This window comes from Nocardia acididurans (genome assembly GCF_016741815.1).
Classification (GTDB): domain Bacteria; phylum Actinomycetota; class Actinomycetes; order Mycobacteriales; family Mycobacteriaceae; genus Nocardia; species Nocardia acididurans.
In genome coordinates this window covers 342,872-400,542 of the sequence record NZ_JAERRJ010000006.1, presented here as the reverse complement: position 1 = coordinate 400,542, position 57,671 = coordinate 342,872, and the positions used below count along the sequence as shown (strand labels likewise).

Annotated in this window: 50 protein-coding genes, 1 pseudogene and 1 riboswitch (2 of these 52 running past the window's edge); of the genes and pseudogenes, 26 read left to right on the top strand and 25 right to left on the bottom strand. The window is 68.4% G+C overall.

The annotated features are described in order from the left end of the window. The 3 genes and pseudogenes from mtrB to JK358_RS17760 all read right to left on the bottom strand — a co-directional run. Positions 1-676 carry the 5' end (the start) of an MtrAB system histidine kinase MtrB gene (gene mtrB, locus JK358_RS17770; protein WP_307817593.1) on the bottom strand. 1,358 nt of this gene lie to the left of the window's left edge, so only the first 676 of its 2,034 coding nucleotides appear in the window; its start codon is at positions 674-676; the stop codon falls past the left edge of the window. A gap of 55 nt (positions 677-731) precedes the next feature. Continuing rightward, positions 732-1,397: pseudogene (gene mtrA, locus JK358_RS17765) on the bottom strand (MtrAB system response regulator MtrA); the annotation flags it as partial. A 78-nt stretch (positions 1,398-1,475) separates the two neighbouring features. Next, the gene (locus JK358_RS17760) at positions 1,476-2,123 is read right to left on the bottom strand and encodes a dTMP kinase (RefSeq protein ID WP_201948791.1); all 648 of its coding nucleotides are present in this window, start codon (positions 2,121-2,123) and stop codon (positions 1,476-1,478) included. Between the two features lie 106 nt (positions 2,124-2,229). Between JK358_RS17760 and JK358_RS17755 the strand changes: the two genes are divergently transcribed. After that, positions 2,230-3,339, top strand: coding sequence for a glycerophosphodiester phosphodiesterase (locus JK358_RS17755; RefSeq protein ID WP_201948790.1), 1,110 nt, complete (start codon positions 2,230-2,232; stop codon positions 3,337-3,339). Here the strand turns inward: JK358_RS17755 and JK358_RS17750 are convergent. From JK358_RS17750 to JK358_RS17725, 6 genes are all read right to left on the bottom strand, one after another. Continuing rightward, entirely contained in the window at positions 3,329-4,147 is an 819-nt protein-coding gene (locus JK358_RS17750; RefSeq protein ID WP_201948789.1) for an NmrA family NAD(P)-binding protein, read from the bottom strand. The genes JK358_RS17755 and JK358_RS17750 overlap by 11 nt on opposite strands. Before the next feature lie 82 nt (positions 4,148-4,229). Then, entirely contained in the window at positions 4,230-4,487 is a 258-nt protein-coding gene (locus JK358_RS17745; RefSeq protein WP_201948788.1) for a hypothetical protein, read from the bottom strand. 247 nt (positions 4,488-4,734) lie between these two features. Continuing rightward, entirely contained in the window at positions 4,735-6,210 is a 1,476-nt protein-coding gene (gene ahcY / locus JK358_RS17740; RefSeq protein ID WP_201948787.1) for an adenosylhomocysteinase, read from the bottom strand. Positions 6,211-6,264: 54 nt separating this feature from the next. Next, positions 6,265-7,428, bottom strand: coding sequence for an alkane 1-monooxygenase (locus JK358_RS17735; protein ID WP_201948786.1), 1,164 nt, complete (start codon positions 7,426-7,428; stop codon positions 6,265-6,267). A 187-nt stretch (positions 7,429-7,615) separates the two neighbouring features. Beyond that, positions 7,616-8,308 carry a response regulator gene (locus JK358_RS17730; RefSeq protein ID WP_201948785.1) on the bottom strand — a complete coding sequence of 231 codons (693 nt, stop codon included), beginning with the start codon at positions 8,306-8,308 and terminating at the stop codon, positions 7,616-7,618. Beyond that, a complete protein-coding gene (locus tag JK358_RS17725) occupies positions 8,305-9,861 on the bottom strand; it encodes a sensor histidine kinase (protein ID WP_201948784.1) in 1,557 nt (518 codons plus the stop codon). Before JK358_RS17725 ends, JK358_RS17730 begins: the two co-directional genes overlap by 4 nt. Before the next feature lie 117 nt (positions 9,862-9,978). On the opposite strand from JK358_RS17725, the gene JK358_RS17720 reads away from it, so the two are divergent. Next, positions 9,979-11,337, top strand: a complete 1,359-nt coding sequence (locus tag JK358_RS17720; RefSeq protein WP_201948783.1) for a cation:dicarboxylate symporter family transporter — start codon at positions 9,979-9,981, stop codon at positions 11,335-11,337. 109 nt (positions 11,338-11,446) lie between these two features. Here the strand turns inward: JK358_RS17720 and JK358_RS17715 are convergent, their stop codons facing one another. The 4 genes from JK358_RS17715 to cofD form a co-directional block, all read right to left on the bottom strand. Then, positions 11,447-11,890, bottom strand: a complete 444-nt coding sequence (locus JK358_RS17715) for a 6,7-dimethyl-8-ribityllumazine synthase (protein ID WP_201948782.1) — start codon at positions 11,888-11,890, stop codon at positions 11,447-11,449. 80 nt (positions 11,891-11,970) lie between these two features. Continuing rightward, positions 11,971-12,138: riboswitch (FMN riboswitch) on the bottom strand. 109 nt (positions 12,139-12,247) lie between these two features. Beyond that, positions 12,248-12,769 (bottom strand): NUDIX hydrolase, encoded by a 522-nt coding sequence (locus tag JK358_RS17710; protein ID WP_201948781.1) that lies wholly within the window; start codon positions 12,767-12,769, stop codon positions 12,248-12,250. 40 nt (positions 12,770-12,809) lie between these two features. Beyond that, on the bottom strand, positions 12,810-14,204 hold the full coding sequence (locus JK358_RS17705; protein ID WP_201948954.1) for a coenzyme F420-0:L-glutamate ligase: 1,395 nt from the start codon (positions 14,202-14,204) through the stop codon (positions 12,810-12,812). Between the two features lie 54 nt (positions 14,205-14,258). Continuing rightward, the gene (gene cofD, locus JK358_RS17700) at positions 14,259-15,218 is read right to left on the bottom strand and encodes a 2-phospho-L-lactate transferase (RefSeq protein ID WP_201948953.1); all 960 of its coding nucleotides are present in this window, start codon (positions 15,216-15,218) and stop codon (positions 14,259-14,261) included. Positions 15,219-15,843: 625 nt separating this feature from the next. On the opposite strand from cofD, the gene JK358_RS17695 reads away from it, so the two are divergent. Continuing rightward, on the top strand, positions 15,844-16,071 hold the full coding sequence (locus JK358_RS17695; protein ID WP_040861059.1) for a WhiB family transcriptional regulator: 228 nt from the start codon (positions 15,844-15,846) through the stop codon (positions 16,069-16,071). Positions 16,072-16,146: 75 nt separating this feature from the next. On the opposite strand, the gene JK358_RS17690 is transcribed toward JK358_RS17695, so the two are convergent. Further along, positions 16,147-16,623, bottom strand: a complete 477-nt coding sequence (locus JK358_RS17690) for a metallopeptidase family protein (RefSeq protein WP_201948780.1) — start codon at positions 16,621-16,623, stop codon at positions 16,147-16,149. 150 nt (positions 16,624-16,773) lie between these two features. Here JK358_RS17690 and JK358_RS17685 point away from each other — a divergent pair, with 150 nt between their 5' ends. The 5 genes from JK358_RS17685 to JK358_RS17665 all read left to right on the top strand — a co-directional run bounded on the left by JK358_RS17685 (position 16,774) and on the right by JK358_RS17665 (position 22,124). Further along, positions 16,774-17,163, top strand: coding sequence for a DUF3499 domain-containing protein (locus tag JK358_RS17685; protein ID WP_232851496.1), 390 nt, complete (start codon positions 16,774-16,776; stop codon positions 17,161-17,163). 78 nt (positions 17,164-17,241) lie between these two features. After that, complete coding sequence (locus tag JK358_RS17680; protein ID WP_201948778.1) at positions 17,242-18,618, top strand: phosphomannomutase/phosphoglucomutase; 1,377 nt, start codon at positions 17,242-17,244, stop codon at positions 18,616-18,618. Between the two features lie 71 nt (positions 18,619-18,689). After that, entirely contained in the window at positions 18,690-19,889 is a 1,200-nt protein-coding gene (locus tag JK358_RS17675; RefSeq protein ID WP_201948777.1) for a tobH protein, read from the top strand. Continuing rightward, the gene (gene manA, locus JK358_RS17670; RefSeq protein WP_201948776.1) at positions 19,889-21,124 is read left to right on the top strand and encodes a mannose-6-phosphate isomerase, class I; all 1,236 of its coding nucleotides are present in this window, start codon (positions 19,889-19,891) and stop codon (positions 21,122-21,124) included. The genes JK358_RS17675 and manA overlap by 1 nt, the downstream gene beginning before the upstream one ends. 79 nt (positions 21,125-21,203) lie before the next feature. Next, entirely contained in the window at positions 21,204-22,124 is a 921-nt protein-coding gene (locus tag JK358_RS17665; RefSeq protein WP_201948775.1) for a cation diffusion facilitator family transporter, read from the top strand. On the opposite strand, the gene JK358_RS17660 is transcribed toward JK358_RS17665, so the two are convergent. Continuing rightward, positions 22,103-23,584: a phytoene desaturase family protein gene (locus JK358_RS17660; protein ID WP_201948774.1), complete on the bottom strand. Its 1,482-nt coding sequence runs from the start codon at positions 23,582-23,584 to the stop codon at positions 22,103-22,105. The genes JK358_RS17665 and JK358_RS17660 overlap by 22 nt on opposite strands. A gap of 58 nt (positions 23,585-23,642) precedes the next feature. Further along, positions 23,643-24,221, bottom strand: a complete 579-nt coding sequence (locus JK358_RS17655; protein WP_307817590.1) for a TetR/AcrR family transcriptional regulator — start codon at positions 24,219-24,221, stop codon at positions 23,643-23,645. A gap of 90 nt (positions 24,222-24,311) precedes the next feature. On the opposite strand from JK358_RS17655, the gene JK358_RS17650 reads away from it, so the two are divergent. Further along, a complete protein-coding gene (locus tag JK358_RS17650; protein ID WP_232851415.1) occupies positions 24,312-24,740 on the top strand; it encodes a DUF4267 domain-containing protein in 429 nt (142 codons plus the stop codon). Positions 24,741-24,814: 74 nt separating this feature from the next. Beyond that, positions 24,815-25,033 carry a DUF4287 domain-containing protein gene (locus JK358_RS17645; RefSeq protein ID WP_201948773.1) on the top strand — a complete coding sequence of 73 codons (219 nt, stop codon included), beginning with the start codon at positions 24,815-24,817 and terminating at the stop codon, positions 25,031-25,033. Positions 25,034-25,102: 69 nt separating this feature from the next. Here the strand turns inward: JK358_RS17645 and JK358_RS17640 are convergent, their stop codons facing one another. From JK358_RS17640 to rfbD, 4 genes are all read right to left on the bottom strand, one after another. Then, positions 25,103-25,717: a Uma2 family endonuclease gene (locus JK358_RS17640; RefSeq protein WP_201948772.1), complete on the bottom strand. Its 615-nt coding sequence runs from the start codon at positions 25,715-25,717 to the stop codon at positions 25,103-25,105. Positions 25,718-25,908: 191 nt separating this feature from the next. Beyond that, positions 25,909-27,000 (bottom strand): mannose-1-phosphate guanylyltransferase, encoded by a 1,092-nt coding sequence (manB, locus tag JK358_RS17635; RefSeq protein WP_201948771.1) that lies wholly within the window; start codon positions 26,998-27,000, stop codon positions 25,909-25,911. Between the two features lie 52 nt (positions 27,001-27,052). Further along, positions 27,053-27,964, bottom strand: coding sequence for a glycosyltransferase family 2 protein (locus JK358_RS17630; RefSeq protein WP_307817589.1), 912 nt, complete (start codon positions 27,962-27,964; stop codon positions 27,053-27,055). Between the two features lie 11 nt (positions 27,965-27,975). After that, a complete protein-coding gene (gene rfbD, locus JK358_RS17625) occupies positions 27,976-28,851 on the bottom strand; it encodes a dTDP-4-dehydrorhamnose reductase (RefSeq protein ID WP_201948770.1) in 876 nt (291 codons plus the stop codon). Between the two features lie 310 nt (positions 28,852-29,161). On the opposite strand from rfbD, the gene JK358_RS17620 reads away from it, so the two are divergent. The 6 genes from JK358_RS17620 to JK358_RS17595 all read left to right on the top strand — a co-directional run bounded on the left by JK358_RS17620 (position 29,162) and on the right by JK358_RS17595 (position 36,860). Next, a complete protein-coding gene (locus tag JK358_RS17620) occupies positions 29,162-30,589 on the top strand; it encodes an LCP family protein (protein ID WP_307817587.1) in 1,428 nt (475 codons plus the stop codon). Continuing rightward, positions 30,577-31,296 (top strand): TIGR03089 family protein, encoded by a 720-nt coding sequence (locus JK358_RS17615; RefSeq protein WP_201948769.1) that lies wholly within the window; start codon positions 30,577-30,579, stop codon positions 31,294-31,296. Before JK358_RS17620 ends, JK358_RS17615 begins: the two co-directional genes overlap by 13 nt. A gap of 92 nt (positions 31,297-31,388) precedes the next feature. Continuing rightward, positions 31,389-32,684 carry a cytochrome P450 gene (locus tag JK358_RS17610; protein ID WP_201948948.1) on the top strand — a complete coding sequence of 432 codons (1,296 nt, stop codon included), beginning with the start codon at positions 31,389-31,391 and terminating at the stop codon, positions 32,682-32,684. Positions 32,685-32,804: 120 nt separating this feature from the next. Continuing rightward, the gene (locus tag JK358_RS17605; protein WP_307817585.1) at positions 32,805-34,103 is read left to right on the top strand and encodes a cytochrome P450; all 1,299 of its coding nucleotides are present in this window, start codon (positions 32,805-32,807) and stop codon (positions 34,101-34,103) included. Between the two features lie 108 nt (positions 34,104-34,211). Then, complete coding sequence (locus JK358_RS17600; RefSeq protein WP_307817584.1) at positions 34,212-35,510, top strand: cytochrome P450; 1,299 nt, start codon at positions 34,212-34,214, stop codon at positions 35,508-35,510. A 30-nt stretch (positions 35,511-35,540) separates the two neighbouring features. Next, on the top strand, positions 35,541-36,860 hold the full coding sequence (locus JK358_RS17595) for a cytochrome P450 (RefSeq protein ID WP_201948768.1): 1,320 nt from the start codon (positions 35,541-35,543) through the stop codon (positions 36,858-36,860). 18 nt (positions 36,861-36,878) lie between these two features. Here the strand turns inward: JK358_RS17595 and JK358_RS17590 are convergent, their stop codons facing one another. Beyond that, entirely contained in the window at positions 36,879-38,441 is a 1,563-nt protein-coding gene (locus JK358_RS17590) for a carboxylesterase/lipase family protein (protein WP_201948767.1), read from the bottom strand. Positions 38,442-38,535: 94 nt separating this feature from the next. Between JK358_RS17590 and JK358_RS17585 the strand changes: the two genes are divergently transcribed. Then, positions 38,536-38,760, top strand: a complete 225-nt coding sequence (locus tag JK358_RS17585) for an FmdB family zinc ribbon protein (protein WP_201948766.1) — start codon at positions 38,536-38,538, stop codon at positions 38,758-38,760. Here JK358_RS17585 and JK358_RS17580 read toward each other — a convergent pair. After that, positions 38,757-39,068: an Rdx family protein gene (locus tag JK358_RS17580; RefSeq protein WP_201948765.1), complete on the bottom strand. Its 312-nt coding sequence runs from the start codon at positions 39,066-39,068 to the stop codon at positions 38,757-38,759. The genes JK358_RS17585 and JK358_RS17580 overlap by 4 nt on opposite strands. Before the next feature lie 209 nt (positions 39,069-39,277). Between JK358_RS17580 and JK358_RS17575 the strand changes: the two genes are divergently transcribed. From JK358_RS17575 to JK358_RS17555, 5 genes are all read left to right on the top strand, one after another. After that, the gene (locus JK358_RS17575; RefSeq protein WP_201948764.1) at positions 39,278-42,187 is read left to right on the top strand and encodes an SWIM zinc finger family protein; all 2,910 of its coding nucleotides are present in this window, start codon (positions 39,278-39,280) and stop codon (positions 42,185-42,187) included. Further along, positions 42,184-43,296 (top strand): ATP-binding protein, encoded by a 1,113-nt coding sequence (locus JK358_RS17570; protein ID WP_307817583.1) that lies wholly within the window; start codon positions 42,184-42,186, stop codon positions 43,294-43,296. Before JK358_RS17575 ends, JK358_RS17570 begins: the two co-directional genes overlap by 4 nt. 5 nt (positions 43,297-43,301) lie before the next feature. Next, entirely contained in the window at positions 43,302-45,578 is a 2,277-nt protein-coding gene (locus tag JK358_RS17565; RefSeq protein ID WP_201948945.1) for a DUF5682 family protein, read from the top strand. A gap of 175 nt (positions 45,579-45,753) precedes the next feature. Next, positions 45,754-46,923, top strand: a complete 1,170-nt coding sequence (locus JK358_RS17560) for a VWA domain-containing protein (RefSeq protein ID WP_201948763.1) — start codon at positions 45,754-45,756, stop codon at positions 46,921-46,923. Positions 46,924-47,042: 119 nt separating this feature from the next. Next, a complete protein-coding gene (locus tag JK358_RS17555; protein ID WP_232851414.1) occupies positions 47,043-48,626 on the top strand; it encodes a serine/threonine-protein kinase in 1,584 nt (527 codons plus the stop codon). Between the two features lie 83 nt (positions 48,627-48,709). Here JK358_RS17555 and JK358_RS17550 read toward each other — a convergent pair whose 3' ends face one another. From JK358_RS17550 to JK358_RS17540, 3 genes are all read right to left on the bottom strand, one after another. Next, positions 48,710-51,331 (bottom strand): ABC transporter permease, encoded by a 2,622-nt coding sequence (locus JK358_RS17550; RefSeq protein ID WP_201948761.1) that lies wholly within the window; start codon positions 51,329-51,331, stop codon positions 48,710-48,712. Further along, positions 51,331-52,104 (bottom strand): ABC transporter ATP-binding protein, encoded by a 774-nt coding sequence (locus tag JK358_RS17545; RefSeq protein WP_201948760.1) that lies wholly within the window; start codon positions 52,102-52,104, stop codon positions 51,331-51,333. Before JK358_RS17545 ends, JK358_RS17550 begins: the two co-directional genes overlap by 1 nt. Positions 52,105-52,201: 97 nt before the next feature. Beyond that, complete coding sequence (locus tag JK358_RS17540; RefSeq protein WP_201948759.1) at positions 52,202-54,022, bottom strand: serine/threonine protein kinase; 1,821 nt, start codon at positions 54,020-54,022, stop codon at positions 52,202-52,204. Positions 54,023-54,285: 263 nt separating this feature from the next. Here JK358_RS17540 and JK358_RS17535 point away from each other — a divergent pair, with 263 nt between their 5' ends. From JK358_RS17535 to JK358_RS17520, 4 genes are all read left to right on the top strand, one after another. Continuing rightward, complete coding sequence (locus JK358_RS17535) at positions 54,286-55,056, top strand: deoxyribonuclease IV (RefSeq protein ID WP_201948758.1); 771 nt, start codon at positions 54,286-54,288, stop codon at positions 55,054-55,056. A 159-nt stretch (positions 55,057-55,215) separates the two neighbouring features. Further along, on the top strand, positions 55,216-56,172 hold the full coding sequence (locus JK358_RS17530) for a TauD/TfdA dioxygenase family protein (RefSeq protein WP_201948757.1): 957 nt from the start codon (positions 55,216-55,218) through the stop codon (positions 56,170-56,172). Between the two features lie 213 nt (positions 56,173-56,385). Further along, positions 56,386-57,600, top strand: coding sequence for a CaiB/BaiF CoA transferase family protein (locus tag JK358_RS17525; protein ID WP_201948756.1), 1,215 nt, complete (start codon positions 56,386-56,388; stop codon positions 57,598-57,600). Between the two features lie 53 nt (positions 57,601-57,653). Next, positions 57,654-57,671, top strand: the beginning of a protein-coding gene (locus JK358_RS17520) for a hydroxymethylglutaryl-CoA lyase-like TIM-barrel protein (RefSeq protein WP_201948943.1). It continues 924 nt past the right edge of the window; the window shows 18 of its 942 coding nt (coding positions 1-18); its start codon is at positions 57,654-57,656; the stop codon falls past the right edge of the window.

Genomic DNA, 57,671 nt, shown 5'->3' with positions numbered 1-57,671 from the left:
GGGCGGCCGAGCGGATCGGCAGCACCACCTGGCGGGTCACCAAGGCTGTGATCGCGGCGAGCAGCACCAGCAGCACGATGCCGCCGATGAGCATGGTGCCGCGCATGAGCGACAGGCTGCTCTTCTCGTTGGTGAGCGGGAAGATCAGGTAGATCTCGAGCGTGGGGATGTCGGCGGCGGGGCTGCCGATGATGAGTGCGGGTCCACGATAGCCGTCGGGGTCCGAGACTTGCGCGAACTGGTAGCTGACCTGCCGTTCCTGTACGAAATGTCGGAGTTCCGGCGGGATTTCCTGGATCGGCCCGGCGGTCAGCTCGTTCTGCGAGTCGCCGACCATGGCCAGCGCGGAGTCGTAAGACCCTGCGGCGCCGCCGGATTGGGAGCCGCCGCTGCCCGCGAGCGCGCGGCGCGCATCCTCCAATCGGGACAGCTGGGTACTCGAATCGTGCACCCCGGTCAGCGTCGCCTGCACGGTATTGCGGGCGCGGCTCATCTCCTCGACGGCCGCGTTGATCTTCGCGTCCAGCAGTCTGTCGGTGATCTGACTCGTGAGCACGACTCCGAGAATCGTGATCACGATCAGCGACAGGGTGAGCGTGGACACGACGACGCGCAGTTGCAGCGAACGCCGCCACACGTGGCCCAGTTGCTCACCTACGGTTCGAAACCAGGCCACCACTACCGCCAGCCACCGCTCGACGCGGTTTCTGGAGCCAGCGATCACGGCGGTCCGCCTTGTAGCCCACGCCTCGTACGGTCAGCACGATCTCAGGGTTCTCGGGATCCTTCTCGACCTTGGCGCGCAACCGCTGCACGTGCACGTTGACCAGGCGGGTGTCGGCGGCGTGCCGATAACCCCAGACCTGTTCGAGCAGCACCTCGCGGGTGAACACCTGGCGCGGCTTGCGGGCCAGCGCCACGAGTAGGTCGAATTCCAAGGGAGTCAGCGAGATCTGCTGCCCGCCGCGGGTCACCTTGTGCGCCGGCACGTCGATGACGATGTCCGCGATGGACAGAAGTTCTTGCGGCTCTTCCTCGGTGCGCCGCAGGCGGGCGCGCACCCGAGCCACGAGCTCCTTCGGCTTGAACGGTTTGACGATGTAATCGTCGGCCCCGCTTTCCAAGCCCAGGACGACGTCGACCGTATCGGTCTTGGCCGTCAGCATCACGATGGGTACACCCGAGTCGGCTCGCAGCACCCGGCACACGTCGATGCCGTTCATGCCGGGCAGCATGAGATCCAGCAACACGAGGTCCGGACGCAGCTCCCGGACCGCGGTCAGCGCCTGCGTGCCGTCACCGACGACGTGGGGGTCGAAACCCTCACCGCGCAAGACGATCGTGAGCATCTCCGCGAGAGCCATATCGTCGTCGACGACCAGAATCTTCGGCTTCATAACTACTATGTTGTCACCTTCCGCGCTCCGAACGGGCCGCCACGCCAAGACTCGTGACCTGTCGGCGCACATCCAACCCTATGCAGCAACATTTTCCGCTATCCGCGCCGCGAGTGTTGCCGGATCGTCACCGCTCCGATGCACCCACCACGGGCCGTGCCAATTCGTGTCCGCGAGTTCACGGTAGACAATTCCAGTGCGGCGCTGTAGTCCTCCGTCTTTTTCGTAGGCGTCGAGGGCGCGTGTCGCGTCGGCTTCGCCGCGCAGGCGGGCGCGTTCGGAGGCCACCTCGACCGGGACGTCCAGCAGGATCTGGATATCCGGGATGGGCAGCCCGAATCTATCGAACTCCAATTCACCGACCCAGCGCACGATTTCGCCCGAAACGTCCTGTTCCAGCCGGGCCGCGTTATAGGCCGCGTTGGAGGCCACATAGCGGTCCAGTAGCACGATGTCGTTGTCCGCCAAGAGTTTCGACAGTTCGTCGCGGGCGTCGGCGCGATCCAGCGCGAACAGCACCGCCATGGCATTCACCGAGGCGGCGAGGTCGCCGTGTCCGCCGCGCAGGGCCTCCGCGGCGAGGTCGGCGTGCACGGATCGGCCGTAGCGCGGGAACGCCAGCGTGGCGACCGTCAGGCCGTGTTCACGCAGGTAGGCCACGACGGCATCGGTGAGCGTCCGCTTACCCGCACCGTCGAGCCCCTCTACGACAACCAGCGCACCCATGGCCGCGAGCGTACCGAATGACGGCGGTTCGGCGCGGATGCGGTGGGCCCGAGCGTGCCCGAATCGCCCGATTGATGTTTGCCTACCGGTTGCTATTGTCTGGTTCATGACTTTCGACTGGCAGAAGTCCAAGCAGGTCAAACGTACTTTCGCAGCCTTCGGAGTCGCGGTAGCCGCCCTCGGTATGGCGGCCTGCGGCGACAGCTCCGACAGCAGGGAGTCGTCCCCCTCCGCCACCACCACCGCGGCGGCGGCCGACCCGAACCGCCCGTTCGATCTCCAGGCGCATCGCGGCGGCCGCGGCATGACCATCGAGGAATCCCTGCCGGGTTTCGCCAAGGCCATCGAGCTGGGCGTCTCCACCCTGGAACTCGACATCGTCCTGACCTCGGACAATGTCCCGATCATCTGGCACGATCCGACCATCCAGGCCGAGAAGTGCACCGACACCGCGCCCGCCGCCCCCGATGATCCGCAGTACCCGTACGTCGGCAAGGTCGTGCACGATCTGACCTACGACCAGATCCGCACCCTCGACTGCGGCAGGAAGCTCGCGGGATTCCCTGACGCACAGGAACTTCCGGGCAACAAGATCGCCCGCCTGCCCGAACTCTTCGACCTCGTGAAGACCTACCCCGGCGCCTTCGACACCCTGCGCTACAACGTCGAGACGAAGATCGAGGCCGAGAAGCCGGAGCAGTCCGCCACCCCCGAGCAGTTCGTGGACGTGATCCTGGGCGCGGTCGCCGACGCGGACGCCACGAACAAGGTCGAGATCCAGAGCTTCGACTGGCGCAGCCTGCCCCTGGTCGAGGCGAAGAACGCCGCCATCCCCACGGTCGCGCTCTACGACGACACCACCTACAAGCCCGGCAGCGCCTGGCTGGGCCCGGTGAAATACGAGGATCACCCCGACAACCCGCTGGCCGCCATCAAGGCCCTCGGCGCGGACATCTCCTCGCCCTCGTATGTGAACCCGTGGAACAGCGACGCCAAGGTCGGCGACTCCGGCTTCAGGCTGACCACGGACGCCGCCTACGTGAAGAAGGCCCACGAACTGGGTATCAAGGTCATCCCCTGGACCGTCAACGACAAGGAGACCATCGCCCTGGTGATCGACCAGGGCGTGGACGGCATCATCACCGACTACCCGAACCGGGCGCGAGAAGTCATGCGGGACAAGGACATGCCGCTTCCGCAGGCGTTCAGGAAGTAGCGCGGAACAGTTCGGCGTGCTCGGCCGTCCAGTCCTCGAAGGTGCGGGCGGGGCGGCCGAGCACCCGCTCGACGGTGTCGTCGACGGTGGTGGAGTCCTCGGAAGGGGAGGCGTACCAGCCGATTACGTAGTCGGCGTCGGCCTGCGAGACCCCGGCGGCCAGGAGCCGGTCGACGGCCTGCTGGTGGGTGATCGGCACGAAGGAGATCGCGCGTCCGGTGGCCGCGGCGAGGATGGCGATGCGCTCACTCGGGGTGAGCGGTTTCGGGCCGGTCAGGTTGTAGACCCGGCCCGCATGACCGTCCTCGAGCAGGGCGGCGGCCGCCACCGCGCCGATATCCCCTTCGTGCACAAGCGCACTCGGGAAGTCGTAGGGCTCCCGCACGACGCCTTCGGTTCGAATGGATTCGGCCCAGGTGAGCGTGTTCGACATGAATTCCTGCGGTTCCAGCCGCGTCCACTCCACCCCGGATCGCGCCACCGCCTCCTCCACCGGCCCCACCGCGCCGCCCCACACCACGGTGATGCGCCGGACGCCCGAATCGACTGCCCGCCGGACCAATTCCGGTCCCACCTCCGCGAGTCCGGCCGTCACGGTGATGTGCAGCCGGTCCACACCGCGCAGGGCGGCGGTCAGGGTTTCCGGTTCGGTATGGGTGCCTTCGACCAATTCCACAGCGGGAGCGAATATTCCGGCGGCCGCGCCGGGCCTGCGGGTCAGCGCCCGGACCGGTTCGCCCCGGCCCGTCAGTTCCCGCACGACGTGCCGCCCGGTATTGCCGGTAGCGCCCGTAACCAGTGTTGTCACAGTTGAATTCCTTTCGCCGTGAACGACGTTAGGACCTCAACTTCGCTTCAGGTCAAGGGTTACGGGCGACCGGAAACCGTTGTCACTTCAGGCAGATGTTGAGGATCGGGATCCAGTTTCCGCCCTGCAGCAGGCACCATCCGATGGCCAGCGGATCTCCTGCGCTGGAACCGGATCCGCCGGAGCCCGAGTCCGCGGATCCGGATTTCGCCACCGGGGCAGCGGGTTCGACGGCGACGGGGGCGGCGGTGGCAGTGCCTGCGGCAGCGACGGCGGCGGTGATCGCGAGACCCGCCAGGCCGACGCGTGAGAACTGGCGTGTCACAGAGGTTTTCGACATGGCCGACACCCTACAAGGAATGAACTATACGCATTTCAAATTCGGTATTCCCGTGCCCGCAGAACTGGGGGCACCAATTGAAGTTCACACACTTCAGAAGTCTGTACAGTGCGAGGCACTCCCCCCTGCAAGGAGAGCACAGCAAGTCCCCGCGGGAACGGACCAGAACCGCGCACCCGTCCCGCACACAGAGATCCGGCCGGCCACCACAGGTGACCGGCCGGATCTTCTTGTGTCCCCGCAGAACTCAGTAGCGGTAGTGCTCGGGCTTGAACGGGCCCTCCACGTCCACACCGATGTACTCGGCCTGGTCCTTGGTGAGCTTGGTCAGCGTGCCGCCCAGCGCCTCGACGTGGATCTTGGCGACCTTCTCGTCGAGCACCTTGGGCAGGCGGTAGACCTCGTTGTCGTACTCTTGCGGCTTGGTCCAGAGTTCGATCTGGGCGATCACCTGGTTGGAGAACGAGTTCGACATGACGAACGACGGGTGGCCGGTGGCGTTGCCCAGGTTCAGCAGGCGGCCCTCGGACAGCACCAGGATGGAACGGCCGGTCTCCTTGAACGTCCACAGGTCGACCTGCGGCTTGATGTTCAGGCGCGCGGCACCCGAGTTCTCCAGGGCGGCCATGTCGATCTCGTTGTCGAAGTGGCCGATATTGCCCAGGATGGCCTGTTCCTTCATCGCCTTCATGTGCTCGAGGGTGATGATGTCCTTGTTGCCGGTCGAGGTGACCACGATGTCGGCGTCGGCGATGGCCTGCTCGACGGTGACCACGTCGAAGCCGTCCATGAGCGCCTGCAGCGCGTTGATCGGATCGATCTCGGTGACCTGCACACGCGCACCCTGACCCTTGAGCGACTCCGCGCAGCCCTTGCCGACATCGCCGTAACCGCAGATCAGCGCCTTCTTACCGCCGATCAGCACATCGGTGCCGCGGTTGATGCCGTCGATCAGCGAGTGGCGGGTGCCGTACTTGTTGTCGAACTTGGACTTGGTGACCGAGTCGTTGACGTTGATGGCCGGGAACGACAGCTCACCCGCGGCCGCGAACTGGTACAGCCGCAGCACGCCGGTGGTGGTCTCCTCGGTGACACCCTTGACCGACTCGGCGATCGTGCCCCACTTGGTGCCGTCGGCCTCGAGGCTCGCGCGCAGCAGGTTCAGGAAGACCTTGTACTCGGCCGAATGGGTCTCGTCCTCGGGCGGCACGACACCGGCCTTCTCGAACTGCGCGCCACGCAGCACCAGCATGGTGGCGTCGCCGCCGTCGTCGAGGATCATGTTGGCCGGCTCGTTCGGCCAGGTGAGCATCTGCTCGGCGGCCCACCAGTACTCCTCCAGGGTCTCGCCCTTCCAGGCGAAGACCGGGGTGCCCTTGGGCTCGTCGACGGTGCCGTGCGGGCCGACGACGACCGCGGCGGCGGCGTGGTCCTGGGTGGAGAAGATGTTGCAGGAGGCCCAGCGCACCTCCGCACCCAGATCCACGAGGGTCTCGATCAGCACAGCGGTCTGCACGGTCATGTGCAGCGAGCCGGAGATGCGCGCACCCTTGAGCGGGGCCACCTCCGCGTATTCGCGCCGCAGCGCCATCAGACCGGGCATCTCGTGCTCGGCGAGGCGAATCTCCTTGCGGCCGAACTCGGCCAGGGACAGGTCCGCCACCTTGAAATCGATCCCGTTGCGGACATCAGGGGTCATCTTGCTGGACACGACGGTCGTCATCTGCCTCTCCTGGTCGATTACTTCCAAGGAGAGGCTAGTCGAACACCGCGGGGGTTAGGCAGCCGCGGCCATCCCGTGGTCGCCGAGAATGCGGGCGCGCTTGCGGGGGTGGATGTTCGCCTGGGTGATGTCGCCGTTGTAGTGGGCGAGCAGGCGGGGGTCCATGACGTAGCGCCACAGGGGTGGGAACAGGGCGAGCACGATCATGGTGGCGTAGCCGGCCGGGAGTTGTGGCGCTTCTTCGGAACTGCGCAGGGTCTGGTACCGGCGTCCCGGATTGGCGTGGTGGTCGCTGTGCCGCTGCAGGTGGAACATGAAGATATTGGTGACCAGCCGGTCGCTGTTCCAGCTGTCGCGGGGTGAGCAGCGCGCCCAGTTGCCGTTGGGTCGGCGACGGCGCAGCAAACCGTAGTGCTCCACATAGTTCACCGTCTCCAGCAGCATCGCGCCGATGACGGCCTGTACCAGCAGATACGGCAGGATCGACCAGCCGAAGGGGATCAGCAGGCCCGCGAAGAGCACGAGGGTCATGGACCACGCCTGCAGGATGTGGTTGCGGTAACTCCACCAGCCGTGGCCCTTGCGGCGCAGCCGATCGCCTTCGAGATGGATTGCCGAGCGGAAGCCACCGATCACGCTGCGCGGCAGGAACTCCCACAGCGACTCGCCCATGCGGGCGCTGGCCGGGTCCTCGGGGGTGGCGACGCGAGCGTGATGGCCCCGATTGTGCTCCACGAAGAAATGCCCGTACCCCGACTGCGCCAGAGCCAGTTTCGACAGCCAGCGTTCCAGCCGTTCGACCCGGTGCCCGAGTTCGTGCGCGGCGTTGATGCCGATGCCCGCGGTGAAGCCGAGGGTGGCGGCGAGGCCGAGCTTGTCGACCACCGACAGTTCGTCACCGGACCACAGCACGGCCGCGATGATCAGCCCCACCAGCTGGATCGGCAGGAACAGGTATGTGCACCAACGGTAGTAGCGATCGTTGGCGAGCAGTTCGTAGTCCTCGTCGCGCGGATTGGTGCCGTCTTCCCCGACGACCCAGTCCAGCACCGGTATCACGATCAGGATGATGATCGGGCCGATCCACCAGAACACCTCGCTGTCGGTCCGCAGCACCAGCTGCGAGGGCAGCAACGCGGTCGCCGGTGCGATGAGTCCCAGCACCCACAGGTGGCGTTTGGGATCCGGCGAACCCGATTGTTTGCCGACCTTTTGCACGTTTGCCCCGCTAATCAGAAACCTCTAAAAACTTCGCAGGTAGATATGTACACACGTTAGGCGCGTTACAACACTCGTAGGACCTATTGGGTGGCAACCGTTACATCTGGAGCAGTCTGTTCCTGGGCAAACCACCCTGTGCCAGGCGTCACCGCACATCACAGGCAAACCGGCGGTGAACTCGACGTCAATGCAACCATCTGTAGCGAACCTGTGGCCGCCCGGTTCGACCGTAGTCGGTCCGGCGTTCCACCACACCGTCTTCCGCCATGCGTTCCAGGTATCGCCAGGCGGTAACCCGCGAAACGCCGACGGCACGCCCGGCTTCCCCCGCCGACACGCCATCGGCGGACGCGCGCACCGCCCGGGTGATCTCCTCCATCGTCTGTGGCGCAATACCTTTCGGCGAGCTCGCGCGCTGTTCCGGTGTGCGCAGCGCGCCGAAGGCGCGATCGATGTCCTGCTGCGAACCGGCCGCCTCCCCCGCGGGCAGTGCCGCCCGGTACTCGAGGTAGCGCTCGAGTTTCTCCCGGAAAGCCGTAAAGGTGAAGGGCTTCAACAGATACAGCACCACCCCGTGTGCGACGGCGGCCCGCACCATGGCCAGATCGCGCGCGGAGGTCACGGCGATGACATCGGGGCGCGGGCGCAGTCCTGCGAGCGCGGCGGCGACCGCAAGTCCGCTCATATCCGGTAAACCGATGTCCATGAGCACCAAATCGACGGGGGCGCCGTTATTTTGCGCCCGCGTGGCGGCTGCGATGGCATCGCGGCCGGTGTGCACGACGGCGACCACGTCGAAGCCGGGCATGCGGCGCACGTAGGAGTCGTGCGCCGCAGCGATTTTCGGATCGTCCTCGACGATCATGAGCCGGATCATTGCGAGCCTCCACGCGAAAAGCGCACCACCACTGCCGATTCCGGCTCCCGCAGGGCCTCCAGCGCGCCGCCGTGCCGGGCCACCAGTCGCCGTACCAGCGCCAGGCCCAGCCCCTGATGATCGGTCTTGGTGGAGTAGCCGCGTTCGGTGGCGCGGGTGAACACCTCCTCGGACATGCCCGGACCGCTGTCGGCCACGCGCACATACAGTTCGGCGGCGTCGGCGGTGACCGCGACCTCCACCCAGGCGTCCTCGTCGCGTCCGGCGGCGTCGAGCGCGTTGTCGATGAGATTGCCCAGCAGCGTGACCATTTCGTGGGCGGTCAGCGGAGCCGTGGCGTCGAGCGCGGTGTCGCCGGTGACGGTCAGCTCCACCCCGTACTCGGCGGCCTTCTCGACCTTGCCCAGCAGCAGTGCCACCACGGCGGGTTCGGCGACCGCGCCGGTGAGCCGGTCGATGAGGGCCTGGGACAGTTCGAGTTCCGCGGTGGCGAAGGAGACGGCCTCGCGGGGGCGGCCCAGCTCCACCATGGTGACGACGGTGTGCAGCCGGTTGGCGGCCTCGTGCGCCTGCGCGCGCAGGGCCTCGGCGAAGCCGCGCACCGAGTCGAGTTCGCCCATCACGTCCTGCAATTCGGTGTGATCACGCAGGGTGAGCACGGTGCCGATGGTGCGGCCGTCGTGTTCGACCAGGTCCTGGTTCACCACCAGGACGCGGTCCGGCGTCACGTGCATCTGGTCGCGCACCACCCCGGTGTCCATGTGCTGCAACGAGACCGGCAGATCACCGCGCCGCACCGGCCCCTCGGGCAGCTCGAGCAGGCGGCGCGCCTGATCGTTGACCACGGCGGCCTCGTCGGAGTTCCCGTCGAATACCAGCAGGCCCTCGTGCACGGAGTGCAGGACGGCGTCGTGGTGCTCGTAGAGCGCCCGCAGCTCGGACGGCGCGAGCCCGTGGGTCTGCCGTAAGAGCCTGCGCCGCAACAGCAGTGAGCCCAGCGTCGCCAGCAGCAGGCCGGCTCCGGCCGCGATCAGGATGATCGGCACCTGCTCGCGCACCTGATCGCCGATGCGGCTGCGCGTCACGCCCGCCGACACCAGCGCCACGATCCGCCCGTCGGCGTCGCGCACCGGCGTCACCGCGCGAATGGAGGGACCCAGTGTCCCCGTGAAGGTTTCGGTGAAGGTCTCCCCCGCCAGCGCGCGGTCGATGGTGCCGCTGAACGGCTGCCCGATCCGCGCCGGATCGGTGTGCGTGTACCGGGTCCGGTCGGGCGCCATGACCACGACGAAATCGACTCCCGCCGCCTTGCGGATGGTTTCGGTGATCGGCTGCAAGCGGGCCGTCGGGTCCGGCCCCCGCACGGCCTGCGCGGTGGAGGGGGCGGCCGCGAGGGTCACCGCGATATCGGTGACCTCCCGCCGGGTGGCGTCGTCCTGGACGCGGCGCTGCTGCAGTACGGCCAGCGCCGCGCCGGCCGCGATCACCAGCACCAGCACCACCAGCTGTACCGCGAACACCTGTCCGGCCAGGGTCCGTCTTCGACCGATCACCACACCTCCGCGTGAACAAAACTTACGAAACAGTGACCCGCGTCACTGTCGAGGTAATCATTCAACACACAAACCGGTGAGCGGGCTCACACAGGCGGCACTCGAAGGACACATCCGATGAGCGAGACGACAATTCCACAGCAGGCGCCACCGCGCCGCGACCGCACCCATTGGCTGTACATCGCCGTCATCGTGGCGGTCTTCGCGGGGATCCTGGTCGGCTGGCTCGCTCCCGGCTTCGGCAAGCAGGTCGGCGAACTCGGCACGCTCTTCGTCAACCTGATCAAGATGATGATCTCGCCGGTCATCTTCTGCACCATCGTGCTCGGCATCGGTTCGGTGCGGGCGGCGGCCAAGGTCGGCAAGGTCGGCGGCATGGCCATCGGCTACTTCCTGCTGATGTCGACGGCGGCGCTGGCCATCGGCCTGGTGGTGGGCAATCTGATCCAGCCGGGCACCGGACTCGATGTGGCCGGGCACGCCAAGGACGCCGCCAAATACGCGAAGGATGCCAGCAGTGCCGGCGGCACCTGGGATTTCATCAAGGAGATCGTGCCGACGAGCATGCTCTCGTCGCTGACCTCGGGCAAGGTGCTGCAGACGCTGTTCGTGGCGCTGCTGGTGGGTTTCGGCATCCAGGCCATGGGCGCGACGGGTGAACCGCTGCTGCGCGGTATCGCGCTGGTGCAGAAGCTGGTGTTCCGGATCCTGACCATGATCCTGTGGCTGGCCCCGATCGGCGCGTTCGGCGCGATCGCGAATGTGGTGGCGCGCACCGGACTCGACGCGGTGAAGCAGTTGGCGCTGCTGATGGTGGCCTTCTATCTCACCTGCGTGGTGTTCGTGTTCGGCGTGCTGGGCGTGCTGCTGCGAGCGGCCTCGGGCGTCTCGATCTTCAAACTGGTGCGGTATCTGGCGCGGGAGTACCTGCTGATCGTGGCGACCTCCTCCTCGGAGTCCGCGCTGCCCCGCCTGATCGCCAAGATGGAGCACGTCGGCGTCGAGCGCACCACCGTGGGTGTGGTTGTGCCGACCGGGTATTCGTTCAATCTGGACGGCACCGCGATCTATCTGACGATGGCGACGCTGTTCGTGGCCGATGCCATGGGCAACCCGCTGTCCTGGACCGAACAGCTCAGCCTGCTGCTGTTCATGATCATCGCCTCGAAGGGTGCGGCCGGTGTCACCGGCGCGGGCCTGGCGACGCTGGCGGGCGGCCTGCAATCGCATCGCCCGGAACTCCTGGACGGCGTGGGCCTGATCGTCGGCATCGACCGGTTCATGTCCGAGGCGCGAGCGCTGACCAACTTCTCCGGCAACGCGGTCGCCACCATCCTGATCGGAACCTGGACGCGCACCATCGATCCCGACCGCGTCAAGGCCGTCCTGGACAAGCAGTTGCCGTTCGACGAGACCACCATGGTCGACGATCACCCGGTCGACGCACCGGCCGAGAAGACCCTGGTTTCCGCCTGACCCCAACCCCACGCGGAAACCAGCCAACGGGCACAACCCCCTGCCGTGCCTGTGACCCCACCCCCTGCCCCGCGCGCGGCAGGGGGTGGGCTGTTTCCGGTTTGTCAGGTCAGGCGGTAGCGCCCGTGCGCACCGTGGCCGCGATGGCGTTCGCGAGTTCGGTGCCCTTCACGGTGAAGTGCCGGGCGAAGTACTCGGTGTGCTCGGCGTGCTCGTGGAAGTGGTGCGGGGTGAGCACGGCCGAGAACACCGGCACATCGGTTTCCAATTGGATCCGCATGAGCGCGTCCACGACGGTGGAAGCCACGAAGTCGTGGCGGTAGATGCCGCCGTCGACCACGAGCGCGAGGCCCGCGATTCCGGCGTATTCGCCGCTGAGCGCCAAACGCTTGACCCGCAGGGGGATTTCGAAAGCGCCGGGCACCTCGATCACGTCGACCTCGGGAAAACCGTGGTCCGCGAGCGCGATTCGGGCGGCCTGCACCGCGTTGTCGACGATGTCGGCGTGCCAGCGCGCGGCGACGAGGGCGATGCGGTTCGGGATGGGTGACATGAGTCTTCTCCTGTTCGCGATGTCACCCAGGGCAGACGACGCGAACAGGCCGCTCCGCGTGCGCGGTTCGGCTCGTACGGTCGCGTTCTCTTTCATCCGGACTGTGACCGTCGGCTCCGGGATCGCACCGGAATCTGCTCGACCCGCGGCATCCGTGGATACCGCGGCGCTCGCGGGCTCGTGCGCACCGAATCGGTTCGGACGCCATCACCGCCGGTGGGGAATTCCACCCCGCCCTGAGAACGTGTACGAGGCCGACTGTAACACGCACCGCGGCACGCCCGGCAGGCCCGGAATCAGCGTGAATTCATCCCGCCCCGGCCGCTGTCACGGCCGGGGCGGATTCGCGTCGAACGGTCAGAGCTGCAGCAGGACGTCGGAGTCCGCGGGCAGCGCGTGCACCGGCCACCAGCGCAGGTCGTCGGATTCCGAACTGCGCACGGGCACAGCGCCTTCCGGAGCCTTGATCTTGAACAATAGATCCAGGTGCCGGGTGGGCACGCCGAGCGAGCAGGTGATGGGGTGCGCCTGCGCGCCGTACAGTCCCGGCTCCAGCGTCAGATCGGGAATACCGGATTCCTCGATCGCCTCCCGGAAGGCCGCGTCGGCCACCGAATGGTCGGATTCCTCGCAGTGCCCGCCGAGCTGGATCCACCGGCCCACCCGGGGATGCAGCGTCAGCAGCACTTCGCTCTCGTCGTGCGAGAGGACGATCGCCGAGGCGGTGATATGCCCGGCCGCGTGCTCGCGCAGGCAGCCGCGCGGCGCGGAGCCCAGGAACGCGAGCATGGCCTCACGCAGCGACTGTTCCGGACCCGTTGCGGGAGACCAGGTTTCGAGCAGTGCGGTGGCGGAGGCGTGCAGGGATTCGGCGCTCACGCGACCACCTCCGCCCGGGCGGGCGTCCGGCGTGCGCGGTTCACAGTTCCACCAGACCGATGCCCGGCTCGCGGAGTTCGCGCGGTGCGAGCTCCTCGAGCGGATAGCCGACGGCGATGGAGCCCAGGGGATTCCAGTCGTCCGGCAGGCCGAGCACGTCGCGGGTGACCTCCGGCGCGAAGATGGTGGACCCGATCCAGCAGCTGCCGATTCCCTTGGCGGCCAAGGACACCAGCAGTCCCTGTACGGCCGCGCCGACGGCGACGGTGAACATGGTCTGCTCGGCCGCGCGGCGGCGTTCGTCCGGATAGTCGTGCGCGCCGTCCGGCACGCAGAACGGAATGATCACCTCGGGGGCGTCGAAGAGAATGCGGCCCCGCGCGACCCGCTTTTCGACGCTCTCGGGGGTACGTCCGTCACCGCTGAGATCCTCGCGCCATTTGTCGGCCATGGCCTCGAGCAGCTGGGTGCGCAGTCCGCGCCGCCGCACCCAGACGAACCGCACCGGCCGCGTGTGATGCGGTGCGGGCGCGGTCAGCGCCGCGCCGATGGCCTCCCGGATCAGCGCCGGTTCGACCGGGGCGTCCGCGAACTGCCGGACCGAACGCCGCAGCAGCACAGCCTGATTGCGCCCGAGCTCGACGGCCTCCTCGGTGCCGAGCCAGAACAGATCCTCCACGCCGCGGCGCGGCAGGTCGGCGGCGGTGGAGCCGTCGTCGTCGTAGTCGAGCCCGCGCACCACGGCGATGGGCACCGCGCCGAGTTTGCCCTTCACCAGATCGCCCGCGGCGGCGAGTTCGTCGGCGATGGCGACCAGGGTGACGTGCAGTTCGTTGCCCTGCCCGTCGACCGCGCCGTTGTAGTCGTGCATGACGCGCAGTCCGGAGGAGCCGATGGCGGCGTCGATCTGCCCGTTGCGCCAGGCGCGGCCCATGGTGTCGGTGATGACGACGGCCACGGCCACGCCGAGCCGTTCGGCGATGGCGGCCCGCAGCGCCTTGGCGCTGGCGTCGGGGTCGACCGGCAGCAGCACCAGTTCGCCCTTGTCCACATTGGAGCCGTCGACGCCGGAGGCGGCCTGCACGATGCCGAGTTTGTTCTCGGTGATGAGGGTGCGGTTCTTGCGCGCCAGCACCCGGACGGCCTCCTGCCGCACCAGTTCCCGTCGCGCGGCGTCGCGTTCCTCCGGGTCGGCCGGGGCTTCGACGATGCGCCCCTCGACCTTGGAGACGATCTTGCTGGTGACCACCAGCACATCGCCGTCCCGCAGCCAGGGAGCCTGTGCCGCAACGGCTTCGGCGATGTCGTCGCCGGGCCGGAACTCGGGCAGCCCGAGGATGGGCAGGATGCGCAGCTCACCCCCCGAGGCATGGTCGCGCGGCGGCGCGGTGACACTGTCGCCCGGCGGCGCGGTGACACCGTCGCGCGGCGGCACAGTCGGTTCTGTCGTCACGAATTCACTCCCGCGTATCGGTAGTCAGTCGGTAGCTCACGGTTTGAAGCCCGCGATGTCCAGTGCCTCACGGACCATTTCGGCGGTGGCCGAAGGATCGGTCATGAGCAGCGGCACACTGCGTACTTCGACGCCGGGCACATCCGCGGTGTCGGTGCTGTGCACGAGCCACCCGTCGAGGATGCCGGTGGTGGCGCGCGCGCCGTAGTAGTTGCCGACGGCCTCGGCGGTGGTCTCCACCCCGATCACGGACAGGCATTCATCGGCCATGCCGCGCAACGGCTTTCCGCCGATGACCGGTGAAAGTCCGATGACCTTGGCTTTCGTGGTGCGCAGCGCGCCCCGGATACCGGGGACGGACAGGATCGCGCCGACGCTCACGACGGGGTTCGACGGGGCCAGCAGCACGACGTCAGCCGAATCTATGATTTCCGTCACACTTGGACCTGGTTTCGCCGCATCCGCCCCAATAGTCACGAATCCATGGGTCTCGACGTTGGCGCGGTAGCGAACCCACCACTCCTGGAAATGGATCGCGCGGCGTTCGCCAGGGTTCTCCGGGTCCCCGATAACCACATGTGTTTCACACCTGTCGTCGGTTGCCGGAAGCAGTTTCACGCCGGGTTGCCAGCGATTGCAGAGGGCCTCGGTCACCTGCGAGAGCGGGTATCCCTGACGCAGCATTTCGGTGCGTATGAGGTGGGTTGCGATATCGCGATCCCCCAGGCCGAACCAATCGGGCTGAGCGTTGTATTTCGCCAGCTCCTCTTTGGCGTTCCAGGTTTCGTTCGCGTGCCCCCAGCCGCGTTCCGGGTCGATGCCGCCACCCAGCGTATACATGCAGGTGTCCAGGTCAGGGCAGATCCGCAGGCCGTGCATCCAGACGTCGTCGCCGACGTTCACGATGGCCGTCACGTCCGCACCGGGGAGCAGTTCGCGCACGCCCAGCAGGAAGCGCGCGCCGCCGACTCCGCCGACCAGTACCGCGATCCGCAGGCCGGTGCCGGGCGCGGTGTCCGCTTGTTCTCGAGTCACATCCACACAGCCTATGCGGTGTGCGGCGAAGAACCTTTCGCGCGGTATTTGCTGCGAATTTGCTATTTGATCTGCGACAACGCGCTCGAACGGGGTCGCGGATGGTAACGGAATAGCTTCGGCAGCTTGACCACCACTGCGCCCGGCGTGTCTAATCACAGGCATGTCATTCCGGGTTCGCGTGAGAGTGCAAGGCGCGGACGGGTTTTCGAACAGATGTTCGCAGCGGAGTGGCAAGCTCGGGGATGGCCGCGGGACTACGTCGCGGTGTTGGGCCGTCGGTGGGATCGGCTCCGACGGATTAATCATTCTGCGCTAACCACAGTGAGGAGGCGGAGCGATGGCCGATGAGCTGGCCCCGTCGGGCTTTCCGGGCGGTGTATCGCAATCCGATTCCCAAGCGGGCGCAGCACCTAGCTTCTGCGCCGACGAACGGAACGGATACGAGGGGGGTGAATCGATGACCGTCCGGCCGGGCGGCGGACAGTGGGCTAGAAGTGCTTATCAGCCCGAGCCCCCGCGCCTGAGCCTGATCGTCACCGGTTCGGATGATGGTGTGTTCGACAGCTTTTCCCGCGGCCGCCAGATGACGGAGGCCGAACAGTGGCAGGAACGGGCGCTGTGCGCCCAGACCGACCCGGAGGCGTTCTTCCCCGAGAAGGGCGGCTCCACCCGTGAGGCCAAGCGCATCTGCATGGGCTGCGAGGTGCGCGACGAATGCCTCGAGTACGCCCTCGCGAACGATGAGCGCTTCGGCATCTGGGGCGGCCTCTCGGAGCGCGAGCGGCGGCGCCTCAAGCGGGGCATCATTTGAGCTGAACGCGTAAAGCGTTGCGGTAACCGACTTTCCGCCTCGCTGCCAGCCGGGCAGCGAGGCGTGCTCTTACCGCTACTCCGGCTCGGGATCGATGACGTCGGGTTCCACCCCGAGGTAGGTGGCGATCTGCTGCACGAGGACTTCACGCAGCAGGTCCACCAGATCGTCCGGATCGCCGGCGCGCAGCTCCAAAGGCTTGCGGAACAAGACGATTCGCGCCCGCGTGGCCATGCCGTAGCGATCCACCCCCGCCGGGATGAGGCGCGACAGGGGCACCGGACCGTCGGCGACGACCTCGTCCGGCCAGGTGACCGAATCCGGGTGCAGCGGACGAATTTTCGGCACGTCGTCCACGGCGATGTCGAGTTTGGTCAACTGATCGTGCCACCGGCTCTCCAGCGGCGCGAACGCCTCGAGCACGAGTCTGTCGAATTGCTGGCCACGAGTGCGCCGGGCAGGCACCGTTGGCGGCAGCATCGGCCCACGCACACCCCGCCCGCGCCGAATTACCGACCGAGCAGTCGGTGGACGCTTCTTAGAACGGGTCATACCCCGAATCTAACCTTACGGCTCACCTTCCGTATGCGACCGGTTCGCCACCCCGTCACAGCCCCCTTTCCCGCATACGTGGCCAACCGAACACCGCGTGTCTGTCCCCGGCGAGGCGCGCGGAGGGTTACCCTGCATGGCGTGATTCCCATGCGTCGTTGCTGCCGACCAGGCTGCAAGAACCCGGCCGTCGCGACGCTGACCTATGTGTACTCGGACTCGACGGCAGTCGTCGGTCCGCTGGCCGCGGTCGCCGAGCCCCACTCCTGGGATCTGTGTGAAACACATGCCTCCCGGATCACCGCGCCGAAGGGCTGGGAGATGGTCCGCCACGAGGGCGGGTTCTCCTCCGGCACCCCCGACGACGATGACCTGACCGCGCTCGCCGAGGCCGTCCGCGAGGCCGGATTACGCCGCCGCACACCGGAACCGGATCAGCGCGGCTACGCCGACTACAACCCCGCCCCGCAGCGCCCCACCCGGACCGGCCGCACCGGCCGCCGCGGGCATCTGCGCGTCCTCCCGGACCCGCCCAACTGAGTGGTCGTGAGGCGGTCCACGGACATGCACAGCGCCACCGAATACGACCGGCTCCCGGGAGCTACTAGGGTGTCCCTTATGACAGTCGCCCGGTCCGCCGAGTCAGTCCACGCAGTTATCAAGGCATACGACGTTCGCGGTGTCGTCGGAGAACAGATCGACGCGGATTTCGTCCGCGACGTCGCCGGATCCTTCGCACGGCTGATGCGCGGCGAGGGCGCGAAGCGGGTCGTGATCGGTCACGACATGCGTGACTCCTCCCCCGAACTGTCCGAGGCGTTCGCCGACGGCGTGCAGTCCCAGGGCCTGGATGTGGTGCACATCGGCCTGGCCTCCACCGATGAGCTGTACTTCGCCTCCGGCCATTTGGATTGCCCCGGAGCCATGTTCACCGCCTCGCACAATCCGGCGGCGTACAACGGCATCAAGCTGTGCCGGGCCAAGGCGCTGCCGGTGGGTCAGGACACGGGTCTGGCGACCATCTCCGAAGAGGTCATCGCGGGCGTGCCCGCCTACGACGGCGCGCGCGGTTCGGCCACCGAGGCCGATCTGCTCGCCGACTACGCGGCCTTCCTGCACAAGCTGGTGGATCTGAGCGGTTCGCGCCCGCTGCGCATCGCGGTGGACGCGGGCAACGGCATGGGCGGCTTCACCGTCCCGGCCGTGCTGGGCACGCTGCCGCAGTTCACCATCGAGCCGCTCTTCTTCGAACTGGACGGCACCTTCCCCAATCACGAAGCCAATCCGCTGGATCCGAAGAACCTGGTGGATCTGCAGGCCCATGTCCGCAAGACCGGCGCCGATATCGGCCTGGCCTTCGACGGCGACGCCGACCGCTGCTTCGTGGTGGACGAGAAGGGCGATCCGGTCTCGCCGTCGGCGGTGACCGCGCTGGTGGCCGAGCGCGAACTGGCCAAGGAGCCGGGCGCGACCGTCATCCACAACCTGATCACCTCGAAAGCCGTGCCGGAGTTGGTGACCGAGCTCGGCGGCACCCCGGTGCGCACTCGCGTCGGCCACTCGTTCATCAAGCAGCAGATGGCGGCCACGGGCGCGATCTTCGGCGGCGAGCATTCCGCGCATTACTACTTCCGCGATTTCTGGGGCGCCGACTCCGGCATGCTCGCGGCGCTGCACGTGCTCGCGGCGCTCGGCGAGAAGGAGCGGCCGATGTCCGAACTCGCTTCGGCCTATTCGTCTTACGCCGCCTCGGGTGAGATCAACTCGACGGTCGCGGACGCCGCCGACCGCACCGCGGCGGTGCTCGACGCGTTCGGCAAGCGCGCCCAGAATGTGGACCGGCTCGACGGCGTCACCGTGAATCTGCCCGACGGCGCGTGGTTCAACCTGCGCGCATCCAATACCGAGCCGCTGCTCAGGCTCAATGTCGAAGCCCGATCGCAGGAGGAAGTAGACGCACTCGTAACCGAGATCCTGAGCATCGTCCGCGCCTGACTGGAATAGTGGAATCACAGAGCTTGGATTCGCCAGCGTCTGGTGACCCTGAGGGGAGGTGGCAACGCCCGATGATCGCTGGGACACCGGTATTCGACCTCGATGACGTCGCCTCGCTGGAGGCGGCCGACGTCGGGGGTGTGTTGCGCTCCGCCGCGTCGGGCGGTGCCCAGGTACGGGCCACCGCCGCGGCCGTCTCGGAGAACGCGCTGACGCGGTTGAGCGATATGCGGCCGCGCAGCCTGATCCTGGTGTCGGGCTCGGGCCGCGCCGCCCGCGCCGCGGCCCTGCTGGTCGCCGCACTCGGCGACAGCACCAGCATGCCGCTGGTCACCGCCACCGCGATTCCGCCGTGGGTGGGTCCCCTGGACGTGGTGCTGGTGGCCGGTGACGACGCGGGCGATCCGCGGCTGGCCGAAGCCGTCGAACGCGCCGTGCGCCGCGGGGCCGAGGTGATCGTGGCCGCACCCGACGAGGGTCCGCTGCGCGCCGCCGCGGCCGGCCGGGCCACGCTGCTGCCGCCGCGCATCCCGGTGCTGGATCACAATCGGCTGCTGCGCTATCTGGCCGTCGGGATGGCGGTGCTGGGCGCGGTCGACCCGAACCGGATGGGACCGCTGCTGCCCGATCTGAACGCGCTCGCCGATCTGCTCGACACCGAGGCGCTGCGCGACGGACCGCAGCACGAGGCCTTCCACAATCCGGCCAAGAACCTCGCCACCCGCATGCACCAGCGCAGCCGGATCGTGCTGTCGGGCGACTCCCCCGCCGCCACCCAGGTGGCGCTGCACGGGTCGGAGGTGCTGCTGGCCGCGGCCGGGCAGATCACCGCGGCCGCCAACCTCGCGGAAACCGTTGCGGCGCATACTCGCATGGTGGAGGCCGCGGGAGTGTCGGCGCCGGGCTTCGATCCGCTGTTCCACGACGAGCAGCTGGACGGGCCCGCCACGGTGCAGCAGGTACGGGTTTTCGTGGTGAGCGCCGAACCCGATCAGGTGACGGTGCGGCGACGGCTGGCCGTCTTCGGCTCCGACGCCGGACTGGTCGACGCCGATCTGGTGAATATCGACAATGTGGATGCCGAACAGGCCGCCGCGGCCGTGCAGGGCGGCGTCGCTCCCACCGGAGCCGACGGGCCCGGCGTGCGCGGTGGCGAACTGGAACAGCTCTCGGTGCTGATTCTGCGGTTGGAGATGGCGGCCGCGTACCTACGACTACTCGGTTCCCGCCCGGCTTCCGGCCCGGGACGTTATGACGGGGGACACTACTAGTGCACGAACTCGTTGGTGCGCTGCGTTCTTACGCTTGGGGTTCGCGCACCGCGCTCGCTCAGTTGTGCGGACGACCGGTACCGTCGGCCCATCCGGAGGCCGAACTCTGGTTCGGCGCGCATCCGGCCGACCCGGCCCAGGTGAAGATCAACGGGCACAGCCACTCCCTGCTCGAGGTGCTGCGCGCCGACCCGAACCGGGAACTCGGCGCGGTCGCGGGCGAATTCGACGGACGGCTGCCGTTCCTGCTGAAGATCCTGGCCGCCGAGGAACCGCTGTCGCTGCAGGCGCATCCGAGCATCGAGCAGGCGCGCGCCGGATTCGCCCGGGAGAATCACGCCGGGGTGGCCATCGACTCGCCCATGCGCAACTATCGCGACGAGAACCACAAACCCGAACTCGTGGTGGCGATCAACCGGTTCGAGGCGCTGGCCGGTTTCCGTGATCCGCGGCTGACCGTGCGGCTGCTCACCGCGCTGGACGTACCGGAACTCAATCCCTATGCCGAACTGCTTGCCGCCCAGCCCGATTCGGCCGGGCTGCGCACCCTGTTCACCACCTGGATCGCGCTGCCGCAGGCCAGCCTGAGCATGCTGCTGCCCAAGGTGCTGGACGGGTGCGTGCGCTACCTGTCCGACCGGAGCGAGGCCGGAACCGACGGCGCGCCCAAGGAATTCGCCGCCGAGATCCGCACCGCGCTGGAACTGGCCGAGGCGTATCCGGGCGACGCGGGCGTGCTCGCCGCGCTGCTGCTCAACCGCGTCACCCTCGAACCCGGCGACGGGCTGTTCCTGGCGGCCGGGAACCTGCACGCCTATCTGCACGGCGTCGGCGTCGAGATCATGGCCAACTCCGACAATGTGCTGCGCGGCGGCCTCACGCCCAAGCACGTCGACGTCCCGGAACTGTTGCGCGTCCTCGACTTCGAACCCCTGGACATGCCCATCGTGAAACCGGAGTCCGATGGCGACGGCGTGTTCCGCTACCGCACCCGCGCCCCCGAATTCTCGTTGAGCCGCTACGAACTCGCGCCGGGCGCGGATCCGATGCCGGTGCTCGGTGCGGGCCCCGGTATCGCGCTGTGCACGCACGGCACGGTCAGCCTGATCCAGAACGGTGAGGAGCTGCGCGTCGAATGCGGGCGCGCCGCGTGGATCTCCGCCACCGACGGCGGCATCCGCGCCGGCGCCACCGACGGTCCCGCGCAGCTGTTCTGCGCGACCGTCGGATCCTGAACCCTCCCGTCGACCCGACAACCGATTGCCCGGCGTGTGCCGCCGAGCCGACAGCACGCCGTCGGTACCGTGTTTCTACATGTCTTCGAGTGACAGCAGGAAAGCGGTACTGGCGGCTTTTTCCGCGGATGCGGGCATTACCCTCGCGAAATTCGCGGGTGCGATCGTCACGGGATCGTCGTCGATGCTCGCCGAGGCCGTGCACTCGACCGCCGACACCGCCAATCAGGGCCTGTTGCTGATCGGTCGCCGTCGCTCCGAGCAGGAAGCGGACGCGCTGCACCCGTTCGGGTACGGGCGCAACCGCTACTTCTACGCGTTCGTGGTGGCGCTGGTCATCTTCGCGCTGGGCTCGCTGTTCGCGATCGACGAGGGCATCCACAAGATCCGGCATCCGGAGCATCTGGACGACGCGGGCATCGCCCTCGGCATTCTCGTGATCGCCATGATTCTGGAGTCCTACAGTCTGCTCACCGCGCGCAATGCCTCGGCTCCGCTGAAGGGGCGCAAGAGCTGGTGGCGGTTCATCCGCAGCACCCGCAATCCCGAACTGCCCGTGGTGCTGCTGGAGGATACGGGTGCGCTCATCGGCCTGGCGCTGGCCTTCCTCGGGGTCGGGCTCACCACGCTGACGGGTGATCCGATCTGGGACGGGATCGGCACGCTGCTGATCGGCATTCTGCTCGGCGTAATCGCGGTCGTGCTGATCGTGGAGATGAAGTCGCTGCTCATCGGGGAGGGCGCGACGACCGACGAGGATCGGCGGATTCGGGAGGCGCTCACCGGGGATCCACGTATCGACCGCGTCCTCGATCTCAAAACCCAGTATCTCGCGCCCGACGAACTGCTGATCGCGGCCAAGGTGGCCATGGCGTCGGGGCTCGACATCACCGCGGCCGCAATCGCTCTCGACGATGCGGAGGATAGGGTGCGGGCGGCGGTTCCGGCGGCCGGGGCCGTCTACATCGAACCGGATCTCTATCGGGCGCGACCCGCCTGATCCCGCGCCAGCAGGTCGAGAGGGTCTGTGCGGACGCCGAATTCGCCGCGCAGTACGTGGCGGGCGGCGTGGTAGCCGTTCATACCGTGAACGCCCGGCCCCGGCGGCGTGGCGGCGGAGCAGAGGTAGACGCCGTCCAGCGGGGTGCGGTACGGGTTCCAGCGCAGCGCCGGGCGGGCGAAGGTCTGCAGGAGAGTCATCGCGCCCGCGGAGATGTCGCCGCCGATGTAGTTGGCATTGTGCGCGGGCAGCGTCGCGGCCGTGCGCACAGTCGTGGCCAGGACGAGATCGCGGAAGCCGGGGGCGAAGCGTTCCACCTGCGCGATGACGGCCTCGGTCATATCCCGGGTGGAGCCGTTGGGGACGTGACAGTAGGTGTAGAAGGTGTGCTTGCCCGCGGGTGCTCGGGTGGGGTCGACGACGCCGGGCTGGATGGCGATGGTGTACGGGCGTTCCGCGTGTTGTCCTGCGGCCACGGCCTTTTCGGCGGCGACGGCTTCGGCGCGGGTGCCGACCAGGTGCAGGGTTCCGGCGCGGTCGCAGCCCGGCGCCTGCCAGGGCACCGGGCCGGAGAGCGCGAAGTCGACCTTGCAGACCGCGCCGCCGTAGCGGAATCGGTCGAGGGCCCGGTTGTAGCGGCCCGGGAGCCGGTCGGCGGCGATGCGCTGGAGTTCGGCGGGGGCGATGTCGAGGAGAACCGCTCGCACATCGTCGAATTCGTCGATGGAGTCGACGCGGTGGCCCGTAATGATCCGTCCGCCATGCTGTTTCAGATCCTCGGCGAGAGCGTCGACGATGGCCTGACTGCCGCCCTTGGGAATGATCCAGCCGCGCACGTGGGCGAGGGTGCCCAGCAGCAGGCCCGCGCCGGCGGCGGGGATGGCGCGCGGGGGGATGATGGCGTGCGTGGCGACACCGGTCAGCAGGGCCGGGGCGATGTCCTCGCGGAAGCGCAGATTCCACAGCGGCGTGGACTGTTCCAGTGCGCGCAGGGCGAAGGCGAGTTCGGTGGGCAGCGCGGCGGGTTGCAGCGGCGGATGCCGGAAGTCCGACATGGCCAGGCCGACAGTGTGCGTCCAGTGCCGCACCAGCGGCTCGAACAGCCGCCGCCAGGCCGCGCCGTCGCGACCCAGGCCGTCCACGGTGTTGCCGAGGTCGCGCCAGGCCAGGCCGGCGCGTCCGCCGTCGAGGGGGTGCGCGTAGGACACCTGCGGCGCAAGCAGTTCCACCCCGTGCGCTTCCAGATCGAAGGCGCGGAAGAACGGGGAGGCGACGGCCATGGGATGCGCGCCCGCGCACAGGTCGTGATGGAATCCGGGCAGGGTGACGTCCCCGGTGCGGCAGCCGCCGCCGATGCCGTCGGCGGCCTCGTACACTTCGACGTCGAGTCCGGCGCGGGCCAGGATCACCGCCGCCGCAAGTCCATTGGGCCCCGATCCGACCACCACTGCGTCAGCCATGATCTCAGCGTAGGTCGCGGCACCGGGGTGCGACGGCAACGTGACGAATCAGGCGCTCTCAGGCGCGGCCGGTCCACAGCCCGAGCAGAATCTCGAGACGCTGTGCGCGAAAGTCGGGCCGCAGCCGACCTCCTCGGTCGAGGGTGGCCAGCCCGTGCAGCATGCTCCATCCGACCTCGGTGAAGGTCTCCACATCGTCCGGCGGCGCGAACGGCGCGAAGGTGAGCGCGAGTTCGGTGAAGGCGTCCTTGAGCGCCTGCGGCGCGTCCGGCCCGAACTTCAACTCCGTGCGCATCAGGAACATGGCGTCGTACAGCGCGGCGCTGTCCCGCGCGAAGGCCAGATACCCCTCGGCGACGGCTCGCAGCGCCGCCTCCGGATCATCGGCCTCGGACCTGAGTTCCCGTGCGACGGCGGCGAGTTCGGCACATCCCACCTCCGCGACGGCGGACACGATGGCGTCCTTCCCCGCGAAGTGGCTGTACAGCACCGGCTGGCTGTACTCGATCCGCTCGGCCAGTTTCCGCACGGTCACCGCGTCCCACCCCTGTGTCTCGGCAAGTTCCCGAGCACTGTCGATGATCCGCTGATGTCGCTCGGCTCGTTCGCGTTCCTTACGCGTCTGAATCACGCTCACACGAAAATCCTAGCAGCGCTAGACAACATAGCCATCCATAAGTTAGCGTTGCTCTGTCAGTTAGCAACGCTAGATTTTGGAGCAGCAGCCATGATCACCATGTCCCGCATCGCCACCGCCCTCACCCTCGCCGGCGTCGCCTTCGTCTTCTGGTTCGGCACCGGCTACCTCTTCGACCCCCAGTCCATGGCCACCGGCTTCGGCCTCCCCGCCTGGCCCACCGGCGAAGCCGAAGCCTTCCTGAACATCAAGGGCGTCCGCGACGTGGTCACCGGTCTCGTCCTGCTGACCCTGCTGGTTCTGGGCCAGCGCTACGCCCTCGGCATCACCATGGCGGTCATGGCCCTGATCCCGCTCGGCGACGGCCTCACCATCGTCCGCTGGGACGGCGACCTCACCGCCGCCATCACCATCCACTGGGCCACCATGGCCGCCATGCTCGTCGCCGCCGCCCTCCTCCTGCTCGAACACCGCACCGCCACAACCAAATCCACCACCCCTGCCCCCGTCACAGCGTGACCTGCCCCACACCCCGATGATTTCCGCTCCCCCGCCCCGTCATCGGTAGCAACACCACGAACCAAGGAGCACCCATGGCAACCACCAAGCCCCACGGCCCCGCCTCGTACTTCCCCACCATCGAAGCCAAGTACGGCCGCACCGTAGACGAGTGGTTCGCCTACCTCACCTCCACCGGCATCACCTCCCACAAAGACCTGGTCAACCACCTCAAAACCGACCACGCCATGGGCCACGGCCACGCCACCGCCCTCGCCCAGTTCCACCTCAACCCCGGCAAGTGGGAACGCTGAACCCCTTACGCCCCAACGCAATCGGCCGCTCACGAACTCCGTGAGCGGTCGATGCCGTACCTACCCGAATCAACCGCGCGGCGGCTTCAACCGAGTCGCCTGGGTGAGATCCAGATCGATCCCGAAGGGAACCGTGAGTCGAAGACGATCGTGGTGAATGCCGGTCAGCACATATTTCCCGGTAGCCGGATCGAGTTCGTACACATAGACAACGGCATGACCGTCGGCGCTCTCGACCCGCCACAGATGAGGTATCCCGGCCTCCGCATACAGCTGCGGCTTGCGGATTCGATCGCGCTCGACCGAGTCGGGGGAGACCACTTCGACTACCAGCACCACATCCGTCGGCTTGAAGGTCGTCTGAGCGAGATCAACGATCGAATCCACCCGAAGGATGAGCAGGTCGGGCTTCGGTCGCTGGCGCCGGCCGAGAGTCACCGTCATTTCCCGGCCCACTGCTAGATCCTCAGGCACCTGTCCACCCAGTTCTTGTTCCAGAAAGCGGATGACGAGCATATGGAACATCGCCTGGGGACTCACTAAAACGAGACTCCCGTCGATCAACTCGGTATGCCTGGGCAGATTGGGCATTCGATCGAGATCGTCAGCCTGGAATCCCCCCGGCGGAGGCACCAGCCAGTCCGGCACCTCGCCATCGCTCGGCGGCATCGGATCGGCGGTCATTCTGTCCTCACTACACAGGAGATCGGCTGACCCAGCCATTATCGCACCTCACCGACCTGGTCGGATGCGACCGAGACACCACGCCCGTGTCGACCGAGTCCTCAGCGTGTCCCACTGCGAACACGGCGGTGTCCTCCGGTGGCAAGCCGCCGGAGGACACCGCTGACCCGATTGTGTTGTCCGCCGGAGGTTTACACGTCGGTGGAGAAGCGGATGCCGCCGTCGGGGATTTCGACGCCGGGCCAGACTCGGGCGCCGCGTAGTAGTTCGCAGCGGGCGCCCACGTTGGCGCCGTCGCCGATGACGGCGTCGCGGACGAGGGCTCGGGGGCCGATGCGGGCGCCGAAGCCGATGATGGAGCGTTCGACTGTGGCGCCGGCGTCGACGCAGGCGCCGTCGAAGATGACCGCGCCGTCCAGGCGGGCTCCGGCGCCTACCTCAGCGCCGCGGCCCACGACGGTGCCGCCGATGAGGAGGGCACCCGGGGCCACGCCCGCGCCGGGGTGGACGAGGGATTCGCCGCGCTGACCCGGCAGGGCCGGGGAGGGTGCGATGCCTCGGACGAGGTCCGCGGAGCCGCGGACGAAGTCTTCGGGGGTGCCCATGTCTCGCCAGTAGGCCATGTCCACGTGGCCTTGGATGTGGGCTCCCTCGGCCAGGAGGGAGGGGAAGGTTTCGCGTTCGACCGAGACGGGGCGGCCTGCGGGGATCTTTTCGATGTACTCGCGGCGGAAGACGTAGCAGCCGGCGTTGATCTGGTCGGTCGGCGGGTCCTGGGTCTTCTCGAGGAAGGCGGTGACCCGGCCGGATTCGTCGGTGGGGACGCAGCCGAAGGCGCGGGGGTCGCTGACGCGGACGAGGTGCAGGGTGACGTCGGCGTTGGAGGTGTGGTGGGTGTCGAGGACCGCACCCAGATCCGTGCCGCCGAGGACGTCGCCGTTGAAGACCATGACCGTGTCGGCGCGCAGCTTGGGCAGGACGTTGCGGATGCCGCCGCCGGTGCCGAGGGGTTCGGTTTCGGTGACGTACTCGAGTTCGAGACCGAACTCGGAGCCGTCACCGAAGTGGTCCTCGAAGACCTCCGCCTTGTAGGAGGTGCCGAGGACCACGTGGGTGATTCCGGCGTCGGCGATGCGGGCCAGCAGGTGCTGCAGGAAGGGCAGGCCCGCGGTGGGGAGCATGGGTTTGGGGGCGGACAGTGTGAGCGGACGCAAGCGGGTGCCCTGGCCCCCAACCAGGATCACCGCGTCCGTGGTTTCGGCAACACTGCCGGTGTTCGCCATTTTCTCCCCTGTTGTCAGGTGTATAGGTATCCGGTCAGGAGCCCGAGAACAATCACTCCCGATGCTCGAGCCGGCATGCGCGATCGCGTTCGCGCAGTGCGGATCGAACCGCAAGCTTGCAGCGGATCGCAAGTCCGGCCTTCAGAGCGACCCGCAGCGGCGCCTGCCACCAGTGTGGATGCCGGTCCGCCTGGAAGCGGTAGGCGCTGGCATGGTGGGCCGGGAGCATCGTCTCGGGATGCTTGCCCGCCGCGTGGCCCTTGGCGTGCGTGACCTCTGCGGATGGTACGAACACATTGTGCCAGCCGGCCTTGCCCATGCGGTCGCCGAAGTCCACATCCTCCATGTACATGAAGTAGCGGGAGTCGAATCCGTCGATGGAGTCGAAGGCGGCGCGGCGCACGAGCAGGCAGGAGCCGGACAGCCAGCCGACGGTGCGTTCGGAGATGGCGGCGTTGTCCTGGCGGTACTTCTGGGTCCAGGGGTTGCCGGGCCAGATGGTGCCGAAGATGGCGTGGCCCGCGCCGTCGGCGATGCCGGGCACGGACCGCGCGGACGGATAGGTGCTGCCGTCCGGCTCGAGCACCATGGGCCCGATGGCTCCGGCGCGCGGCCAGCGCTTGGCGGCCTCGAGCAGGATGTCGATGGAGTCGGTGCCCCAGCGGATGTCGGGGTTGGAGATGACGATGAATTCGATGTCCGGGTCGATTTCGGCGACGGCGCGGTTGATGGCGCCGCCGTAGCCGATATTGCCGCCGGTGCGCAGCAGTCGCACGTGTTCGTTGGCGTCGGCGACCAGTTCGGGCACGCCGTCGTTCGAGCCGTTGTCGGCCAGGATGACCTGCGGCTTCTCGCTGGTCGCGGTGGCTAGCGTGCTGATGAAGTGTTCCAGGTGCTCACCGGGCGAGTAGGTCACCGTGACGACGGCCAGGGTCGGCCGTCCGACAGAATCCGAGGGGCTCACGGGCGTCCAGCCTAGTCGGTGACGGCGGCGAGCGCGTCGTTCAGAGCGGGTTCCCAGCTACGCAGCGGCGTGAGCCCGGCGGCGGCCCAGGATTTGCCGGATAGGACCGAATATGCCGGGCGCGGAGCGGGTCTCGGGAATTCGTCGGTGCCGCAGGGGCGTACGCGCTCGGGATCGGCGCCGATTCCCGTGAATACGGCCCGAGCCAGATCGAACCAACTGGCCTGTCCGGCGTTGGTGGCGTGCAGGATTCGCGGTGCGCCCGGCTTGCCCGCCAGTTCCAGCAGCCCCGCCGCCAGATCGACCGCGTAGGTGGGCGAGCCGATCTGATCGTTCACCACATTCACGGTGTCGCGTTCGCGTTCGAGCCGCCGCATGGTGGCGACGAAGTCACCGCCGCGCCCGGTGTAAACCCAAGCGGTGCGGACGATATGGGCATCCGGGGCACATTCCAGCACGGCCTGCTCCCCGGCCAGTTTGGACCGCCCGTAGACGGTGGCGGGCCCGGTCGGATCCTCCGGCTCATAGGGCTTGGAGGCATTGCCCGGAAACACGTAGTCGGTCGAGACGTGGATGAGCCGCGCCCCCGCCGCGGCGCACGCAGCGGCCAGGACCGCGGGCCCGGTGGCGTTCACCGCGAAGGCGGCGTCCACCTCGCGCTCCGCCTGATCGACGGCGGTGTAGGCCGCGCAATTCACCAGCACATCACCGGGATTCACGATCCCGCGCACCGCGTCGGCATCGGTGATGTCGAGTTCGTCCCGTCCGAATCCGTGTGCATCGGGCGAAAGCCGCAGCAGCGCGCGGCCGAGTTGCCCGTGCGCCCCGGTCACCACCACCCGGGGCGGGAGCGATGCGTGCGCGGGCGGCAGGGAGGCGGATGTCACGGCGGCCAGTCTCGCACGACCGGCCGATCTCCGCCCGCACCGCTTGTCACCTGCGGCTTTGCCGGTGATGCAGGAGTCGTCTGGAACTGCGGGCACACGACTCACGGAGCGTCGGCTACACCGACATACCGGTTGGCGCGTCTAGCCTGCACTCAGGGGGCATTCCATCGGCATCACCCGATCGCGGGGTGCGGCCGAGCCGGATCATCGAAAGGAATCAAGGTTGCCGGAGAGCACGAGGGCATCCGCACCGCTACCGCCGCATCATTCGATCTCGAATGCGAAGCGCGGCGGTAGAGGCGGGGGTTCCGTGCGCGTATTCCTCACGGCGGCCGCGGCGCTGGTCCTGGTGATCACGGGTCTGGGCTGGCACAGCGTGGATCAGCTGGTGTCGAGTATCGAGCGGATCGGTGATCTGGGCCTGGGCGGGGGCAAGGACGGCGCGGTCGACATTCTGATGGTCGGCATCGACGCGCGGACGGACGCGCACGGCAACCCGCTCTCCGATGACGAGCGCGCCATGCTGCACGCCGGTGACGAGGTCGGTTTGAACACCGACACCATCATCTTGATCCGGGTGCCGAACGACGGCCGCAGTGCGACGGCCATCTCCATCCCGCGCGACTCCTATGTGGATATCCCGGGCCTGGGCATGGGCAAGATCAATTCGGCGTACGGCGTGACCAAACTGGCCAAGCAGCAGAAGCTGCTCGATCAGGGCGAGTCCGCGAAGCAGGCCGACCAGGAGTCGAGCCAGGCCGGACGCCAGGCGCTGATCAAGTCGGTCGCCAACCTCACCGGTATCACCGTCGACCATTACGCCGAGGTCGGGCTGCTCGGTTTCGTGCTGCTCACCGATGCCGTCGGCGGGGTCGACGTCTGCCTGAACAATGCGGTGTACGAGCCGATGTCGGGCGCGGACTTCCCGGCGGGCCGCCAGCGCCTGGACGGCGCGCAGGCGCTGAGCTTCGTCCGTCAGCGCCACGAGCTACCCCGGGGCGACCTGGATCGCATCGTGCGCCAGCAGGTGTACATGGCACAGCTGGTGCATCAGGTGCTGAGCGCGAAGACGCTCACCAGCCCGAGCCGGCTGCAGGACCTGAGCAACGCCGTGGGCCGCACCATCGTGCTGGACGAGGACTGGGATGTGCTGAAGTTCCTGTCGCAGCTGCAGGATCTGTCCGGCGGCAAGGTCGAGTTCGAGACCATCCCGGTGCAGGATCTCAACGGCTGGACCGATGACGGCGAATCGGTGGTGCGCGTCGATCCGGCGGCCGTGCAGAAGTATGTCGCCGAGACCATCGGCGGCGGTGGCGAGGACGACGCGCATGCGGAGACCAACGGCGTGGATCCCTCGACCGTCACCGTGGACGTCTACAACGCCAGCGGTGTGGGCGGTATGGCCGGGAGTGTGGCGCAGGCGCTGCAGGGCAAGGGTTTCCGCACCGGCACCGTGGACAACTGGATCGGCGGCCCGATCCAGAGCACCCGGGTGCTGACCGGTGACGCCAAGAACGCGAAGGCCCGCGCGGTGGCGCAGGCCCTGGGCGGGGTCCCGGTGCTGGCGGAGTCGGGCCTGCCGGAGGGTTCGGTTCGCGTGGTGCTGGCGGGTGACTACTCTGGTCCGGGCTCCGCTCCGGCGACCACGATGGATTTCTCGAGTTCGTCCACCATGACGCCGGTGCCGCCCGCACCACCCATCGATGCCGGCCAGAACGGACCGAAATGCGTGAACTGAACGAGACCCTCACCGAGGCGGTGCTCGACCCCATCCTCGCCCGCGATCCGGCGGGCCCGCGGATCACCTATTACGACGACGCCACCGGCGCGCGCATCGAGCTGTCGGCGCTGACGCTGGCGAACTGGGCGGCCAAGACCGCCAATATGATTCGGGACGAGTTCGGGCTGTCGGCGGGGGCGCGCGTCGCGGTGCTGCTGCCCGCGCACTGGCAGACCGCGGCGGTGCTGCTGGGCTGCTGGTGGGCCGGGACCGAGGTGGTGCTGCACGCCGATCCGGACGCCGAACTGGCGCTGGTGACGGCCGAGCGCATCGACGAGGCGGGCGATATCGCCGAGATCGCCGCGCTGTCCCTGGATCCGATGGGGATGCCGGTGCGGGACCTGCCGATCGGCGTCACCGATTACGCGACCTCGGTGCGGGTGCACGGCGATCAGTTCCGGCCCGGCGGCATCGGCTGCGCGCTGGACAATATGTCGGTGTCGGAGGTGTTCGAGCAGGCGCGGAAATCGGCTGCGCGGCAGGGTTTCACGGCCGAGGACCGGGTGCTGTCGACCACGTCGTGGGAGACGCCGGCCGAGCTGATCGACGGTTTCCTGGCGGTGCTGGCGGCGGGTGCGTCGCTGGTGCAGGTAACGAATCCCGATGCGGCGCTGCGGGAACGGCGGATCGCGTCGGAACGCGTGACGGCGCAACGGACTTCCTGAGCGGGGCCGCCGCGGCGCGGTGTTCTTCCCGAGCGGGTTGGCGGACTGTTCAGTACCTTCTTAGTCGACCGACTAGGAGGGGATTCCTGATGTTGAGCCCACGGTATGCGCTGCGCTGGCTGCTGGAGCAGGGCGGCCCCGGCTTCCTGCTGCGGGTCCTGGCCTGGCGCGGCGACCCGTTCGCCCGATTGGTCGGCAGCGACGCCGGAATGGAAGATCCGTTCCGCTTCATCGAGGAGATCCGGCAGGCCGGTCCGCTCTATCGCATGCCGTTCGGCTGGGCCACAGTCGATTACGAGGTGAGCCGGCAGATCCTGCGCGGCGGCGACTGGGGTGTGCTCGGCCCGGATGCCGCGCAGACGCCGCAGTTCGTGAAGGACCGGATCAAGGCCGCGCCGATTCCGGCGAACCCGGTCGCGCCCCCGGCCATGATCCTGATGGACGCGCCGGAGCACACCCGGCTGCGCAAATCGGTGTCGGCGGCGTTCACCCCGCGCGCCATCGGCCGCCTGCGCGAGCGCGTGGAATCGGTGACCGCCGAACTCCTCGAGGCCATGCCCGACAACGGATCCGCCGACCTGATCGGCGATTTCGCGTCGCAGGTGCCGATCGCCATCATCTCCGCCATGCTCGGCTTCCCCGACGAGTCGCGCGCCCAATTCCTGCACTGGGGTGAGGAATTCACGCCGCTGCTGGATATCGGCATCGACTGGAGCACCTGGTCGCACGCCGTGGCGGCGACCTTCCGCATGGACGAGTACCTCGACGCGCACATCGAGTCACTGCGCGGCGAGCCCGGCGCGGACATTCTCAGCGGCCTGATCACCGAGACCGATCTGACCCATCAGGAATTGAAGTCGAACGCCATCCTCATGATGGCGGCGGGCTTCGAGACCACCGTGAACCTCATCGCCAATTCGATTGTGCGCCTGCTGGAACATCCGGAGCAGCTGGCGAAGCTGCGCAGCGATCCGGCGCTGTGGCCGCAGGCGGTGGAGGAGCTGCTGCGCCTGGACACCCCGGTCATGAACACCGGCCGGGTGGCGTTGCGCGACACCGAGGTCGGTGGAATCGAGCTACCGGCGGGCAGTGCGGTGATCCTGTCGCTGCCGGGCGCGAATCGCGATCCGAAGATGTTCGAGGATCCGAATCGTTTCGACATCACCCGCAAGAACGCGCGGGAGCATCTGTCGTTCATCAGCGGCCCGCATGTCTGTCTGGGTGCGAGCCTGGCGCGCATGGAGGCCACGCACGCGCTGCGGTCGCTGTTCGAACAGTTCCCGGAGCTGGCCTTGCACGGTGCGCCGCGGCGGCTGCGCAGGCATACGCTGCGCGGTTACTCGTCGCTGCCGGTGCGGCTGGGAAAGCGCGCTGTCCTGGGCGTTTGACGCCACGCGGGCGGAGCGGCGCTCCTACCACGGTAGGAGCGACCGATCCCTCCTCCGGCTGTTTCCCGCGCACCGGCTTTCCGTACCGTGGAGGCATCCGACGACGACGGGGAGTCAGCGATGCTGAGTGCGCGATACCGGATGCGGTGGCTGGTCGAGCAGGGTCTGGTGCGGGCGGCGCTGAAAAGGCAGGCCCGGCGCGGTGACCCGTTCGGGATACTGCTCGCCGCGCCGCAGGGGCTGCACGATCCCTACCCGTACATCGAGGAGATCCGGCAGCGCGGGCGCATGTACCGCAGCCCGGTCGGCTGGGTCACCACCGACTACGAGATCACTCGGAACCTGCTGCGGTCCAACGACTTCGGCATCTTCGGCATCGATTCCACGAGCACTCCCACGGCACTGCGGGCGATCCTGAACGCGGTGGCGCTGCCGCCCAATCCGGTGGAGCCGCCGTCCATGCTGGTGCTCGATCCGCCCGATCACACACGCCTGCGCAAGTCGGTGTCCAAGGCGTTCACGCCGCGCGCCATCGCCCGGCTGCGCGAGCGCGTCGAGGCGGTGACGGCCGACCTCCTCGACGCGCTGCCCGAGGGCGGATCCGCCGATCTGGTCACGGATTTCGCCGCCCGGCTGCCGATCGCCATCATCTCCGACATGCTCGGTTTCCCGGACGAGTCCAGGGACCGGTTCCTGACCTGGGGTGACGAGATCACGGCCATGCTGGATATCGGCATCACGTGGAAGCAGTGGCGTATCGCGGTCGAATCCATGCGGGTCATGGACGGCTACCTGGACGCGCATATCGCGCGACTGCGCCGGGAACCGGGCGAGGACATCCTGAGCAGTCTGGTCACCGCCGGGGAGCTCGACGACCGCGAACTCAAGGCCACCGCGTCACTGCTGATGGGCGCGGGTTTCGAGACCACGGTCAACCTGATCGGCAACGGGGTGAACCGGCTGCTCGAGCATCCCGATCAGCTGGCGCTGCTGCGCGCGGATCCGGCGCTGTGGCCGACCGCGACGGAGGAGATCCTGCGCTTCGACGCACCGGTCACCAATACCGCGCGAATCGCCAAGTCCGACACCGAGATCGGGGGCAGACGGGCGCGGAAGGGCACCGTGGTGGTGACCTCGCTGGCGGGCGCGAACCGCGATCCGGGGGTGTTCGAGAATCCGGGCGTCTTCGACGTGACCCGCGCGAACGCCAAGGACCACCTGTCGTTTTCCAGCGGTATCCACAGCTGCCTGGGTGCGAGCCTGGCGCGGATGGAGGCCACGCACGCGCTGCGGTCCCTGTTCGAGCGCTTCCCCGATCTCGCGCTGGCGGGTACGCCGCAACGCCGTCCGCTCTACACCCTGTACGGCTTCACGCACATGCCCGCGCGGCTCGGGAAGCGCGTGACCGCCCAGGTGTGAACCGATGTCGTCCTACCCCGGTAGGAACTGTTACTCCGCCCGTGGTTCGTTCTCCGCCCCAACGGATTTCAGTAACGTGTCAACTTCCGACAGTGAGGGAGTCCGCGAATGTTGAGCGCACGGTACCGGTTTCGATGGTTGTTCGAGCACGGCGCACCGCGGCTGCTGCTGCGCACCCAGGCCTGGCGCGGCGACCCGTTCGGCAAGCTGACCGGTAGCGCCGACGGACTGCGCGATCCGTACCCGTTCATCGAGGAGATTCGGCGGCGCGGGCCGCTGGTGCCCAATCCGATCGGCTTCTCGACCGCGGATTACGAGGTGATCCGCACGATTCTGCGGGACGACCGCTGGGGTGTGTTCACCATCGACGGCGTGCGGATGCCGCAGGCCGCGCACCAGCTGATCCGGGACGCCCCGATTCCGCCCAATCCGGCGGAGGCCCCGTCCATGCTGCTCACCGATCCGCCGGTGCACACCCGGTTGCGGCGGTCGGTGCAGTCCGCGTTCACGCCGTACGCCATCGCGCGACTGCGCACCCGGGTCGAGGCGGTCACCACCGAACTGCTGGAAGCCCTGCCCGCCAACGGAACCGCGGATCTCATCCACGGCTACGCGGCGCAGCTGCCGGTGGCCATCATTTCCGAGATGCTGGGCTTCCCGGACGAATCGCGCGCGGAATTCCTGGAGTGGGGCGACCGCATCACGGCGCTGCTGGATATCGGCGTGTCCTGGAAGCAGTGGAGTGCGGCCGTCGAATCCCAGATGGGTATGGACGGCTACCTGGACCGCCATATCGCCGAACTGCGGCGCGCACCGGGCGAGGACATCCTGAGCAGCCTGGTCACCGCCGGGGATCTGGACGATCACGAACTCAAGGGCACCGCGTCGCTGCTGATGGGCGCGGGTTTCGAGACCACGGTCAACCTGATCGGCAACGGCGTGCACCAGCTGCTGGCGCATCCGGAGCAGCTGGCGCTGGTGCGCGCGAATCCGGCGCTGTGGCCGCAGGCGGTGGAGGAGATCCTGCGCTTCGACTCGCCGGTGCGGATCACGGCGCGAATGGCGTTGTCCGACACCGAGATCGCGGGGAGAGCCCTGCCCGCGGGCACGGTGGTCGTCATGTCCGTCTCGGGGGCGAATCGGGATCCGAAGGTCTTCGACGACCCGAACACCTTCGATGTCAACCGCGCGAATGCCAAGGACCACCTGGGCTTCTCGAACGGCATCCATGTCTGCCTGGGTGCGGCCCTGGCGCGCATGGAGGGCGCGTACGCGCTGCGCTCGCTGTTCGACACCTTCCCCGACCTGAGCATCGAGGGGCCGGCCGAGTACCGGCAGCTCGTCAACCTGTACGGATTCTCGCGTCTGCCCGTCCGCCTCGGGCAGCGGGCGAATGCGCGTGTGTAGCAGACCGTTTCGACAAGGAGATTTCACACGATGAAGCCGCGGCAGTGGATACGCTGGACGATGGAGCAGGGTATGCCGCGCGCGATGCTGCGCCGCCGGGCCAGGCGCGGTGACCCGTTCGCGCGGTTGATGGTGGGCAGTGAGGGCCGGGAGAACCCGTATCCGGTGGTGGAGGAACTGCGGCAGGCCGGGCGGCTGGTTCCGACCTCCATCAACTGGGTGACGGTCGACTACGAGCTGAGCCGGAGCATCCTGCGCGACAACAGGTTCGGCGCGTTCATCACCCCGGATATCAATACGCCGGGCAAGGCGGAGATGCCGGATTCGCTGCGGCGGCTGCTGCGCAGTGCGATCCTGCCCGCGAACCCGGTGGACCCGCCGTCCCTGCTCATGCTGGATCCGCCGGATCACACGCGGGTGCGCAAATCGGTGTCGGCCGCGTTCACGCCGCGCGCCATCGGCAAACTGCGCGACCGGGTGGAGTCGGTGACCACCGAGCTGCTCGACGCGCTGCCCGCGAACGGGACGGTGGATCTGATCGAAGCCTTCGCCGCCCAGCTGCCCATGGCGCTGATCGCCGAAATGCTCGGGGTGGGAGTCGATTCCGAGAATCGGGAACGGTTCCTCAGCTGGGGCGACCGGGTGACGCCACTGCTGGACTTCGGTGTGCCGCTGCGCACCTACCGGCTGGCCGCGGCCACCCTGGCGCAGGTGGACGCGTTTCTCGACAATCTGATCACCGAGCTGCGGGCGAACCCTGGCGACAATATTCTCAGCAGCCTGGTGACCGCGAACGAACTCGACCCCGACGAGCTGAAGTCGACGGCCAGCCTGCTGTTCGGCGCGGGCTTCGAGACCACCGTGAACCTCATCGGCAACGGCGTGACGCAGCTGCTGGCGCATCCGGATCAGCTCGAGCTGTTGCACGCCGAGCCCGCACTGTGGCCGCAGGCGGTGGAGGAGGTTCTGCGCTTCGATTCACCGGTGCAGTCCACGGCGCGAATGGCGCTGTGCGAGATGGAGATCGCGGGGGTGACGCTGCGGCCCGGCAATGTGGTGGTGATGATCCTGGCGGGCGCGAACCGGGATCCGAAGATCTTCGAGAACCCGAACGCCTTCGACATCACGCGCGCGAATGTCAAAGAGCACCTGTCGTTCTCGAGCGGGCCGCACGTGTGCCTGGGGGCCAGCCTGGCCCGCATGGAGGGCGCGTACGCGCTGCGCACCCTGTTCGAGCGGTTCCCGGACCTGCGCCTGGCGGGCACCCCCGAACGCAGGCTCCAGTTCAACCTGCACGGCTACGCGCACCTGCCCGTCCACCTCGGCCGCCAGGTTCCCGCCGCCGCGTAGACCCCCCGTATCCCCACCTCAGTAGAACCCCACCGCCTGGTCGCCCCACACCGAGTTGCGGTCGCGATCCGGGTCGTCGACCACCCGGTCGGCGGTGTCGATGACCAGCGTGGTGCGGCTGCCGGTGCTGTAGGGCGGCCAGTGCTTGGAGCCGTCGATGGCGGCGGGCACGCCGTAGGCGGCGAAGGCCAGCCAGCGGCGCATCATGCGGCCCGAAACCTCCTGTGCCGCTTTGCGTCCACCCAGCCAGAAGGTCGGGTCACGATCGAAGGAGCCGAAATTGCCGAACACGTACGGCAATTCGGTGGCGTGCCCGGCCCCCACCCGCGCCGCCTTCAGCATGGGCGTCGCATGGTCGAACCGGTACATCCAGGTCGGCGAATGCGCGGAGTGCGCGTCGGCCACCCAGTGCGCGGGCATCCGGAAGGCCGCGTCGGTGGACATGGTCAGCGCCGCCCGCGAGGTGTTCAAATCCCCGTAGGCCGAGGCGATTTCGGCGATCCGCTCGGGTGACAGCCCGGGATGTTCGGCGGCCACCCCGGCCAGCATGGCGTTCACCGCGTCCGGGGTGACGGGCATGATGGGCGAGCGGAACACCCGGAACATCGACGCCTCGTCCCGGTTGGTGCCGATGAGCAGCGGCACCCGGTGCGAGCGGCCCTCGCGGAAGCGTTCGGTCGGGTAGGTGGGCAGGATGTCGCCGTCCACCACGGGTACCGCGGCCAACCGGCCCGGTTCCTGACGCGGCACCTCGTCGAGCAGGACCGCGGCGGTGCTGACGATCCGATCGATGGGCAGTTCCAACAGTTCGCCCGCGCGATCCGGGGTCAGCTCCAGCAGTTCCAGGTAGCGGGCGGCCACCGCGGCGGCGCGTTCGGGCCCGAAAACCGTTGTGGCGGGCGGGGATTGGGCGATGGCGCGGTGGAACAGGCCCGCGCTGCGCGGGGAGGTGAGCAGGGCGGTCACGCAGCCCGCGCCGGAGGATTCGCCGAAGACGGTCACATTGCCGGGATCACCGCCGAAGGCCGCGATATTGTCGCGCACCCATTCCAGGGCGGCGATCTGGTCGTGCAGGCCCAGGTTGGGGGTGAATTCCGCGCCGAGCGAGGACAGGTCCAGGAAGCCGAGCGAGCCGAGCCGGTAGTTGATCGACACCAGGATCACGTCACCGGTTTCGACCAGTTTGCGGCCGTCGTAGATGGCCTGGGCGGCGGTGCCGAGGCAGTACGCGCCGCCGTGGATCCACACCATGACCGGGCGGGGTTCGTCGGCGGACTGCGTGGGGGCCCAGATATTGAGCCAGAGACAGTTCTCGCCCATGCGCAGGGACGATTCGACGGGCACGAATCCCGCGGACTGCGGGGCGATCTCACCGAATTCGAGGCAGTCGCGCACGCCGTCCCACGGTTCCGGCGGCTGGGGCGGGCGGAATCGGTTCGGGCCGCCCGCGTCGGCCGCGTAGGGGATGCCGCGCCAGACCGCGACCGGGCCCTGCCTGACGCCGCGCACGTCACCGTAGGTGGTGCGGGCGACCGGGGCGGTGTCCTCATCGGTTTCGGCATCGAAGAACCGAGTGCTCACGCCAACCTCCTCGTACTCCGTAAATCGAGGGTACCCAGTGGAGGTGGACGGATCGGGACAGCACGATCAGCGTGCCGTCGTTTACGCTGGGCACGTGCCGAGTTATGCGTACCGGTGTCGCAGCTGCGGCGATACCTTCGAACTGTCCCGCCCCATGGCCGAGGCGTCGGATCCGGCGGCCTGCCCGCAGGGGCACGGGGACACCGTGAAGTTGCTCACCACGTTCGGGACGGTGTCCCGCGGCGGGGGCGGCGCACCGGTTTCCGCTCCGGCCGCGCCCTCGGGCGGGGGCTGCTGCGGCGGCGGGTGCTGCGGCTAGTCGGTTACATCCTGTTTTTCCGCTACATCCTGTTTGTCCGCTTTATCGGCATGACCGAGTGAGCGGCCGGGCGCGACGCGGTCGCGGACCCGCTGCTTGAGAACGGTGATGTCCGGAAAACCGCCGTCGGCCTTGCGTTCCCAGATCTGCTCGTCGTCGACGGTGATGCGGAAGACACCGCCCTCGCCGGGGACGAGTGCGACCTCGGACAGGTCGGTGGTGAAGGTGGTCAGCAGCTCCTGCGCCATCCAGCTCGCGCGGAGCAGCCAGCGGCACTGCGTGCAGTATTCGATCGCGACGCGGGACATATCGGGCACACTACTCGCGCCGAACCGGGCTCGCAAAATGTCGCGGATGGAACCAAAAGAGCCTTTTCCCAATTCTTTTCACTTTTCAATTCCTGTTTCAGATTCACGCTCCAGCGAAATATCAGCAATCTCAACGGTCTTCGTCCGAACCGCCGCCGACCTGTCGGTGCCATGCGATAGAAATCAAGGCGACGAAGGAAGGGGGATCGATGACCACCGCCTGGACCACCGAGCAGATCACGGCGCTCGCACCGGATGCCGCATCGCTCACCGCCGCCCGCAAGCTGCGCGGCAAGTGGAGCGGCACCGGACAGCACGACACCGCCCTGTGGGGACTGTGCAAGGGCAGCGGCAGCACGCCGTATCAGACCGTCGTCGACCTGTCCGGTCCCGCCTACAAGTGCTCGTGCCCGAGCCGTAAGTTCCCCTGCAAGCACTCCCTCGGCCTGCTGCTCACCTGGGCCGAGGGCGGTGTGGCGGCCACCGGCACGGTCGCGTCCTTCGCCGCCGAATGGCTGGCCGGCCGTGCCGCCCGCGAGGCGAAAAAGGCCGCGCCGGAAGCCAAGTCGCCCCGCACCGCGAATCCCGTCACGGCCGACCAGCGTCACGCCCGCGTCTGCGCCGGTCTGGCCGACCTCGACACCTGGCTCACTGATCAGGTCCGCACCGGCCTCGCCCAGACCGACCGGTCGCACACCGCATTCGAAGCGGTGGCCGCCCGCATGGTCGACGCGCAGGCGCCCGGCGTGGCCGCCGCCCTGCGGCATCTCCCCCGCCTGGCCGCCCACGCCGATTGGCCGCGACTGCTGCTCACCGAGTTCGCCCGCCTGCACCTGCTGGCCACGGCCCACCGCCGCCTGGACGATCTCTCCCCGGCACTGCGCGCCGGCGTCCGCGCCCACATCGGCTACCCGCACCCGGCCGACGCGGTCCGCACCGAACCACCCGTGCGCGATCACTGGATGGTCGTGGGCCAGCGCGTGACCAGCGAAGACAATCTCTACACCCGTCGCGTCTGGCTCCGCGGCCGGACGACCGCCCGCTGGGCCCTGATCCTCGATCACCACTACGGCGGCCCCAGCTTCCCGCCCGACACCCCGTTCCCCGGCTCCCTGGTCGACGCGGAGCTGCACTTCTACCCCGGCGCCGCACCCCTGCGCGCGATCTGGGGCGAACGCCACGCAATTCCCGAACCATTCACCACGATTCCCCTTGCTCCCGGCAATTCCGCCGACAATCACCCGGGCAGCATTTCCTCGGCCCTGCACACCTATGCTGCCGCAATCGGAGCGGATCCATTTCTCCGCTCGTGGCCGATATGCCTCGCGGAGGTAATTCCGCTGCGCGACGAGACCGGTTGGCACGTCCTGCAATCCGATAATTCCACCCTCCCGATTTCCACCAGCGACGGCGAACCGTGGCGACTTCTCGGCCTGTCCGGCGGTCACCCCCTGACCCTGATCGGCGAATGGACCGCCGCGGGCCTGATACCCATCTCCGCCCTGGCCGACGGCTCCATCGTGGATACCGCCCCGGCCGACATCGGTTCCGCCGCCGCCCCGGCCGCCACCGGCAACGGCACCGCCGATCTCGTCTCGGTGGCGCTGGTGGGCACCGCACGCCGCCCGATCGACGCTGTCTCCCTCACCGAACCCGTCGCCACACTGGCAGCCCGGCTGGCACCCGCGGCGTCGCCGTCGGACGATCCGGCCGCGCGACTGCTCGAAACCGTTGCGCTGCAGGACTGCTTCGCACGCGGCGGGGTGGTGACGACCGCATCCACCGCGCGTCCGGTTGTCGCGGAGGACGATCCGCGGCCGCTCCTGCCGCAGGCCGCGGGGGCGCGGCTGGCGGCGTTGCTGGCGGACAATTCGCCGTTTCTGGAGGAGTGGTTCGCGGCGGCGGAGCAGGTCGGTTATCGGGCTCCGGATTCGCTGGCGAGTGTGCTGCTGGAGCGGGCGAAAGCGCTTGCGACACACCGGGAACCGCTGCTGCGGCTGGCGGGGGCCCGGGGGCGGTGGCTGGCCGGGCAGCATCCGGGGTGGAAGCCGCTGGTGCGGGCCGCCGCCGAGGACGAGTCGGTGTGGTCGCACGGGCGGGCCGCGGAACGGCGCGCGTGGTTGACGGAATTGCGGCGGCGCGATCCGGATGCGGCGCGAGCGGCGCTGGCCGGTTCGTGGGGCACCGAATCCGGCCCCGGAAAGGCCGAATTGCTGGCTGTACTCGGCGCTGGGCTGTCCCTCGCGGATGAGACATTGCTGGAGACGGCGCTGGATGATCGGCGGGCAGAGGTGCGGCGAACGGCGGCGGATCTGCTGGGGCGGCTGCCGGATTCGGCGTTCGCGCGGCGGATGGCCGAACGGGCCGCGGCCTGGCTGAGTTTCGGGCGGCGGCTGTCGCGGCCGCAGTTGACCACCACGGGGCCGGGCGTGCTGGATGATGCCGCGCGGCGGGACGGGGTGGGAGATGCGGTGGGGTACCTGCCCTATCAGGCCGAGGGGTCGCCGGATGTGGCGGCCGAATGGCTGCACCGGGTGGTGGCCGCTACGCCGCTGCGGCAGTGGGAGCGGTTGCTCGGCCCGGCCGAGCAGGCCGTGCGGGTGTCCATGTCCGAGGGGGTGCGCGGGCCCATGTTCGCGGGCTGGTCGGATGCGGTACTGGCGCAACGGGATCCGGAGTGGGCGCGGGCGCTGTTCGCCGCCTACGCGGAGCAGCCGGCCGGGGAGGCCGACAGCGAGAAGCTGCGCGAGCTGTTCGCGCTGCAACCCCTCGACGATCAGATCCGGCACCTGCGCAAGATGGACAGCAGCTGGCTCGCGGAGATCGAATCCCTGCTGCGCGCCGTCCCGCATCCGTGGCCTGCCGCCATGGCCGAGCATGTGCTGCGCCTGCTGCTGGAGCGCGCCGACCTGTGCGCGGATCGGCCCGGCGCGCCGAGCCTGGTGCCGGGCTCGTATCGGACCCTGTTCCGCGCCTCCTCCACCCACTTCCCGGTGACGGTGTCCGGCACGGTCACCACCATCGCCCGCAAATGCGCGGACCCCTACTGGGAGCAGGCTTTCGACCAGCTCGCCCACGACCTCATTCAACGCAAGACGATGCTCGAGGAGTTGCAGTGACCAGCACGCAGGAGACCACCCACGCCTCGGACGCCCTGCTGCGCCCGCACGCCGAACAGGCTTTCGCCGACGAACTCGCCGCCCTGGCGCGCGCCGACGACCGCCCGCGCCCGCCGTCCTGGCAGCTGTCGCCGTGGGCGGTGGTCACCTATCTGCTGGGTGGCGCGCTGCCCGACGGCACCGTGATCAGCCCCAAGTACGTGGGCCCGCGCCGCCTCATGGAGGTCGCCGTCGCCACCCTCGCCACCGACCGCGCGCTGCTACTCATCGGCGTGCCCGGCACCGCGAAAACCTGGGTGTCCGAACATCTCGCGGCCGCCGTCTCCGGAAAGTCCACCCTGCTCGTGCAGGGCACCTCCGGCACGGCGGAGGAGGCCATCCGCTACGGCTGGAACTACGCGCGCCTGCTGGCCGAAGGCCCCAGCGAGGCCGCCCTGGTGCCCTCCCCGATCATGACCGCCATGAAGGCGGGCTCCATCGCCCGGCTCGAGGAGCTCACCCGCATCCCCTCGGATGTGCAGGACGCCCTCATCACCGTGCTCTCGGAGAAGACCCTGCCCGTGCCCGAGCTGGGCGCGGAAGTGCAGGCCGCCAAGGGTTTCAACCTGATCGCCACCGCCAACGACCGCGACCGCGGCGTCAACGAACTCTCCTCGGCCCTGCGCCGCCGCTTCAACACCGTCGTCCTCCCCCTCCCCGCGGGCGAGGACGAAGAGGTGGCCATCGTCACCCGCCGCGTCGAACAACTCGGCGCCGCGCTGGAACTCCCCGCCGTCCCCGCCGCCGCCGAAGAGGTCCGCCGCGTGGTCCGGGTCTTCCGCGAACTCCGCTCCGGCATGACCGCCGACGGCCGCACCAAACTCAAGTCCCCCTCCGGCACCCTCTCCACCGCGGAGGCAATCTCGGTCATCACCAACGGCCTCGCACTGGCGGCCCACTTCGGCGACGGCACCCTACGCGCCCCCGACATCGCGGGCGCGGTCCTGGGCGCGGTCATCAAAGACCCGGTAGCGGACTCCGTAGTCTGGACCGAATACCTGGAAGCCGTCGTCCGCCAGCGCCCCGACTGGTCCGACTTCTACCGTGCCTGCCGCGAGGTGCACCAGTGACCACGGTGCCGCCCGGCGATTCGGCGCACAGCGCCCGGACCACGGAGACGCGGGTGTTCGGCATCCGCCACCACGGTCCCGGTTCGGCGCGGTCGCTGCGTCTGGCGCTCGAAAAGTACTGTCCTGACGCGATTCTCATCGAAGGCCCGGCGGATGCCGATCCGCTGGCCGCCTTCGTCGCGGCCGACGGGATGGAGCCGCCGGTCGCACTGCTCGGGTATCACCCCGACGAACCGGCGCGGGCCGCCATGTGGCCGTTCGCGGTGTTCTCCCCGGAGTGGCAGGCGCTGAGCTATGCGGCCGAAAACGGTGTGCGCGTGGGGTTCTGCGATCTGCCCGCCGCCGTGACGCTCGCCATGGAGAACGAGCCCGGCGACCGCACCGACCCGCTGGCACTGCTGGCCGAGGCCGGGGGCTACGACGACGCCGAACGCTGGTGGGACGCCATTGTCGAATCCACCTCGGACGCGGAGATTTTCACCGCCGTCAACGAGGCCATGGCCGCGCTGCGCGAGTTCGCCGAGCACGAGAGCGACGAAAACCCCCGTGCCGAAGCGGGTTCCATGGATATCGCCTTCGCCTCGCAGCGCATTGTGGTCGATCTGCACACGCTGCGCCGGGAGGCGTATATGCGGCAGGTGATGCGAAAGGTGTTGAAGGACGGGGCGTTGCGGCTGGCGGTGGTGTGCGGTGCGTGGCATGCGCCCGCGCTGGAGGGCAAGCTCGGACCTGCCGCCGCGGATGCCCGGATGTTGAAGGGGTTGCCCAAGGGGAAGGCGACGCTGACGTGGGTGCCGTGGACGCATTCGCGGCTGGCGAGTGCTTCGGGTTATGGGGCGGGGGTTACGTCGCCCGGGTGGTATCACCATCTGTTCACGCAGACCGAGCAGCCGATCGCGCGCTGGCTCACCAGGGTGGCGGGGACGCTGCGGGCGAATGACCTGCCCGTATCCAGTGCGCACATCATCGAATCCGTCCGGCTGGCGGAGACTCTCGCCGCCATGCGCGAGCGGCCGATGGTCGGACTGTCCGAGGTCACCGAGGCGACTCGGGCGGTGCTCTGCGACGGCGACGAGACCATGTTGCGGCTGGTCACCACCGAGCTGGTGGTGGGCGAGGCGCTGGGTTCGGTGCCGGAGGGGACGCCCACCGTCCCGCTGGAGGCGGATCTGCGCGCGCAGCTGCGATCGCTGCGGATGAAGCAGGAGGCGCAGGAGCGGACGGTCGATCTGGATCTGCGCACCGACAGCGGCACGGCGAAATCCCGTCTGCTGCACCGGCTTCGCCTGCTGGGCATCGACTGGGGGCGGCTCGCGCAGAGTCAGGTCCGCAATACCGGCACCTTCCGGGAGACGTGGACGCTGCGCTGGCGGCCGGAGCTGGCCGTCGCCATTGTGGAGGCGGCTCGCTGGGGCACCACCCTGCGCACCGCCGCCGAGGCCAAGGTCCTCGACACGGTGGCCTATCCGGACGCCACCGTCGGCACGGTCGCGACCGCACTGGAATCGGCCCTGCTCGCGGATCTGGGCGGCGCGACGAACGGTCTCATCACCCGGCTGGAATCCGTTGCGGCCCTGGATCACGACGTCACCCATCTGCTGGCGGCGCTGCCCGGCCTGCTGCGCACCCTGCGCTACGGCGACGTGCGCGGCACCGACACCGCCGCACTGGGCCGGGTCGCCGACAGCCTGCTGCTGCGCGGTTGCGCGGGCCTGCCCAGCGCGGTCACGGGTCTGGATGCCGACTCCGCCACCGAGCTGCGCGCCCTCATCGACGCCGTGCACCTGGCCCTGTCGGCCCGCGACAACGAATGGGCCACCGCCACCTGGCTTTCCGCGCTCACCGCCCTGGCCGACCGGGCCGACGTGCACGGCACCCTGGTGGGCCGCGCCGTGCGCCTGCTCTGCGACGCCGAGATCATCGACGCGGCCGAATCCGCCCGCCGGCTGTCGGCGGCGCTCTCGGTGGGCCACAGTGCCGCCGACAAGGCCGCCTGGATCGACGGCTTCCTCGGCGGTCGCGGCCTGCTGCTGGTGCACGACCGAAACCTGCTGGGCCTCATCGACTCCTGGCTGTGCGGCCTGCCCGAGGACCAGTTCGTGGCGACGCTGCCGCTGCTGCGCCGCACCTTCGGCGCATTCGACAGTGGCGAGAAGCAGTCCATCGCCCAGGCCGTACGGCACGGCGCGCCAACGCCTTCGGCGCGGGGGACCACCGAATTCGATACGGAGCGTGGGGCGCTGGCGCTGCGCGCGGTCTCGGAAATCCTGGGGGTGGCGTGATGGCCGGATCGGGTGCGATGGATCCCGGCCACAGGCACGCCGGGATGACAAAGAAGGCGGCGTCGGGGATGGCGACGAGAGTCCGCGCCGGGGTGACGAGGAAAACCCCCGCCCGGACGAGGGTGAATGCTCACCCTGGAATCGCGACAGCGGAATCTGCTGAAGGGGACACGAAATGACCGATGTCGACGAGGTTCAGGCCCGGCGCTGGCGGCTGGTGCTCGGCGGGTCCGCGGAAGCGGGGCTGGGTGGGCTCGGCTCGCCCGATGACGCGGCCATGGATCGTGCGCTGAACGCGCTCTACGACGCGGATGACCGGGGCGGCAACGGCGGTGGCCGCCGCTCGGGTGGTCTGGGCGGCTCGGCCCCGCAGGTCTCCCGCTGGCTCGGTGACATCCGCCGCTACTTCCCGTCGACGGTGGTCGAGGTGATGCAGCGCGATGCGGTGGAACGCCTGAACCTGACCGAGCTCCTGCTCGAGCCGGAACTGCTCGAGGCCGTGGAACCCGATGTGCACCTGGTCGGCACCCTGCTGAGCCTGAACCGCGTCATGCCCGAAACCACCAAGGCCACCGCGCGCACGGTGGTGGAGAAGGTGGTCCGGGAGATCGAGCGCCGCATCGCCGCGCAGACGGTGGCGGCGGTGGGCGGTGCGCTGAACCGCGCCGCCCGAGTCGCCCGCCCGCGCCTGCGAGATATCGACTGGGACCGCACGATTCGCAGGAATCTGCACAACTATCTCCCGGACCATCGAACCGTGGTCCCGGAGCGCCTGGTCGGCTACGGCCGCAAGGCCCAGGCCGTGAAACGCGATGTGGTGCTGGCCATCGACCAGTCCGGTTCGATGGCCTCCAGCGTGGTCTACGCGTCGGTCTTCGGCGCGGTGCTGGCCACCATGCGCTCGTTGCGGACCTCGCTGGTCGTATTCGATACGGCGGTGGTCGATCTCACCGAGAAGCTGGCCGACCCGGTCGATGTCCTGTTCGGCACCCAGCTGGGCGGCGGCACCGATATCAACCGGGCCATCGCCTACTCCCAATCCCTGATCACCCGTCCGGCCGACACCCTCTTCGTCCTCATCTCCGATCTGTACGAGGGCGGTGTCCGCGCCGAGATGCTGCGCCGGGTCCGGGCGATGAAGGAGTCGGGCGTCCAGGTGGTCGTGCTGCTCGCCCTCTCCGACGAGGGCGCTCCGGCGTACGACCGCGACAATGCCGCCGCCCTGTCGGCTCTCGGCGTCCCCGCCTTCGCCTGCACTCCGGACAAATTCCCGGACCTGCTGGCGGTGGCTCTGGATCGGGGTGATGTCGGGGCCTGGGCACATCTCAACGCCGGTCGATCCTGAGGGTTTCGGCCGAAACCGGGAGCGGCGAGCAGCGCTCAGGGCACAAAATGGCAGACGGGTGGCCTGATCGAACACTGCTAGGCTGCGTGCGGATCTGTCTCGGGAACGGGGGCTGCGTTTTGCACTCTGGTGAGGTCTTCGCCGGCTACGTGATCGAACGCGAGCTGGGCCGGGGTGGGATGGGGTCGGTGTATCTGGCCCAGCATCCCCGGCTGCCGCGTAAGACGGCGTTGAAGCTGCTCAATCAGGAGATGTTCGCCGATAACGAGATCAAGGCCCGGTTCGTGCGGGAGGCGGACCTGGTGGCGCAGCTCGATCACCCGAATATCGTGACCGTGTACGACCGCGGCACCGAGGGTGAGCAGCTGTGGATCTCCATGCAGTACATCGACGGGGTGAACGCGACGGCCGTCAACCCTGGTTCACTGCCGCCGATGCGGGCGGCGCAGATCATCGCGGAGACGGCGAAGGCGCTGGATTACGCGCATGCGCAGGGCGTGCTGCATCGCGATGTGAAACCGGCCAATATCCTGCTGGCCCGCTCCTCCGGTAAGGGCGGGGCGGGGATGGAGCGGGTGTATCTCACCGACTTCGGTATCGCCCGGCTGCGTGACGACACCGGCCACCTCACCCAGACCGGCACGGTCACCGCGACCCTGGCCTACGCCTCCCCGGAGCAGCTGACCGGCGCGACCCTGGACGGCCGCTCCGACCAGTACGCACTGGCCTGCACGCTGTTCCAATTGCTCACCGGCGCAGTGCCGTTCGAGGGCACCAGCCCCGCGGCCGTGATCCGCGGCCACCTGCAGCAGCCGCCGCCGCCCGCGAGCCCGCTGCGCACCGAACTCCCCCGCGCCATCGACGCCGTCCTGGCCCGCGCGCTGGCCAAGCGCCCGCAGGAACGGTTCCGCTCCTGCGCGGAATTCGCGGCCGCCGCCGAACGCGCCCTGTCCGCGCCGCCGGCCCCACCGCGCCCGCCGACCCCCGCGCACCCGCAGCCGGTCGTGCAGCCCCAGCCCGTACAGCCCCCGCGCCAGCCCACCCCGAATCGCCCGCAGCCGGTCATCCCCCCGCCCGCGCCACCGCGCGCCCCCGCCTCCGCCGCGGGCCGCCCGCCTGCCCAGGGCTTCCAGGGTCCGCAGTCGTCCCCGGCGAACCCCTCGTTCCAGGGACCACAGTCGTCTCCGGCGAACCCGTCGTTCCAAGGGCCGCAATCATCTCCGGCGAACCCGGCGTTCCAGGGGCCGCAGTCGTCCCCGGCGAACCCTTCGTTCCAAGGACCGCAGTCCTCCCCCGCGAACCCGTCCTTCCAAGGACCGCAATCATCTCCGGCGAACCCTTCGTTCCAGGGTTCGCAGGGGTCGGCGGCCAACCCGGCGTTCGTGAAGCCGGGGTATCCGAGTCAGCAGTCCTCGCCGATCAATCCGGTCGTGCAGCGGCCGCAGGGGCCGCCGCCGAATCAGGGTTTCGGGCAGCGGCCGAATTACACCCCGCCGACGCCGCCGCCGAATTACCTTCCGCCGGAGCGGAAGTCGACGCCGGTCGGGCTGATCGTGTTCGTGGTGACCGCGGTGATCGTGGTGGCGATCGTGGCCATCGCGCTGATCGCCAAGAGCACCAAGTCGCTCCCCGAGCCGGGTAGCCCGCCCGCGACCACCAGTGTCGCCCTGGCACAGGAGTTTTCGCCGCACCTGTCGCTGTGACGGCTTCCGGCCGGTCACCTCGGAGCGTGACCGGCCGGAACTGTCTCCACGCGACGGTAGGGACAGGCGTCGCGTGGTGACGCTCAGATGTCGGCGATGGCGGCCAGCGGGGGCGTCCGCGCCGCGCGGATGCCGGGCCACAGTGCCGCCAGCACGCCGACCACGCCGGAGGCGACGAGCATGAGCACGATCTGGCCCCACGGCACCGCGATGGTGTCGAGGCCCAGATCCTGTAGCGTGCGCAGGAATCCGACGCCGAGGCCGAGGCCCAGCACCACGCCGACGAGTGCGCCGAAGATGGCGATGAGCATGGATTCCAGGTAGATGCTGCGCCGCATCTGCGGCCGCTGCATGCCGACGGCGCGCAGCATGCCGATCTCACGTCGCCGTTCCACCACCGACAGCGCGAGGGTGTTGACGATGCCGAGGATGGCGATCACCACCGCGAGCGCGAGCAGCCCGTAGAGGATGGCGAGCATGGTGTCGATCTGCTGCCCCTGTACGCCCTTGTAGTCCTCCCGGTCCATCACCTGTACGTTGCCGTAGTTCTCGGCGATCTTGGTGAGGTCGGCGCGCATGGTCTGCAGATCGGCCCCGGGCACGGCCTTGAGGATGATCACGAAGCTGCTCTGGTAGCTGGCCGGCACCAGCTGCTCGTACAGCGGCATCGAGGTCACCACGTTCTGCAGCAGCGGCGTGTCCTTGAAGATGCCCGACACCGTGACCGGATACTTCTTCCCGTCCAGCCCGGTCAGCTCGACCGACTCGCCTGCCGACCAATCATGTTCCCCGGCAAAGGTTTCCGAGATCATGATGTCGTTCGCGCCGAGCGTGTCGCTGCCCTTCTCGATGTCGTAGTTCATCACCGATTTCATCGGCCCCTCGGGCACGGTCACGAACACGGTGTCACCGTCGATCTTGACCTGCGCCCCGTGGAAGGCCACCACGTCCTGGACGCCGGGCACCTTCTTCACCTCGTCGGTGGCTTTCAACGGCACCCCGATGAAACTGTTGGGCGGCCCCGCCAGCATGTAGTCGCCGCTGACGCCCTTGTCCACGAGTTCCCCGATGCTGGCCTTGGCGGACGCGCCGAGCATGCCGATGGCCGAGACCAGCATGAGCCCGAGGGTGAGCGCGAAGGCGGTAGCCGCGGTCCGGCGCGGATTGCGCAGCGCGTTGTTGCGCGCCATCCGCCCGATCGGCCCGAACGGGATCACGAGCACCCCGAGCACGCTGATCACCGGCCTGGACAGTGCCGGCGACACCAGCAGCACCGCGAGAATCAGTGCGAGCGCGCCGATTCCGACGGTGAGCGCGGCATTGCCGCCGGTGCCCTGCGCCCCGATGATCACCAGGGCCACCCCGGCCACGGTCATGACCGCGCCGATGCCGACGCGCAGCCACTTGGAGGTGAGCACGGCCTGCAGCGGATTCGCGAGCACACCCAGTCCGATGCCGCGCAGTCCCTTGACCACGCCGCCGCCCACCGCGCCCAGTCGCCGCGTCTCGGCCGAGGAGGCGAACTCCTCCCGCATGGCCTCGACCGGCGGAATGGTGGCGGCCCGCCGCGCCGGCGCGTACGCGCTCACCACGGTGACGAGTACGCCGACGATCATGGCGACGGCGACGGTGCGCGGCAGTACCGCCATGGTGCCGGTGGGCAGTCCCAGATCGAAGGCGTTCAACAGCGCCGACAATCCGAACGCCAATCCGATACCGGCCGCGAGACCCAGTGCGCTGCCGATGATTCCGACGATCAGCGCCTCGCCGACCACCGATCGGCCCACCTGCCCGCTGCTCGCGCCGACGGCCCGCAGCAGGGCGAGTTCGCGCAGGCGCTGCGCCACCAGCATGGAGAAGGTGTTGTAGATGATGAAGGTGCCCACGATGAGCGCGATGGCGCCGAAGGCGAGCAGGAAGTAGTTGATGAACTTCAGCGCGTCGCCGAGCTGCTTCTTCATGTCCTCGCGGACCTGGTCGCCGTTCTGCACCTTGTAATCGGGCAGGGCCGTGGCGATTTCGTCGCGCAGCTGGTCGGCGTTCACGCCGGACTGCGCGGCGACGTCGACATAGGCGAGATGCTTGCCGTCGGTGAACAGCTGGCGCGCCTGCTGTTCGTCGAACTGCAGGCCGATGAAGCCGCCGCTGTCGCCTTCGAATTGGTAGATGCCGGAGATGGTGGCCTCGATATCACCCTTGGCCAGCGTCACCACCTTCACCTTGTCGCCGACCTTCAGGCCCGCGCGTTCCGCGCCGCCCTCGTTGATGGCGACCTGACCGGCCGCGGCGGGTGGCACGCCCGCGACGAACTTCTCCTGTTCGGCGACGGCCTTGTCCGGCGGCAGGTAGGCTTGGCCGACGGTGGGCGCACCGCCGGTCTGCACGTACTTGCCGTCCTTGAGCAGGGATACGGGCCCGTTGATGCCGGGCGCGACGACGCGCACGCCGGGCATGCCCTGCACCTGATCCATGACGGTCACCGGAATGCCCTGAGCCATCTGCTCTTTCGGGCTGACCCGGACGTCGACGCCCTTGGCCTGGTTGGCGAAGATATTGTCGAAGGTCTTGGACAGGGTGTCGGTGAAGACGAAAGAGCCTGCGATGAAGGCGGTTCCGAGGACCACCGACAGCAGGGTGAGGACGAGCCGCACCTTGTGCGCGGCGAGATTGCGCAAGGCGACCTTGCGCATCGGACTTCCGGACATCAGACGGTCTCCAGCGACTTCATCTTGTCGAGCACGGAATCGGCGGTGGGCGAACGCAGTTCGTCGACGATGCGGCCGTCGGCGAGGAACACCACCCGGTCGGCGTAGGAGGCGGCGCGCGGATCGTGGGTCACGATGACCACGGTCTGCCCGAATTCGTCGACAGCCGCGCGCAGGATGGACAGCACCTCGCCCGAGGACCGGGAGTCCAGGTTGCCGGTGGGCTCGTCACCGAAGATGATGTCGGGCTTGCCCGCCAGCGCACGCGCGCAGGCGACGCGCTGCTGCTGACCGCCCGACAGCTCGCTGGGCCGGTGGCTGAGCCGGTCGGTGAGCCCGAGCCGCTTGGTGACGGTGGACAGCCACTCCTCGTCGGCTTTGCGACCGGCGATATCGAGCGGCAGGGTGATGTTCTCCAGCGCGGTCAGCGTGGGCACGAGGTTGAACGCCTGGAAGACGAAGCCGATGCGGTCGCGGCGCAGGGCCGTCATCTGCTTGTCGGAGAGCTGGGTGAGGTCGGTGTCGCCGATGTGCACGGTGCCGGTGCTGGCCGAGTCGAGGCCGGCCAGGCAGTGCATGAGGGTGGATTTGCCGGAGCCCGAGGGGCCCATGATGGCGGTGAACTCACCGCGTGCGAACTCGGCCGACACCCCGTCGAGTGCTCGTACCTGGGTATCCCCCGATCCGTAGATCTTCGCCAGATCGGTCGCGCGGGCGGCGACCGGGGCCGTCCCCTTCCCCAGGGTGACGGTTTCCGAGACATTCGAAGTCATGGTGTCCAGTGTGTCTAGGATGTCTGGCCTGCGCCATCGGGGATCCCCCCGATAGGGACAACCTCATGAAGTCCACACAAAGATTGACTGCGCCGGGTCAGTTCAGCGGCGCGGACCGCCACCAGCTGAGGACCGCGTCCATGCTGCCGACGACGCCGTCGGTGTACATGAGCATCTGGGTGCGGTCGCTGTCGCCGGTGAAGTTGGTGACCATGCGCGGGCGGCTGAGGTCGGTGAACTGGTAGTTCGTGTAGCTCTCGCCGCCGTTGCTGTCGGTGGACTTCTCGTTGGGGGTGAGCCCGCTCAGCACCGACTGCAGATCGGCCGAGGAGTCGTAGCCGTAGACCCGGTAGAAGGGATCCTCGTTGTTGCCGCCGCCGAAGCAGCGCCACTGCACGGTCCAGTTGCCGAAGTCCGGTTCGCCCTCGTCGGCATCCGGCGGGCTGCTGGAGTCGGCCAGCCAGCAGGTGGCCCCGTTGTAGCCGGTCTCGCTGGACTTGCTGGCCGGCAGCATGCGCGGGAATTCCTGGCTGACGGTGGACCAGTCGACGGTCTTGTTGGTGACCGGTACGGCGGCGCTGGAGGTGGTCGTGGTCGTGCCGCCGGCCGTCCCGCCGCCCTTGTCGTCACCGCCGGAGGCGGCCACCACCACGACGACCACGACCAGCGCCAGCACCAGGAGGCCGACGATCGAGCCGATGATCAAGCCGGTGTTGGACTTTCGCGGCGGCTGCTGCATGGGCCGCGGCCCGGTGCCGGGCGGCATTCCGGGCGGCGGCACGGTCGGCGTGCCGGGATTGCTGTAGTTGTAGCCCGGCGTCGTGTACTGGTTGGTCGGCCGGTTCGGCGTGAACGGCGCGACCTGCTGCGGCGGCGGGGTGACCGTATTGACCATGGTCGGATACGGCGCCGGCGCGGCCGTCGGATTCGGCGGCGCGGTGCGCGGCCCGGAGGTGTGCATGGGACCGGCGGTGGCGTTCGGGCCGGAGGTCATGGGACCGGCCGTCGGCGCGGGCCCGCCGGTGGCGGCGAACGGCATGGGCGGCGCGGTGCGCGGATTCACCAGCGGCATGGCCGGTGCGCTCGGCGAGGCCAGTGCGCGCCGGGCGGCGGCGGCGAATTCGCTGCAGCTGACGAAGCGGTCCTCGGGCCGCTTGGCCATGGCCTTGGCGATCACCATGTCCAGGGCCTGCGGCAGCCCCTGCCGCAGCTGGGTGACCGGCGGCGGCGGATTCTGCAGGTGCCCCTGGATGACAGCGGCCGGGTTGGTGGCCTGGAACGGCCCGGACCCGGTGAGCAGCCAGAACAGCGTGCAGGCCAGCGAGTACTGGTCGGAGCGGCCGTCCAGCACGGAACCGGTGAGCTGTTCGGGCGAGGCGTAGGCCAGGGTGGCGGTGAAGGTGCCCGTCTGGGTGAGATTGCTGGTCTCGTCGCGCAGCCGGGCGATGCCGAAGTCGGTGAGGTAGACGCGTTCGCCCTTACCGCCGGTGGAGCGGGCCAGCATGATGTTGGCGGGCTTGACGTCGCGGTGCAGCACCTCGTTGCGGTGCGCGTAGTCGAGGGCGTCGGCGGTTTCGGCGATGATCTGCACGGCGCGTTCGGGCGGCAGCGCCTGCGGATTCACGCTGGCGGCGTCCACGCCGTCGATGTACTGCATGGAGATCCACAGCTGGCCGTCTTCCAGACCGCGGTCGTAGACGGTGACGATGTTGTGGTGATCCAGGCCGGACACCAGATCCGCCTCGCGTTCGAAGCGCGCGCGAATCTCCTTGTCGAACACCATTTCCCGGTTCAACAGCTTGAGCGCCGTCATGCGCGGCAGCCGCGGATGCTTTGCCAGATAGACCGAGCCCATGCCCCCGCGGCCCAGCGTCCGCTCGATGACATACCCGGCGAATTCGTCACCGTTGGACAGCATGACCAGCTCTCACTTCCCACATCACCCGCCGGGACCCATCCAGCGCGAGACGTACTGTACCTTTTTTGCCCTCCGCTTCGCTCCGGGCGGGTTCGCGGCCCTGGAGTCTCGACCCTTGATTGTGACGCAAGGCCATTCACCTCCTCTCCGGGCAGCGTTCCAGGTTTCTATCGGACTATCTCCGCGCATCGCACTTACGCAACACTGAAGGTTCGCTTGCAGTCCCGCATGAGAGTGTCGGTGGGCGGGTCTAGGGTGGCCACATGCGCATTGGAGCCCATGTCCGCACGGATGGCGACCCGATCGGTTTCGGCGAGAAGCTCGGCGCCGATGTGATCCAGCTGTTCGTGGTGGATCCGCAGAGCTGGGACAAGCCGAAGCCGCATCCGCTGGCCGCCGAGATCAAGGCCAGCCCCATCGACGTGGTGGTGCACTCCTCGTACCAGATCAATGTGGCGAGCACGAACAACCGCCTGCGCATGCCCTCGCGCAATGCTGTCGCGTTGCAGGCGCAGGCCGCCGCCGAGCTGGGTGCGTTCGGGCTGGTGGTGCACGGCGGCCATGTGCGCACCGATGCCGAGATGGCGACCGGAATCGACAACTGGCGCAAGCTGTTCGAGCGGCAGGCGGAGAAGGGCGGGTTCGCCGTGCCGATTCTCATCGAGAACACGGCCGGTGGAAATCACGCCATGGCTCGGCATTTCGACGATATCGGGCGGCTGTGGGAGGCCGTGGGCGACTTGGGCGCGGGCTTCGTGCTCGACACCTGTCATGCCTGGGCGGGCGGCGAGGAGCTGCTGAACATCGTGGACCGCGTCAAGGCCATCACCGGCCGAATCGACCTGGTGCACTTGAACTCCTCGCGCGACGAGTTCAATTCGGGCGCGGATAGGCACGCGAATCTGTCCGACGGCACCATCGACCCGCAGTTGCTGGTCGAGGTCTGCAAGGCCGTGGACGCCCCGATCATCCTCGAGACGCCCGCCGAGGGCGTAGCCGAGGATCTCGCTTACCTACGCGAACACGTTGGGTAACCGCTTTCAATCCAGCTGACGCTAACCCTGTTTGCGGACGCGCCGCGGTGGTGTCCTGAACGCACCGGCGCAACCGGCCGGACACCAGCATCCCATCACCGGGGTTCGGGGGCGAAGCCCCTGAGGGCCCCGGGAGTGGGTGACCGCGAGAGGGTTTGCATGTCTGTCGATTTCGCCTCCGATACCTCCACCGTGACTGTCGTGAAGCTGGGCAGCAAGATCGGCGCGCGCATCGAGGGTGTGCGCCTGAGCGGTCAGCTGGATTCGGTCACCGTCCAGCGGATCCAGGACGCCCTGCACGAGCACAAGGTGATCTTCTTCCGCGGCCAGGAGCATCTGACCGAGGACGGTCAGTACGAGTTCGCGCAGCTGCTCGGCTCCCCCACCACCCCGCACCCGACCGTCACCTCGAAGGGCGTCAAGACCCTCCCGATCGACTCGGAGTACGGCCGCGCCAACAGCTGGCACACCGATGTCACCTTCGTGGACCGGATCCCGAAGGCGTCCATCCTGCGCGCGGTGCACCTGCCCCCGTACGGCGGCTCCACCACCTGGGCCTCCACCGTCGCCGCCTACGAGGCGCTGCCGGCCCCGCTCAAGGTGCTCGTGGAGAACCTGCGCGCCCGCCACACCAACGCCTACGACTACGCGGCCGACCGCACCGAGGTGGCGCGCGGCGAGAACGAGCAGGTGACCGCGAATATCCGGGCCTACCGCGAGGAGTTCGAGTCCAGCTACTACGAGACCGAGCACCCGGTGGTGCGCGTGCATCCGGTCACCGGTGAGCGCGCCCTGCTGCTCGGCCACTTCGTGAAGAACTTCGTCGGCCTCACCGCCGCCGAATCGCAGACCCTGTTCCAGCTGCTGCAGAACCGGGTCACCAAGCTGGAGAACACGACCCGCTGGAACTGGCAGCTCGGTGATGTGGCGATCTGGGACAACCGCGCCACCCAGCACTACGCCGTCGACGACTACGACGGCCAGCCGCGCCGCCTGACCCGGATCACCCTCGCGGGCGATATCCCGGTCGATGTGCACGGCACGGCCAGCACCGTCGTCACCGGCAATGCCGAGCACTTCTCGATCGTCGAAAAGGTCGCCCCGCGCGCAGCATGACAACCTGACACGCCGCTTGGTTGTGACGCTCTTGCGCGTGCCACAACCAAGCGCCGAAACCCTCGAGGACTCACCTCGATCTGGTGCACCATAATGGTTCGCGGCCCGTCTCGGTCTGGACTGACGGAGCGGGGGAGCGAAGCGGAGGAGCGGAGGAGGGAAGACCGAGACCTCCAGGGCCGCGAACCCGCCTGTAGCGAAGCGGAGGGCACATTGGGCACAGAGATTCGGCCGCTCGACGGGGTGCGGGTACTGGAACTGGGCAACTATGTCGCCGCGCCGACCGCCGGGCGCATACTCGGCGACTTCGGCGCCGAGGTGATCAAGGTCGAACGGCCGAAAACCGGTGACGAGCTGCGGAATTGGCGGCTCTACGGTGGCGATACCTCGATGCTGTACCGCACGGTGAACCGGAACAAGAAGTCGATCACCCTGGACCTGCGGACCGAGGCCGGGCGCGGGATCGTGCTGGATCTCGTCAAGCGGTGCGATGTGCTGCTGGAGAACTTCCGGCCCGGCATGCTGGAGAAGTGGGGCCTGGGGCCCGAGGTCCTGAACGCCGCCAATCCGGATCTGGTGATCACGCGGATCTCCGCCTACGGGCAGACCGGGCCGCTGGCGCAGCGGCCGGGATTCGCGGCGGTGGCCGAGGCCGTGGGCGGGCTGCGCGAACTCGTCGGTGATCCGGATCGGCCGCCGGTGCGGGTGGGCGTGTCCATCGGTGATTCCATCGCGGGCATCTACGCCGCCTTCGGCACCGTGATGGCACTGTTCCAGCGGGAGCGGGTCGAACGGGTTCCGTTGGAGCAGCGCATCATCGACGTCGCGCTCAACGAATCCATCCTGTCGGTGATGGAATCGCTGGTGCCCGACTATCTGGCCTACGGCATCAATCGGGAGCGGGTCGGCGGGCGGATGGAGGGCATCGCGCCCAGCAACGCGTACCCGACCAGTGACGGTTTCAGCATCATCATCGGCGGTAACGGCGATGCCATCTTCCAGCGCTACATGCAGGTCATCGAGCGCCCGGATCTCGCCGAAGATCCTGAGCTGCGCGACAATGCGGGCCGCTGGCGCAATCGCGAACGGCTGGACGCGTCCATCGCCGAGTGGACGCGACTGCGTACCCGCGACGAGGCGTTGAAGATCCTGGAGGACGCCGCCATTCCGTGCGGGCCGATCTACACCGCCGCCGATATCGTCGCCGACGAGCAGTATCGGGCGCGCAATATGATTCAGCCGTTCGCGGTGGATGTGGGCGAGCCCGAACCCAGGCAGGTCGGTTTCACCGGCATCGTGCCGGTGATCGGCGGGCAATCGCTGCCCATCCGGAATGTCGGCCCGGATCTGGGTGAGCACACCCGTGAGGTGCTGTCCGGCCTGCTCGGCCTGTCCGAGGCCGAGATCGATGCGTTGGAGGCCAAGTGAATTCGACCGGCGCGGGGCCTTCGACGAGCCCGGCGAACTCGACGGACGCGGTGATTTCGGCGAGTACGCTG

Excerpts from the sequence above, each read along its gene's own strand:
- JK358_RS17550 (WP_201948761.1), bottom strand. The coding sequence starts at position 51,331 with ATGTCCGGAAGTCCGATGCGCAAGGTCGCCTTGCGCAATCTCGCCGCG.
- JK358_RS17530 (WP_201948757.1), top strand. The coding sequence starts at position 55,216 with ATGTCTGTCGATTTCGCCTCCGATACCTCCACCGTGACTGTCGTGAAG.
- JK358_RS17660 (WP_201948774.1), bottom strand. The coding sequence starts at position 23,584 with ATGGCTGACGCAGTGGTGGTCGGATCGGGGCCCAATGGACTTGCGGCG.
- ahcY (WP_201948787.1), bottom strand. The coding sequence starts at position 6,210 with ATGACGACCGTCGTGTCCAGCAAGATGACCCCTGATGTCCGCAACGGG.
- JK358_RS17685 (WP_232851496.1), top strand. The coding sequence starts at position 16,774 with ATGCGTCGTTGCTGCCGACCAGGCTGCAAGAACCCGGCCGTCGCGACG.
- JK358_RS17675 (WP_201948777.1), top strand. The coding sequence starts at position 18,690 with ATGATCGCTGGGACACCGGTATTCGACCTCGATGACGTCGCCTCGCTG.
- JK358_RS17680 (WP_201948778.1), top strand. The coding sequence starts at position 17,242 with ATGACAGTCGCCCGGTCCGCCGAGTCAGTCCACGCAGTTATCAAGGCA.
- JK358_RS17545 (WP_201948760.1), bottom strand. The coding sequence starts at position 52,104 with ATGACTTCGAATGTCTCGGAAACCGTCACCCTGGGGAAGGGGACGGCC.
- JK358_RS17605 (WP_307817585.1), top strand. The coding sequence starts at position 32,805 with ATGCTGAGTGCGCGATACCGGATGCGGTGGCTGGTCGAGCAGGGTCTG.
- JK358_RS17535 (WP_201948758.1), top strand. The coding sequence starts at position 54,286 with ATGCGCATTGGAGCCCATGTCCGCACGGATGGCGACCCGATCGGTTTC.
- JK358_RS17580 (WP_201948765.1), bottom strand. The coding sequence starts at position 39,068 with ATGTCCCGCGTCGCGATCGAATACTGCACGCAGTGCCGCTGGCTGCTC.
- JK358_RS17640 (WP_201948772.1), bottom strand. The coding sequence starts at position 25,717 with ATGACCGCCGATCCGATGCCGCCGAGCGATGGCGAGGTGCCGGACTGG.
- JK358_RS17715 (WP_201948782.1), bottom strand. The coding sequence starts at position 11,890 with ATGTCACCCATCCCGAACCGCATCGCCCTCGTCGCCGCGCGCTGGCAC.
- JK358_RS17575 (WP_201948764.1), top strand. The coding sequence starts at position 39,278 with ATGACCACCGCCTGGACCACCGAGCAGATCACGGCGCTCGCACCGGAT.
- JK358_RS17615 (WP_201948769.1), top strand. The coding sequence starts at position 30,577 with ATGCGTGAACTGAACGAGACCCTCACCGAGGCGGTGCTCGACCCCATC.
- JK358_RS17540 (WP_201948759.1), bottom strand. The coding sequence starts at position 54,022 with ATGCTGTCCAACGGTGACGAATTCGCCGGGTATGTCATCGAGCGGACG.
- JK358_RS17755 (WP_201948790.1), top strand. The coding sequence starts at position 2,230 with ATGACTTTCGACTGGCAGAAGTCCAAGCAGGTCAAACGTACTTTCGCA.
- JK358_RS17595 (WP_201948768.1), top strand. The coding sequence starts at position 35,541 with ATGAAGCCGCGGCAGTGGATACGCTGGACGATGGAGCAGGGTATGCCG.
- JK358_RS17720 (WP_201948783.1), top strand. The coding sequence starts at position 9,979 with ATGAGCGAGACGACAATTCCACAGCAGGCGCCACCGCGCCGCGACCGC.
- JK358_RS17600 (WP_307817584.1), top strand. The coding sequence starts at position 34,212 with ATGTTGAGCGCACGGTACCGGTTTCGATGGTTGTTCGAGCACGGCGCA.
- JK358_RS17695 (WP_040861059.1), top strand. The coding sequence starts at position 15,844 with ATGACGGAGGCCGAACAGTGGCAGGAACGGGCGCTGTGCGCCCAGACC.
- JK358_RS17745 (WP_201948788.1), bottom strand. The coding sequence starts at position 4,487 with ATGTCGAAAACCTCTGTGACACGCCAGTTCTCACGCGTCGGCCTGGCG.
- JK358_RS17730 (WP_201948785.1), bottom strand. The coding sequence starts at position 8,308 with ATGATCCGGCTCATGATCGTCGAGGACGATCCGAAAATCGCTGCGGCG.
- JK358_RS17665 (WP_201948775.1), top strand. The coding sequence starts at position 21,204 with ATGTCTTCGAGTGACAGCAGGAAAGCGGTACTGGCGGCTTTTTCCGCG.
- JK358_RS17645 (WP_201948773.1), top strand. The coding sequence starts at position 24,815 with ATGGCAACCACCAAGCCCCACGGCCCCGCCTCGTACTTCCCCACCATC.
- manB (WP_201948771.1), bottom strand. The coding sequence starts at position 27,000 with ATGGCGAACACCGGCAGTGTTGCCGAAACCACGGACGCGGTGATCCTG.
- JK358_RS17650 (WP_232851415.1), top strand. The coding sequence starts at position 24,312 with ATGATCACCATGTCCCGCATCGCCACCGCCCTCACCCTCGCCGGCGTC.
- JK358_RS17690 (WP_201948780.1), bottom strand. The coding sequence starts at position 16,623 with ATGACCCGTTCTAAGAAGCGTCCACCGACTGCTCGGTCGGTAATTCGG.
- JK358_RS17760 (WP_201948791.1), bottom strand. The coding sequence starts at position 2,123 with ATGGGTGCGCTGGTTGTCGTAGAGGGGCTCGACGGTGCGGGTAAGCGG.
- JK358_RS17560 (WP_201948763.1), top strand. The coding sequence starts at position 45,754 with ATGACCGATGTCGACGAGGTTCAGGCCCGGCGCTGGCGGCTGGTGCTC.